The following is a 55,318-nucleotide window of genomic DNA, read 5'->3' as shown; positions in this document are numbered from 1 at the left end:
CCGGACAGCGCCGGGGCGGTCCGGCTACCGTGCACTTCGTGCTGCTCAACGCTCGACGTCGCCGGATCGCGTCCGTGCTGGCCCTGGTCGCCGCGCTCGGCGTGCTGTCGGCCTGCGGTCAGAACCTCGGCAAGTCCAACTTCGCCCGCACCACCGCCGCCGCCGAAGCCGGTTCCGGTGGTGAGGTGCCGAGCGGGGACATCAACGACCCGGCGGTCACCCCCGCGGTGATGCGCACGATCGACCCGTGCCCGCTGGTGGGCAAGGACGTGCTGAGCGGCCTCGGCACCCCGGAGGACCCGCGTCCGTCGCTCACCTCCTTCGGCACCTGCACCGGGAAGGCCACCGACGCCGGTGGCAAGAAGTTCTCGGTCAGTATCGACATCGGCTCGTCGACCTTCTCTTCGGCCAGTAACGCGGTCGTCTCGGCGGTCGAAGGGCTGCCGCAGATCGAGCGGAAGAACAAGGACGGCAACAGCTGCGACATCGGCATCATGACGCTGCGCAAACCCGAGCGCGGGATCAGTTTCCTGGTCACCTACGACGGTGGTGACCCTTGCGCGACCGGGCGGGCGGTGGCGGCCAAGGCCGTGAAGAGCCTGCACGCGTCGCCGGCGAAGTTCCCCGCCGGCGCGGGCTCACTGACCACCGTCGACCCGTGCGCCGTCGCGGACCCCGCCGTCCTCGCCGAGGTCGTGCCGCACGGCGCGACCTCGCTGAGCAGCTTCCACTCCTGCGACTGGACCCCGGGCTCCAACCCGCGGATCTCCATCGGCTTCCGCCACGGCCTGCCGCCGGAGGAACGCGACGGGACCAAGAAGATCGACATCGACGGGATGGCCGCGTACCAGAAGGTCGGCACCACCGGCGACGCCGAGTGCAAGATCGAGTGGCAGCACAAGCCGTGGGCCGACGAGGGCGTCGAGATCGTCAGTGTGATCTACAAGAACTACGACGAGAAGAAGGATGAAGCGGCGTCCTGCGGCAAGGCCACCAAGATCGCCAAATCGGTGATCTCCAAGCTGCCGAAGCCCTGAACCTGGCGGCATCCGGCCGGGAGAGGTAGGAAGGGGACACCCCACCCGCCGACGGCCGGAGGCCACCTTGAAGAAGATCATCAACGACCCGAAAACGGTGGTCGCGGAATCCTTGCGCGGCCTCGCCGCGGCACACGCGGACATCCTGCGTGTCGAGGACGACCCGGCGATCGTGGTGCGCGTGGACGCGCCCGTGGCGGGCAAGGTCGCGGTGATCTCCGGCGGTGGTTCCGGGCACGAACCGCTGCACGGGGGCTTCGTCGGGCAGGGCATGCTCGCGGCCGCCGTCCCCGGCCCGGTGTTCACCTCGCCGACGCCGGACGCCGTCGAAGCCGCCGTCAAGGCCACCACCGGCGACGCGGGCGCGCTGCTGATCGTGAAGAACTACACCGGCGACGTGCTCAACTTCGAGACCGCCGCGGAACTCGCCGCCGCCGAGGGGCTGGACGTCCGCAGCGTGGTCATCGACGACGACGTCGCGGTCAAGGACTCCACCTACACCGCCGGCCGTCGCGGCGTCGGCGGCACGGTGCTGCTGGAGAAGATCACCGGTGCCGCCGCCGAACGAGGCGACGCGCTCGACGCGGTGGAGGCCTTGGCGCGCAAGGTGATCGGCCAGGTCCGCTCGATCGGCGTCGCGCTCACCGCGCCGACCGTGCCGCACGCGGGCGAGCCGAGTTTCGACCTCGCCGACGACGAGATCGAGTTCGGCATCGGCATCCACGGCGAACCCGGCATCGAGCGGACAGCGGTGGTGACGGCCGACGAACTCGTCGCCCGCATGGTCGAAGCGATCGTCACGGACCTGCCCTTCGGTGAGGGCGACAAGGTCCTGCTGTTCACGAACTCGATGGGCGGCACCCCGCTGGTCGAGCTGTACCTGGCCCACGGGATCGCCGAGCGGCTGCTGGCCGAGCGTGGGATCGTGGTCGAACGGCGCCTGGTGGGGCCGTACATCACCAGCCTCGAGATGCAGGGGATGAGCCTGACGTTGCTGAAACTGGACGACGAGCTGACCGAGTTGTGGGACGCGCCGGTGAACACCCCGGCCCTGAGGTGGGGAATCTGATGGCCTGCACCGCCGAGACGCTCGCCGCCGCCTTGCGGGCGGCCGCCGTGGTGATCGCCGAGCATCGCGCCGAACTGGTCGACCTCGACCGCGCGATCGGCGACGCCGACCACGGCGAGAACCTGGACCGGGGGTTCACCGCCATCGTGTCCGCTTTGGACACCGCGAGTCCTGAAACCCCGGCCGCGGTCGTGAAACTGGCCGCCACGACGTTGATCTCGAAGGTCGGCGGTGCGGCGGGCCCGTTGTACGGCACGGCTTTCCTGCGCGCGTCGGTCAAGCTGGGCACCGCGGCCGAAATGGACGGTCCGCTGCTCGTCGAGGCCCTGCGCGCGGCGCTCGAAGGAGTGCAGGCGCGGGGCAAGGCCGTCGGGGGAGACGCGACCATGGTCGACGCGCTGATCCCGGCCGTCTCCGCCGCGGAGGAGGCCTCCGGTGAGGACCTCGCGGCGGTCCTGACCGCGGCCGCCGACGCCGCGGACAAGGGCGCCGAGTCCACTGTGGATCTCGTGCCGCGCAAGGGCCGGGCGTCGTACCTCGGCGAGCGCGCGAAGGGGCATATGGACCCCGGCGCCCGCTCGACGGCGCTGCTGCTGCGCGCGTTCGCGGAGGCCGCCAAGTGAGCGTCGGAATCGTGCTCGTCTCCCACAGCGCCAAAATCGCCGAAGGACTCGCGGAACTCGCCGCGCAGATGGCGCCGGACGTCACCATCGTGGCGGCGGGCGGCCTGGCGCAAGGCGGGATCGGAACGGATTACGACGAGGTCGTCGCCGCGACGCAACGCGCGGATTCGGGGGCGGGCGTCGTCCTGCTGTACGACCTGGGCAGCGCGCAGATGACAGCGGACCTCGCCGTCGAATCGCTCGCCGACCCGTCGGCCGCGGTCGTCGTGGACGCGCCGCTCGTCGAGGGCGCGATCGCCGCCGCCGTCGCGGCGCAGGGCGGGGCGGATCGCCAGGCCGTCGCCGATGCCGCGGCCTCGGCCGGTGCCCCACCCGATCTGACGCTCGACAGCGGCGCGCAGGAGGGCGAGAGCAGTGTCGAGCTCACGCTGCGGAACGACGTCGGACTGCACGCGCGGCCCGCCGCCGTCCTGGTCCGGAGCATCGCGGGTCTCGACGCGGAGGTCACCGTGCGGCTGGGCGAGGAGACCGCGGACGCCAACAGCGTGCTCGCGCTGATGGCGCTCGGCGCACGTCAGGGCGACCGGATCGAGGTCCGCGCCAGGGGTACGCAGGCCGAGGAAGCGCTCACCAAGGTCAAAGACCTCGTCGACCAGAACTTCGGCGAGTGACACTTACTCGATTCGGAGGGTGACAGCGGCTGCTTTCCGCGCCCCGGCATGGCACGATCGGAGAAACTACCGACGAGTAACCTCCGGAGGCCGGTTGTGGCGCGGGAAATCTCGAGTGTGGGAGTAATCGGTCTCGGCACCATGGGCGCCGGGATCGCCGAGGTGCTCGCGAGGAGCGGTGTGTCCGTCGTCGCGGTCGAGATCGACGACGACGGCGTGCACCGGGGCCGTGGCCATCTGGAACATTCGACCGAACGGGCGGTGTCCGGCGGCAAACTCGACGCCGACGGCCGGGACGCGTTGCTGGGCCGGATCCGGTATACCACGTCGCTGACCGAACTGTCCGATGTGGACCTGGTGATCGAGGCCATTCCGGAGAACCTCGAAGCGAAAACCGACGTTTTCGCCGAGCTGGACAAGATCACCGGCCCGGACACGATCTTCGTCTCGAACACCTCCTCGCTGTCGATCACCGAGATCGGCGTGCGCACCGCGCGGCCGGGCAAGGTCGTCGGGATGCACTTCTTCAACCCGGCGCCGATCCTCAAACTGGTCGAGATCGTCCGCACCGTCGTCACCGAACCCGACGTGATCACCGACGTCGTCGCGTTCGCCGAACGTCTCGGCAAGACGCCGGTGGTGATCGGCGACCGCGCCGGGTTCATCGCGAACGCGCTGCTCTTCGGGTATCTCAACCACGCCGTGCGGATGTTCGAGCAGCGCTACGCCACCCGTGAGGATCTCGACGCGGCGATGCGGTTCGGCTGCGGCTATCCCATGGGGCCCTTGGCTTTGCTCGACCTCATCGGGCTGGACACCGCGTACGAGATCCTCGACACGATGTACCACCAGTCGCGCAACCGGCTGCACGCGCCGGCGCCGCTGCTGAAGCAGATGATCACCGCCGGGCTGCTCGGCCGGAAGACGGGCCAGGGTTTCTACACCTACGACGAGCCCGATTCGCCGACGGTGACCGACGCGGTCACGAAGTCCACAGTGGACACCGTGGCGCCGCGGGAAGTGCGCAAGGTCGGCGTCGTCGGGACCGGGACCATGGCGACCGGCATCGTCGAGGTGTTCGCGAAACGCGGTTACGAGGTCATCCTGCGGGCACGGAGCGCGGAGAAGGCCGCCGCGTCGGTCGCGCGGGTGAAAAAGTCGCTGGACAAGGCCGTCGTCAAGGGCAAACTGTCCGAGGAGGACGCTGCCGCCGCGCTCGGCCGGATCTCGCCCGCGGTGGAGTTCGACGAACTGGCCGACGTCGACCTCGTCGTCGAGGCGGTGGCCGAGGACCTGGCCGTCAAGCAGGCCGTCTTCGCCGCGCTCGACGACGTCGTGAAACCGGGCGCGGTCCTGGCGACGACGACGTCCTCCCTGCCGGTCATCGAATGCGCCGCGGCCACGTCGCGGCCTTCGGACGTGGTCGGCGTGCACTTCTTCAACCCGGCGCCGGTGATGAAACTCGTCGAGGTCGTCTCGACCATCGCCACCGCGCCCGACGTGATCGCGACCGTCGACGCCGTCTGCGCGGCCGTCGGCAAGCACCCCGTGCACTGCGGCGACCGGGCCGGGTTCATCGTCAACGCGCTGCTGTTCCCGTACCTGAACGACGCGGTGAAGATGCTCGAAGCGCACTACGCGGAGGCCGACGACATCGACACCGCGATGAAGGTGGGCTGCGGCCTGCCGATGGGCCCGTTCGAACTGCTCGACGTCGTCGGGCTCGACGTTTCGCTGGCGATCCAGCGGACCCTGTTCAACGAATTCCGGGAGGAGGGCTTCGCGCCCGCGCCGCTGCTGGAGCACCTGGTGACCGCCGGACGGCTCGGCCGGAAGACGGGGAAGGGCTTCAAGGACTACTCGGCCCGGTAGGTCTCTCTGGCGCGCGGACGCCGTCCCGGATGTCATGAAAGGGTCGTTCAAGACGTTTTTCGTCCTGAACGACCCTTTCATGACACTTGTCCCGGCGACGCGGAGCCAGGCGTCGGTAGCTTGGGTACATGCCAGTCTCCTCGGGGGTCAGGAAGCGGATCAGGGAGTTTCTCGATCCGGACGACGAGATCCATTACGTGTTCCCGGCCGACATCTTCGGCAGCGCCAATCCCTGCGTGTTCATCGCGGTGACCCGCAAGACGATCACGATCCTGTCCACGGGCCGGTTGAGCAGGAAGTCGCCGAAACGCGTCATCTCGACGACGCTGCGGAACCATCGGATCGGGCCGGTCGAAACGGCGACCACCCCGTGGTTCAAGTTCAACGGCATCGTCTACGAGATCGACGACGAGTACGTCTCGGTGGTCCACGCCGCCGACGCGGAGATCCTGCGAGATGTGGCAAAACCTGAAGATCCGCTGCCGGACCTCTAAGCTCCCCTGGGTGCGTCAGTTGACATACGACGGGGTGCCCATCCCCGGCTTGAACGACCTGGTCCGGACGGCCATCCGGCTGCACCCCGCGGCGGGCGAGCCCCGCCCCGACGAAAGCCACTTCGGCGGCCCGTTGCTCTGGCCGTCGGACGAGCCATGGCCGGAATGCCCGGTGACCTGGCCCCCCGACCCGGACGCGTCCGACGACGCGTGGCTGGGCGGGCATCCGCTCGACGAGCCGGTTCCGGCGATGGTCAGCGCGGCGCAGTTCTTCCGCGACGACTTTCCGGAGCTGCCCTTCCCGGAGGGCACCGACGTCCTGCAGATCCTGTTCTGCCCGCTGGAGCACAACAGCCCGTACCACCAGGGGCCCGCGGTCCGGCTTGTCTGGCGCGATTCCGGCGAGGTGGGGGACATCGCGGAGCCGCTGCCTGCTCCGGAGGACGCCAAAGCCTCCTACCTGCCGAAACCCTGCGTTTTCGAACCGTGCTCGATCGACGAACTGCCCCGGCTCTGCGACTTCCCGCCGGAGACCCGCGCCGCCCTCGGCATCCCCGAGGGCGCGGGCGCCGACCCGGAGGGCTGGCCCGAGCTGAACCAGTACTCGAAGATCGGCGGCTGGACGGCCTGGTACACCTCCGATCGTGCCGACCTGGGCTGCCGGGAGTGCGGCGCCGAACTGCGGCAGACGATCGCGCTGTCCACGGAGGAGCACGAGGTCGGCTGTGGGTGCGAGGTCGCCGAGGACGAACCGGCGGGCTGGTCGTTCTCCCGCCAGGAGGTGCTGAACATCTTCACCTGCCCCACCGACATCACGCATCCGGTCAAGGTCCGCATCGACTGACCCGGCTCAGACCGGCGGGAGCAAAGGTCCCCCGCTCCAATGCTGGAAGACCAGGTTCGTGTGCACCCGGGCGACCTCGTCGCGGGCGGTCAGTTCGTCGAGCACCAGCCGTTGCAGCTCGGTCGCCGAAGCGGTGGCGACGTGCGCGAGGAAGTCGTCCGGACCGGTCAGGTGGTAGACGGCGCGGACCTCGGGCAGGGCCAGCAGATGCTCGACGAACGAGTCGACCAGGTCCCGCCGGTGCGGGCGGACCTGGACGAACAGGAGCGCTTCGAGCGGGCGGCCGAGTTTGGCGGCGTCCACCTCGGCCCGCTGGCCGGTGATCACCCCGAGCTCGCGAAGCCGGTTGACGCGGTCGAGGCAGGTCGAAGGCGCGACGCCGATCTCGGCCGCCAGATCCTTGTTCGAGATCCGTGCGTCGTTCTGCAGGAGCCGCAGAATCCGGAGGTCCACCGTGCTCAGTTCGACAGAATCCGACATCTGCGAATGATATCCGAGGATATTGCGTTGTATCCGGAGAAAATCGCACCATCTGGAGTATGACCGCAACGCTGCGCACCCGAGCCGTCCACGCCGGCCGTGACGATCTCACGGACCTCGGCGTCCACGCCGCTCCGCTCGACCTGTCCACGACCTACCCGTCGCGGGACAGCGTCGAGGAGTCGGGCCGAATCGACGAATTCGCCAGTACGGGATCGCTGTCCGGGCTCCCGGTCTACGGGCGGCTGAGCAACCCGACGGTCGAGCGGTTCGAGAAGGCGCTGGCGGAGCTCGAAGGGTTCGAAGACGCCGTCGCGTTCGCGACCGGCATGGCCGCGGTGTCGGCCTCGCTGCTCGCCGCCGTCGCGCAGGGCAAGCGGCATGTCGTCGCCGTCCGGCCGGTCTACGGCTGCACCGACCACATGCTCACGTCCGGTCTGCTCGGCACCGAAGTGACCTGGGCCGATCCGGAAGACGTCGCCGCGGCGCTGCGCCCCGACACCGGGCTGGTGCTGCTCGAAACACCCGCGAACCCGACCCTGCGCGAGGTCGACATCGCCGGGATCGTGCGCGCCGCGGGCGAGGTCCCGGTGCTGGTCGACAACACCTTCGCGACTCCGGTGCTCCAGCGGCCCGGACGCCACGGAGCCCGGTTCGTCCTGCACAGCGCGACGAAGTTCCTCGGCGGTCACGGCGACGTCATGGGCGGCGTGGTCGCGTGCGGCGCCGAAGACGCCGGGATGCTGCGGCAGATCCGCTTCGCCACCGGCGGCGTGCTGCACCCGCTGGCCGGGTACATGCTGCTTCGCGGTCTTTCGACACTGCCGTTGCGCGTCAACGCCGCGTCCGCGACGGCCGCCGAACTCGTCGAGCGGCTGCGCGGTCACGCGAACGTGAGCGCCGTGCATTACCCGAGCGTCGGCGGCCCGCTGATCGCGTTCGAGGTCGACGGCGATCCGCACGCGCTCATCGGCGCGGTCCGGCTGATCACCCCGGCCGTCAGCCTCGGCAGCGTGGACTCGCTCATCCAGCATCCCGCGTCGATCAGCCACCGGATCGTCGCCGAGGAAGACCGGCGCGGCGCGGGCGTCACCGACCGGCTCATCCGCATGTCGGTGGGCTTGGAGGACGTAGAGGATCTGTGGCACGACCTGGATCAGGCGCTCAAGGCCTGCTGAGAGAGCACTGCGATCATGGTCACCGGGATGTCGACAAATCGCCCGGTCCGGTTAACCTGGCCGGGTGAAAGATCTGGTCTCGTCCTGGGTGGAATCTTCGGCTCGTAGCACGCTTTCCCGGCTGCACCAGCAGATCGGTGTGGCCGGGCTGACCGCGGCGGCGGCTCTTCCCGGGCTTTCGGCCGTCTTCGATCAGCACTCGGCGGCGGTGCGCGACATCCTCGCGGCCGGGGTCGAAGGTTCGGCGGCGGTCGCCGGGGTCGTGCTCCTCGCCGGCTACTCGCGCGGGCTGCTCGACGAGGCCAAGGCCAAGGGCTGGACGTTCCGTGCCCCGGCCGACCTGTCCGCCTGGGGCACCAGTGACTGGCTGACCGCTCGCCTGGTCGGCGTGTGTTCGCTGGCCGCCGCGATGGACGACCAGCGGACCCGGCCGACCGGGAACGGGTAGGGCGGCCGGACGCCCCACCCGCTCCCGTGGAAGGTCAGCGGTACTCCGGCGGAGGGGGCATTGACCCACCGGGGGGCCGCTGGCCGGGATCCTGGCGCGGGGGCACCTGACCCTGGCTGGGCGGGAACTGTTGCGGCTGACCCGTCATGTTCGGGTCGGCCGCGTGATGTCCGGCGGACACCGGCTGCTGCGTGACGGTCCGCTCGGTCGGCACATCGCCCGAACGACCGGCGTCCTCACGGCCGCGCTGGTAGGCCTCGGCCTGCGCCTTCGCGGCCGGGATCTCCGCCTCGGCCCGGCCGAGCCAGGTCTCCCAGCGCTGCTGCATCGGCTTGATCAGGCCGCCGCCGACACCGACGACGGCGATCCCGCCGACCGTGGCGAGCACGGTGATCAGCACCGGCAGCGTGACCGCGGTGGCCACGCCGATCTGATTCAACGCGGCGATCGCACCGAGGCCCCAGATGAACACCGAGGCGATGGTGGCGACCACCTTGCCGTAGGAGACGCCGCCGAGGGCGTTGCCCACCAGGTCCTTGACCGCCTTGGCGATCGCGCCGGCGATCACCACGATGACGATCGCGACGATGGCGCGCGGCAACCAGGCGACGATGTCGTTGAGCAGCGAGCTCACCGGGTTCGGGCCGAACACGCCGAACGCGAACTGCAGCGCGATCAGCAGGATGGCGTAGTAGACGATCTTGCTGATGATGTCCGACGCGTCGAATTGGCTCCGCGCGAGCATCTGTTTGAAGCCCCCGCGCTCCAGGAGCCGGTTGAACCCGACCTTCTCGAGCACCATGCTCACGGCCTTGGCGATCGCTTTGGCGATCAGCCAGCCGATGAACAGGATGACCAGGAACGCGAGCAGTTTCGGGACGAAGGTGGCGACCGAACTCCAGGCGCTGGACACGCCTTGACCGAAATCGACGGCCGCCAGTGCTGATGTGGCCACTGGACGTTCTCCCTTCCCACCACTGGAGCTTCCAGACTGGTGGGAAGGGGGTACCCGCCGAATGGCCCATCACACCTGGGGCCACCCGAACGAGTGGTCAGCTGCAGCAGCCGCCTCCGCAGCAACCGCCGCCTCCACCTGCGGGAACAGGGGCCGGACCGGACGCCGAGCCGGTCAGCGCGACGGTGGTCAGCAGCTTGACGGTGTCCTGGTGGCCGTCCGGGCACGGCGCGGGCGCGCCGGACTCGCTCATCGGCCGCAGCAGTTCGAAGGTCCCGGCGCATTCGCGGCAGCGGTAGGCGTAAGTCGGCATGTCCGGCATTATCCCATCTCCCTCCGGGCTTCGGGATGGCAAGCTGGCCGGGTGGAACTGCCTGTCGCGGCGCACGTGCCGCATCTCGGCCAAGTCGTCCCGTCCGTGCTCTCCGCCCTCGGCGCCGCGGGATTCGCCAACTCGCTGAGCCTTGCCGAGGCGTCCAGCGCCTGCGTCCTGCTCATCGACGGTCTCGGCTGGGAACTGCTGGCCGGACACGCCGCCGATGCACCCGTGCTCACGCAACTGGCGAAGTCGCCGCTGCGGGTCGGTTTCCCGGCGACGACGTCCGCCGGTCTCGGCGCCATCGGTACGGGGCTGGCCTCGGGCGAGCACGGCCTGGTCGGCTACAGCTTCGAGGTCCCGGGCGCCGGCGTCCTGAACGCGTTGCGCTGGACCAGTCATGTGGACGGCGGCGATCTCCGCGGTGCGCTGCCGCCGCGCGAGGTGCAACCCCTGCCGACGACGTTCGAACGCGCGGCGGCCGCCGGGATCAAGACGAGCGTGGTGTCTTCGGCGAAGTTCGCCGACACCGCGCTGACCCGCGCGACCCAGTCCGGCGCCCGCTATGTGGGCGTCCACGCGCTCGGCGACCTGGCCGCCTGCATCCTGCACTGCCTCGAAGCACGGCCGGCGTTCTGCTGGGGCTATCACAGCGAACTCGACATGCTGGGTCACATCTACGGACCGGGTTCGACGCCGTGGCGGATGCAGCTGCGGCACGTCGACAGGCTGGTCGAGTCCCTGGTGGACGGCCTGCCGCCCGGTGCGCTGCTCGCGGTCGTGGCCGACCACGGCATGGTGACCGTCGAGGGTGCGCTCGACATCGACGAGACCCCCGCGCTGCTCGACGGCGTCCGGGCCATCGGGGGCGAGGTCCGGGCACGGCACGTCTACAGCGAACCGGGGGCGGAGGCCGACGTCCTGGCGGCCTGGCGCGAGGTGATCGGCGACCGGGCGTGGACCCTCTCGCGCGACGAGGCTGTCGACGCGGGCTGGTTCGGGCCTGTCGCCGACCGGGTCCGGCCGCGCATCGGCGACGTGGTCGTGGCGGCGAAGGGACGGTTCGGGCTCGTACGGGAACTGGCCGAGGCCGTCGAGTCCTCCCTGGTCGGTCAGCACGGCTCGCTGACCCCGGCCGAACAACTCGTCCCCCTGGTCCTCGCGCGCGGCTGACGTCGCATTCAGGGGACTGAACGAGTTCGTGGTCCTGTCGCACCCCAGGCCAGGCGCCGTGTCCCGGGATCGGGGTGGGGCGAGCGACCTGGGGCGAGCGACCTGGGGCGAGCGACCCGGGGCGTTGGCGGGGTGAGGGGCAGGTGGCGTGTCGGTACAGGTGGTCGTGAGTGGCAAGTGTCGTTCTAACCCCACTTGCCACTCACGACCAGCTGTACCGACGCCCTCAAGACGAAACGCGTCAGGCCGGCTTCCGGGCCGAGAACCTGATGCTGCGCTTCGGGACGTGATCGACCTTGATGTCGGTGAACCCGGCGCCGGTGAGCCGGGGCCAGACCGAAACCGGGTCGAGCGTGTTCATCGTGTCGCCGATGTGGAGCAGCCGGAACGGGAAGCTCTCCAGGCTGTCGATCGCGCGCAGGACGCCGCCGGGGCGGAGCACCCGGAACGCCTCGGCGAAGATCGAGTCCTGCAGCGCCGCCGTCGGCACGTGGTGCAGCATCGTGAAACAGACGACCGCCGAGAACTCGCCGTCCTCGAAGGGCATCGCCGCGCCGTCGCCCTGGACGATCCGCACCCGGCCGTCGAACTCCCGTTTCAGGAGCTCCGCCGACGCCTCGTCGATCTCGACGGCGGTGAGCCGCGGGACGAGCCCGACGAGTGCCCGGGTGGTCGCGCCGAACCCCGGCCCGATCTCCAGCACGGAGTCGCCGAGGTCGAAGCCGGCGACGTTGCCCGGCATCTCGGCGGCGACGGCCTTCGCCCACAGCGCGGAACTGCAGAGTTTGCGGTGCACCAGGTTCATCGGCATGAATCCGAAGCTAACGGTGACCGGTAGGCGATAGGCTGCCAAGTGATGTCGAAAATCGGACTCCTTCCTCCGATGCCGACGGCGATGGTGCTCGGTGAGATGGATCTGCCCGCGGGCACCTGGCTCCCGTGGCACGAACACGACGGCCACCAGCTCGCCTGGGCGGCGCGGGGGATCCTGAGCGTGAACGTCGGCGAGCGGCACTGGGTGCTGCCGCCGACGCGGGCACTGTGGATCCCCGCCGGTGTCGTCCACCGGACCGGTGCCACCGCGCAGACCGTGCTGCGGGGGATCTACGCCGCTCAGGACCGGTGCCCGGTCCACTGGACCACCCCGACGCTCGTCGCCGTCCGGCCGCTGCTGCGGGAACTGCTGGAGCACCTCGGCGCGGCCGGCCTCGCCGACGAAGCGCGCCGCCGGGCCGAAGCCGTCGCCTTCGACCTGCTCGAATCCGTCGACGTCGTGCCGATCACCGTGCCGATGCCGTCCGACTGCAGGGCGCTGACCGTCGCGCGGGCGGTGATCGCCGTTCCGGCGGACCGCCGCGGCCTCGCGGACTTCGCGCACGACGCGGGCGCGAGCGAACGCACCCTCGCCCGGTTGTTCCTGACCGAGTGCCGGACGACGTTCGGTGCGTGGCGGGTCCAGGCCAGGCTCCGCGCGTCGCTGCCGCTGCTCGCCGAGGGCATGCCGCTGACAGCGGTCTCCCGCCGGATCGGCTACTCCTCGCCGAGCGCGTTCGTCTTCGCCTTCCGGAAGGCCGTCGGTGTGACCCCGGGCGCCTACTTCGGCGGCTGAACCAGGCCTCCGGTTACGGTTCCGGGGTGCCTCGACGTAACCGGCCCGAACGCGGTGGACGCCCCGACCTCGGCGCGTCGACAGGATGGGCGCGCTCCGAATCGGCAGGCGACGGCGAATGGCTGGTCCGGACGGTGCCCGGCGCACAGGCCACCAAGGACTACCGCTGTCCCGGCTGCGACCACGAGATCCGGCCCGGGACCCCGCATCTGGTCGTCTGGCCCGCCGACGACACCGGCGGGGTCGCAGACCGCCGCCATTGGCACAAGGCGTGCTGGGACGCGCGATCCCGGCGACGGCCAGGCCGCTGGTGACTCAGTGTTCTGTTCGAGGGGTAAGGCAAACGTGGCTTGCCGTTGAAAGTGTGCGCCGAATGTGGCATTGGGGGCACCCTGGGGTTCGGTGACTCGACGTCGTGTCCTGAAGGGCCCCTTCAAGACGTTCAACGTCTCGATGGGAACCTTCCCGGCGTGCGACGCGACGAAAGTCTCCTTCACCCCGACCGACAAGACACCTTGCCCTTCGGCCCGAATAAGTGATTCAGCGCCTCAGGTGCAGTGAAGGTTCGCCCTCGAAGTCCTCCTCCGTGTGGATCTTGAAACCGAGCCGCTCGGCGACCCGGACGGACGGTTCGTTGGACACCATGATGTTGGCGATCACCGGCACGTCGGGGATCTCCCGCTCCGCCCACTCGACGACGGCGGCCGCCATCTCCGTCGCATAGCCCTTGCCCCAGGTGAACGGCCAGAAGCGGTACGCGAGGTTCAGCACACGCTCGCCGTTCCATTCGTGATACCGGACGCCGCCGAAACCGAGGATCACCTCGGGTTCGTCCAAAGCGGACACCGTGAGATAGCCGAAACCGTGCTCGGCCCATTGCTTCATCCAGGCGTCGTAAAGCTCGTCCGAACCCTCGACGGTGTGCGGCACCGGGTTGAACTTGTTCGTATCGGGATCGGCCTGGAGCGCGACGATGTTCGCGCGATCCGCCTCGCGCAGCCTTCGCAGCAGCAGCCGCTCCGTCTTGATCTCTGTCAGCACGGATCTGACGGTAGCGCGGGGGTACGACAGAATTGTCGCCATGAAGGATTTCCCGCTGGTACTGCTGCACGCCTTCCCCGTCGACGCCCGCATGTGGGACGGGGTGCGAGCGCCTCTCGTCGAACGCCTGCGGCTGATCACCCCCGACCAGCGCGGTCTCGGCCGCAGCCCGCTGCCGGAAACCGACCGTGAGCCGGACTTGGACGACGCCGCTCGCGACGTCGTGGCGCTCCTGGACAGGCTCGGCCTGGACGAGGTCGTCCTCGGCGGCTGTTCGATGGGCGGCTATCTGACGATGGCCGTGCTGCGCCTCGCGCCGGAACGGGTGGGCGGGCTCGTTTTCATCGACACGAAGGCCACGGCCGACACTCCCGAAGCCGCGCAGGCCCGGCATGACGTCGCTGCCCGCGTCGAGGCGGAAGGCGCCGGATGGATGCCCGAAGCCGTCACATCCGGGCTGCTCGCCGAAAAAGCCTCGCCGGAAGCCGCCGAACGGCTTCGCGAACTGATCACGACGCAGCCCCCAGCGGGGATCGCGTGGGCGGCGCGCGCGATGGCGGCCCGGCCCGATTCGCTCGAAACGCTGCGCTCGGTGGACGTGCCGGCGCTGGTCGTGGTCGGCGAAGAGGACGGCCTGACCCCGTTGGAAGCGGCGAACACCCTGGTGGACGCGCTGCCGGACGCGACACTCGTCGTGCTGCCGGAAGCGGGACATCTGACGCCGCTGGAGGATCCGGCCGGAGTCGTCGAAGCGATCTTGGGCTGGTACCCCGCGTAAGAATCGGATTACCTCGCCCCTTTAAAGGTATAGCGGACCGGGGGACTTGCGGCAAGCCCCCATTCCCGGTCCACAATTCGTGCCTTCACGTTTTGCCGAAGGGGGATTCCCATGCGTGTACTCCTGTCCACTATCGGGACGAGGGGTGAGGTACAGCCGCTGGTGGCGCTGGCGGTGCGGTTGCGGGAACTCGGCCAGGAGGCCCGGCTCTGCGCGCCGCCGGATTTCCGTGACTGGGCCGAAGGTCTCGGGATCTCCTTCGTCCAGCTGGGACCGGAACTCCGGTCGACCGCGAAGCCGGATTCCGGGCTGACCAAGGCGATGGCCACGCCCGAGGGGCGGCGCAAGATGGCCGAGGCCATGGTCGTCGACCAGTTCGAGACGATGCCGGAGGCGGCCGATGGCTGCGACGCCGTCGTCGCGGGAATGGCCTTGAACATCGCCGCCCATTCGTTGGCCGAGCGAAAAGGGATTCCCTATTTCTTCACCGCATACTGCCCGATAACGCTGCCTTCTCCGCACCATCGTCCGCCCGTTTTCTCCGGGTGGGCGCCGAAGAATCCCGATGCCGACGTCCCGGCCCTGTGGGCCGACGACGCGGAACGGTGGAACGAGCAGTGGGGCGGCGTGCTCGACGCGCAGCGGAAACTGCTCGGCCTGCCGCCGGTCGGCGACGTCCGCGGGCACATCTTCACCGAGGCGCCGTGGCTGGCCGCCGATCCGGTGCTCGCGCCGTGGCGGGGACCGTCGGCGCTGGACGTGCACCAGACCGGCGCCTGGATCCTGCCGGACCAGAGCCCGCTGTCCCCGGAACTGGAGGCGTTCCTCGACGACGGGGAACCGCCGGTCTACTTCGGCTTCGGGAGCATCCGCGCGCCGGAGGAGATCGAGAAGGCGATGATCGACGCGGCGAGGGCGCACGGACGGCGGGCGATCGTGTTCCGCGGCTGGACCGAGCTGGCGCTGATCGACGACGAGCCTGACTGCCTCGCCATCGGGGACGTCAACCAGCAGGCGCTCTTCCCGCGCGTCGCGGCGGTCGTGCACCACGGCGGCGCCGGGACTACGACGGCTGCGACCCGGGCCGGGGCACCGCAGGTACTCGTCCCGCAGATGTTCGACCAGCCCTACTTCGCACAGCGTGTCCGCGACCTCGGAGTGGGGACCTCGATCACGGGGGAGCCGACGGCGGAGTCGTTGACGCACGCTTTGAGCGAGGTGCTGCGGCCTGACGTCGCTTCGCGCGCTGCTCACGTCGGCGGTGAGGTAAGGACGGACGGCGTCGATGTGGCGGCGCAACTCCTGATGGCGGCCGTCTGATGCCTCGTGAGTGGCAAGGATGGTTAGAGCCAACAGTGTCTTAGGTACCCACAGTCTGGCGGTTTCGCGTGATTGGAGGGGCAACACACGTGACTGGGTGGGCGACTCGCGATGAGACCCCAGAACGCGGCGTGTCGCCCGTCCAATCACGCGTGTCGCCCACCCAGTCACGCGAAGCACCGGCTCGGGCCCAGGTGGTCGTGAGTGGCGATTCGGGTTAGAACCGTCCTTGCCACTCACGAGGTGCGCGAGAAGTAGCGCGCCAGTGCGGCTTCCGCTTCCCCGAGTCGCTCCGGGAACCGCTGCGCGATCACGAACCGCCAGGGCACCTCGAACAACCGCCGCAACGCGATGAACGGCTCCAGCGACGAAGGCGCGACATCCGCTGGGTACGCCTCCAAGGTCGCGAGCCCTGCCTCCGCGTAGAGAACGCCGAGGTCCCAGCCGAGCGGTCCGCGCCAGGTGTCCTCGAAGTCGAGCCAGCACGGTCCGGCCGCCGTCGCGACGACGTTCCCCCGATGGGCGTCACCGTGCAGCGGCCGTGCCTCGTCGTCCGGAAGCGCCGCCGCCACCCGTTCGAGTTCTTCGTACAGCCGGGGAGCCGCGTCGCCCAGGAGGGAGTCGTTCCGGTCGAGCAGGGTCCGGAGCTCGCGGACCGGTCCGAGTTCGGGCAGTTCGCCGGGGTAGTCGGCGAGCGCGGCATGCACCCTGGCGAGTGAAGTCGCCACCTCTCGCGGCGACAGCGTGTGCCCCGGCTCGTGAGGCGTGTAATGCCAGAGAGTGACCGGGAGTCCGTCGGCGAAATGCGGTCCGGCCGGGGGATCCGTGGTGGGTGAGACGACGAGCACATCACGTTCCGTGAGGTACCTCGACAGCTCGACGTCGCGCGCGAGCCAGTCCTCAGGGGACGGCCGGGCGAAGCGCGTCGTGCCCGGTACCCGCGCCACCATCGGACCCAGTCTCACCAGCACGTTCGACTTGAAATGCAGGACCTCGGGAGCATCGGTCGGCAACCCGTACCGGTCACCGACAGCGATCGCCGCGGCCACTCCCGCCCGCGTGCGTTCGTCGGTCACGGCCCGATCTTGCCAGCCGGTGCGCGCGACTGTCGGTAGTGAGGGCTACGATCCCCACTAGCCGCCGAAATGGGTCCCCGACCCGGCCGACGGCAGAACATTGACCACCACAAGGTTTGAGTGTTGGAGGCAGGAGTGACGGCCGTAGCCCCCAAGCCGATCGCCACGCGCCCATACCCCGCGCGCGAGTCGGTTAAGGGTTCGTACCTGCTGCGGTTGTTCCGCACGACGGACCACAAGCAAATCGGCATCATGTACCTGGTCACGTCGTTCGCCTTCTTCATGGTGGGCGGCGCGATGGCGATGCTGATCCGCTCCGAGCTGGCGCGTCCCGGGCAGCAGTTCCTTTCGCAGGAGCAGTACAACCAGCTGTTCACGATGCACGGCACGATCATGCTGCTGCTGTACGCGACGCCGATCCTCTTCGGATTCGCGAACTTCGTGCTGCCGCTGCAGATCGGTTCGCCCGATGTGGCCTTCCCGCGGCTGAACGCGTTCTCGTACTGGCTGTACCTCTTCGGCGGCCTGATCGTGATGTCCGGCTTCCTGACCCCGGGTGGCGCCGCCGACTTCGGCTGGTTCGCCTACACCCCGCTGTCGGATGCCATCCACTCGCCCGGCGTCGGCGCCGACCTGTGGATCGCCGGTCTGGTCGTGTCGGGTCTCGGCACCATCCTCGGTGGCGTCAACATGATCACCACGGTGGTCTGCCTGCGCGCCCCCGGTATGACGATGTACCGGATGCCGATCTTCACCTGGAACATCCTGGTCACCAGCATCCTGATCCTGCTGGCGTTCCCGATCCTGACCGCGGCCCTGATGGGCCTGCTGGCGGACCGGCATCTCGGGGCGCATGTGTTCGACCCCGCGAACGGCGGCGTGATCCTCTGGCAACACCTCTTCTGGTTCTTCGGTCATCCAGAGGTCTATATCGTGGCCCTGCCGTTCTTCGGGATCGTGTCTGAGATCTTCCCGGTCTTCAGCCGCAAGCCGATCTTCGGTTACAAGGGCCTGGTCTGGGCGACGCTGGCGATCGCCGCGCTGTCGGTGGCCGTGTGGGCGCACCACATGTACGCGACCGGCGCCGTGCTGCTGCCGTTCTTCTCCTTCATGACGTTCCTGATCGCGGTCCCGACCGGCGTGAAGTTCTTCAACTGGATCGGCACGATGTGGAAGGGCCAGCTGTCCTTCGAGACGCCGATGATCTTCTCGATGGGCTTCATCGTCACGTTCCTCTTCGGCGGTCTGACCGGCATCATGCTGGCCGCGCCGGCGATCGACTTCCACGTGTCGGACAGCTACTTCGTCGTCGCGCACTTCCACTACGTGCTCTACGGCACGATCGTGTTCGCCACGTTCGCCGGGATCTACTTCTGGTTCCCGAAGATCACCGGCCGCATGATGGACGAGAAGCTCGGCAAGTGGCACTTCTGGACCACGTTCATCGGCTTCCACGCCACGTTCCTGGTGCAGCACTGGCTCGGCGCCGAAGGCATGCCGCGCCGGTACGCGGACTACCTGCAGTCCGACGGGTTCACCACGCTGAACACGATCTCCACGATCGGCGCGTACATCCTCGGTGCCTCGACGCTGCCGTTCATCTGGAACGTCTTCAAGAGCTACCGGTACGGCGAGATCGTCACGGTGGACGACCCGTGGGGCTACGGCAACTCGCTCGAATGGGCGACGTCCTGCCCGCCGCCGCGGCACAACTTCACCGAGCTGCCGCGGATCCGGTCCGAGCGGCCGGCGTTCGAACTGCACTACCCGCATATGGTCGAGCGCATCCACAAGGAGGGTGAGATCGGCTTCTTCGGGAAGCAGAAGGTCAACACCCACCGCGCGCCGTCCCAGGTGCTCACCGACGCGGCCATGCCGGGTGATCACTCGAAGGACAACTCCAGCGAGCAGTGACCCGATAAGCGGAAATGGCGCGTGCCCTGCCTCACACCGAGGCGAGGCACGCGCCTTTTTCATGGCTGGTTAAGGGAGACTGACCCCCGTGACGCAGACACCAGTTCTCATCACCACCACCGGTCCCGACAAGCCGGGTGTGTCCTCGGTCCTGTTCGCCGTGCTTTCCCGGCACGACGTCGACGTCCTCGATGTCGAGCAGGTGGTCATCCGTGGCCAGCTGGTACTCGGCGTACTCGCCGGCGTGTACCGCGACCCCGAGGGCCTGCAGGAGTACGTCGAGCAGGCGATGGCGTCGGTCGGCATGCAGGTCGAGGTGAAGATCGGTTCGGCCATCGGCGCGGACCCGTTCGCCATCGGCCAGAAGGATTCGACGCATGTCCTGCTGATGCTCGGCCGCCCGGTGACAGCGCGGGCGTTCTCCGACGTCGCGCGCCGCCTCGCCGCGCTGGACGTCAACATCGACTCGATCCGCAGTGTCGCCGACTACCCGGTGACCGGGCTGGAGCTGTACACCTCGCTCGCCCAGGACACCCCGGAAGCCGACGCCGCGCTGCGCACCGCGCTGGCGGACGCCGCCGTCGAGGCCGGGATCGACATCTCGGTCGAGCGGGCCGGGCTCGCCCGCCGCGCCAAGCGCCTGGTGGTCTTCGACGTCGATTCCACGCTCATCCAGGGCGAGGTCATCGAGATGCTCGGCGCGCACGCCGGCGTCGAACCGCAGGTCCGCGAGATCACCGAGGCCGCGATGCGCGGCGAGCTGAACTTCGGCGAGTCGCTGGAGCGCCGCGTCGCGCTGCTGGAAGGCCTGCCGGAGTCGGTGCTCGACGAGGTCGCCGCGTCGATCGAGCTCACCCCGGGCGCGCGCACGACCATCCGCACCCTGAAGCGGATGGGTTTCCGCTGTGGGGTCGTTTCGGGCGGATTCACCAAGATCATCCAGTCCCTCGTGGACGACCTCGGCCTCGATTTCGCCGCCGCGAACGAGCTCGAAGTGGTCGACGGCAAGCTCACCGGCCGGGTGGTCGGGGAGATCGTCGACCGCGCGGGTAAGGCGAAGGCGCTTCGCCGCTTCGCCGAGGAGTACGAGATCTCGCTGCAGCAGTGCGTCGCGGTCGGTGACGGCGCGAACGACATCGACATGCTGTCGGTCGCGGGGATGGGCGTCGCCTTCAACGCGAAGCCCGCGCTGCGCGAGGTCGCCGACACCGCGCTTTCGCACCCGTACCTCGACGCCGTGCTGTTCCTGCTCGGCGTCACCAGGTCCGAAATCGAGGCCGCGGACGCCGCCGACGGTCTCGAGTACTCCCGGCCATGAGTGTGCTGGAGCCGCTGGCCGCGCGCTACGCGTACTGGCTGGGACTGCCCGCCGAGGACACGGTGGACACCTCCGACGAGGATCCCGCCGAGGTCCGAGCCATGCCGGTGATCCTGCGGATGGAACGTGCCGAACCGCCGTCTCGGACAGCTTTGCTGGAGGCGGCCGCGGCGGCCGCTGTCGCGGTCTGCCTCGACGAACGCGCCGAGCCCGAGGGCGAATGGCACGAGCCGCTCACGGCGTGGGTCGACGGCCGGATCCGCAAGGTCGCCCGGCGTGCGCGGGGCGCGCATTGGCAGGCGGTCCAGGAGCTGCCGGGCATCACGATCGAGGTCGACGGCGCCGAGGCGCGGGCCTTGCTCCCCGGCCTCGTCGTCGAGACGCCGAAAGAGGTCTCGCGACTCCAGATCTCCGGGAGCGAACTCCCGGCCGACGAGCCGGGGCCCGCGCCGGACGGGCTCCCGCGGTTGCTGCTGAACCCCGAGGTCTCGATGACCGTCGGCAAGGGGGCGGCCCAGGTCGGGCACGCGACGATGATCCTGGCTTCGCTGCTGGACGAGGCCGAACGGGCGGCCTGGGCCGAGACCGGTTTCCGGTGCTCGGTGCGGACCCCGCCGGTCGCGACCTGGAAGGCGCTGTGCCCGGTCGAGGATCCCGAGGGCTCATGGCGCCGTGACGGCGTCGTCGCGGTCCGGGACGCCGGGTTCACCGAAGTCGATCCCGGAACCGTCACGGTGCTAGCCCAAAGGGCTTAACCTCCTATACTCCCCGTATGGGTGACCGGCTGATCGCCGGGCGCTACCGCTTGGAGGAGCGGATCGGCGCCGGGGGCATGGGCGTGGTCTGGCGTGCCACCGATCAGGACCTCGGGCGGGTCGTCGCCCTCAAACGCTCGCAGGCCGGGGACAGCGGCCAGATCCGGCGCGAGGCGCGGATCGGCGCGGGCCTGCACCATCCGAACGTGGTCACCGTATTCGACGCCGTGCTCGACGAGGACGACCGCTGGCTCGTCATGGAGTACCTGCCCTCGCGCAGTCTCGCCGACATCATCGACGCCGAAGGGCCGCTTTCGCCCGGCAAGGTGGCGAAGATCGGTGTCCAGCTCGCCGGGGCGCTCGCGGCGATGCACGAGAAGGGCATGGTCCACCGCGACCTCAAACCGGGCAACGTCCTGGTGGCCGAGGACGGCACCGCCAAACTCACCGACCTCGGCATCGCGCAATGGGCGGAGGTGACCCGCACCGGCGGCGGTCTCGACGTCGGGACTCCCGGCTACGTCGCGCCCGAGATGGCCGAAGGGCAGCAGGCGGGCGCCGCGGCGGACGTGTTCTCGCTCGGCGCGACGTTGTTCGCCGCCGTCGAGGGCACCTCGGTGTGGGGTGACGCGAGCGTCGGACCGTTCGTGCAGCTCCGGCGGGCGACGTCGTACACCCTGGAGCCGATCCGCCGGTCGGGACCGCTGGCGCCGGTGCTGACCGAGCTGCTGCGGCGCAAACCCGCGGGACGGCCGGACGCCGTCCGCGCCGCCGAGCTGCTGTCCGAAGTCGCGGACGTCGGCGTTCTCGCGCGCTCACGACGTTTCCGCGCGACAGGGCGCGCCGTCGTGATCGGAGCCGTCGCGGCGGCGGCGCTGGTGCTGGCCGGTGGCCTGGTCTACGTCATGAAAGAACCGGCGCCGGTGGCCGCTGCCACGTCCCCGGCCGATTCGGTCGGAGATCCGCGGACGGCGGATCCCTGCGCGCTGGTGGACCCGGCCGTGCTGAAGCGGTTCGGGACCCCTGAACTGGACACCGCCGACGGGAACTTCAACGCCTGCAGCGTCATGCTGCGCCTGAGCCCGGACGAGGAGGACATCGTCGACGTCCGGCTCGAACTGACGATTCCCGGCTCGCCGATGCTGGTGAAACCGGCGCCGGGGCAGTTGACCGTGCGCGAGCTGCCGAGCGACACCGAAGACAAGTGCCAGCGGGCCATCGAGCTGCCGGACGGCAACCAGATCTGGGTGCACGCGCGGCACATCAAGAACTGGCACGCCCACCTGTGCGACTACGTCGATCCGGTGGCCTCGAACGCGGTCGCGGTGCTGAACCGGGAGCCGATCAAGCGGCGACCCGCGCCCTTCGCCGCCGGGACGCTCGGGAGCCTCGACGCCTGCGCGCTGGGCGGGGACCTGCCGCAGGCCATCGTGGGCGGCCCTGCGACGCCGGATCCGGTGTTCGGGAACTGGGAGTGCTACTGGAACCATCGCGAGACCGAGGTGACTGTCCGGTTCGAACGGGAGTGGGCGCCGTTCGAAGACGACGGCAGGCGCGTCGCTCTCGGATCGCGGGAAGCCTTCGTCGAAGTCTCGGCCGAGTGGAAGGCTTGCCAGGCCGAGATCCCGCACCGGACCTTCACCGGCGACGGGCGTGCCATGATCGAGACGGTGGAGATCTACGTTTCGGACAAGGTCAAGCCGCCGCAGGAGATGTGCCCGGCCGCGGAACGGCTGGCCGCCGGGATCGCCCCCAGGCTGCCGTCACTTCGATAAGGGGAAGAACCGTGTCTTTGGAAGTCCAGCGCGACGGCGAACACCGCTTCATCGGCCGCAACGAACGCGGCGCGGAGGTCGTGATCGGCCGCAAGGGCGCCGAGGGTGCCTTCTCGCCCGCCGAACTGCTTCAGATCGCGGCGGCGGGCTGCTCGGCCGTCACCGCGGAGAACCTCATCACGCGCCGGATCGGGGAGGACTCGAAGTTCCGGGTCGGCGTGACCGCGGACAGGCGCGAAGGCGCTTCGGAGCTCGACGCCGTTCATGTGGCCTTCGACGTCGATGTGTCTTCGCTGGGGGCTGAGGACCGGGAGGCGCTCGCGACGGCGGTGGACCGCGCCATCGAGCGGCTGTGCACGGTGAGCCGGACGCTGAAGAAGGGCATCCCGGTCACGGAGAGCTTCCCGGCCGAGTAGGCCCCCGGATGTTATGAAGGGGACTTTCATGGCAAATTTTGCCATGAAAGTCCCCTTCATAACACTTTTAGTGCTTAGCGGCGTGGCCTTCGGAGCTCCAGACCACGTAAGCCTCGTCGGCGTCGGTGGTCATGGCCTCGATGAACTTCTCGTTGTCGAAGCCGGGCAGCGTCTGCAGCCGCTCGATCAGCGCGTCGGCGGCCGGGTCGCCGCTGGGGATCGCGGTTCCCTTGCCGTCGGAGCCGGCGAGCATGAAGAAGACGTCTTCCTTCCACGGGCCTTCAGGGATCACTCTGACCACCACCGCGGACAGCTCGGACCACGTGACGGCTTCCTCGCTTCCGTCCGCGAGCTGGCGCCGCACCCCGGTGTCATCGACGCTGACTGTCCGGGATTGTGCGTTGGGCGACTCGTGGGACAACCGGTTCTCCCTGTCTTCGGCGTTCCGTTAACGGTACTCGGCCGTGTTCCAGGCCACTCAGGCCGGGGCGGCGGCGTCGAGGCGGCGCAGCGCGTCGCGGGCGACCTTCGGGTCCATGGTCGGCCAGAACGGCGGCAGCGAGGCGCGCAGGAAACCGCCGTAGCGGGCCGTGGCCAGCCGCGAATCCAGGATCGCGACGACGCCGCGGTCGGTGACCGAGCGGTGCAGCCGTCCGGTGCCCTGGGCGAGCAGCAGCGCGGCGTGTGTGGCCGCGACGGTGAGGAAACCGTTGCCGCCCCTGGCTTCCACTGCTCGCTGCCGCGCCGACGACACCGGGTCGTCCGGGCGGGGGAACGGGATCCTGTCCACCACCACGAGCTGGAGCGACGGGCCGGGCACGTCGACGCCCTGCCACAGCGACAGCGTGCCGAACAGGCAGGTGCGCGCGTCTTCGGAGAACTTCTGCACCAGCAGGCCGGTGGAATCGTCGCCCTGGCAGAGGATCGGCAGGTCGAGCCGCTCCCGCATCTCCTCGGTGGCCTGCTTCGCCGCGCGCATCGAGGAGAACAGGCCGAGCGTGCGCCCGCCCGCGGCCTCGATCAGCTCGGCCAGCTCGTCCATGGTCGAGGGCTGCAACCCGTCCCGCCCCGGCGGCGGCAGATGCTTGGCCAGGTAGAGGATGCCGTTGCGTTTGTGGTCGAACGGGGAGCCGACGTCGAGCCCGGTCCACTTCGGGCCTTCGGCGTCGTCAGTGTCTGCCGGGGCGGCCTTGTCCGTCGCCGTGCCCGGCGACTTCTCGACCCTGGCCCCGCCGGGCGGGAGACCCCACTGCCGGGCCATGGTGTCGAACGTGCCGCCCAAGGTCAGCGTCGCCGACGTGAGGACGGTCGTGTGCTGGTTGAAGACACGCTCCCGCAGCAGGCCCGCGACGCCCAGCGGAGCGACCTTCAGCGCGGGCGGACGCGGGTTCGTGGAGAAGCGGTCCCCGGTCAGCCAGACGACGTCGCGCTGATGCGCCTTGTCGTCGTCGAAGGCTTCGAGCAACCGGACAGCGGTGTCGTGGACCTCTTCGAGCAGCGACCGCGCCAGTTTGCGGGCCGTGGCCTCGTCGACGTCTTCCTTCCGGTCCTTGCCGAGGGAGGTGAGGCAGCGGTGCGCGGCGTCGCGGACCGCGGGGATCGCGCCGGTGAGGGCCTGCGGCAACGAGTCCATGCGGCCCGACGGCATGTCGTCGAGGATCAGGGCAAGCCCGTCACTGGCCTCGAGCAGCTGATCGGCCACTTCGTCATCGACGAGTTTCCCGCAGCGCCGGGCGGCGGCGGAGACCATGCCGCTGGTCAGCTCGCCCGTCGCCACGGAGGTCACGCGATCGACGAGGTCGTGCGCCTCGTCGATGATCACCAGGTCGTGGTCGGGGAGCACCTGGTAGCCCTGCAGCGCGTCGATCGCCAGCAGCGCGTGGTTGGTGACCACGACGTCGGCCTTGCCCGCCTCGGCGCGGGACCGTTCCGCGAAGCAGTCGGTGCCGATGGGGCAGCGTGAGGCGCCCAGGCATTCCCTGGCCGTGACGGACACCTGGCGCCACGCCTGATCCGAGACACCGGGGACCAGCTCGTCCCGGTCGCCTGTCTCGGTGTCGGACGACCATTCCCGCAGCCGGGTGACCTCCTTGCCCAGCCGGGAGACGGCGAACGGGTCGAACAGCTGCTGATCCTCCGGCTCGTCCGGGGCGCCGGAATCGAGTCGGTGGAGGCAGAGGTAGTTACGGCGGCCCTTGAGGATCGCGAAGGTGGGCTCGCGGCCCAGAGGCTTCTTGAGCGCCTTCGCCAGCCGGGGAAGGTCCCTGTCGACCAGCTGGCGCTGCAGCGCGATGGTGGCCGTGGAGACCACGACCGTGGCCTCCTTCTCGACCGCGTGCCGGATCGCGGGAACGAGGTAGGCCAACGACTTCCCGGTACCGGTGCCCGCCTGCACGGCGAGGTGCTCGCCGGTGCGGATGGCGCGGCCGACGGCGTCCGCCATCTGGACCTGGCCCTCGCGCTCGGCACCGCCCACGGACTCGACCGCGTGGGTCAGGAGTTCGAGGACACCGGGGAAATCAGCACGGGAGGGCACGGGACAAGACGATAGCCGGGGGCACCGTCAAGATCGTCCGCCCCGTGCGATGAAGGGGCCTTTCATAGCAAATTTTGCTATGAAAGGCCCCTTCATCGCAGCGCGTGGGGCGGTGAAAGGACCGGTCACGACTCCTTGCGGCTGTGCTTGTCTTCACTGAAGCGCGAGACGAGCGCCCAAGTGCCCGGAAGCAGCGCGGCCGCGACGGCGATCTTCAGCGCGTCCCCGACGAGGAACGGCACGACACCCTTTTCGAGCGCCGTCGACAGGCCGAAGCCGGTCGACGCCATCAGCCACGGCACACCGACCGAGTAGATGGCGAGGTTGCCCAGCACCATCGTCCCCGCCGTGCGCAGCGGCGTGCGGTCCCCGCCGCGGCCGGCGAGCGCGCCCACCAGCGCGCCGGCGAGGACGAACCCGACGACATAGCCGGCGCTGGCGCCGAACAGGCCCGACGAACCGTTCTGGAACCAGCCGAAGCCGGCCGCGCCGACGGCGAGGTACAAGGCCATCGACAGCGCGCCGCGCTTCCAGCCCAGCGCCGCGCCGACGAACAGGGCGGCGAACGTCTGGCCGGTCATCGGCACCGGCGAGCCGGGCACCGGGATCAGGATCTGCGCGGCCGCGCCGGTCAGGACGGCACCACCGGCGACCAGGACGGCGTCACGGACCAGCGCTCCGGGAACGAGGTCGGCGAGAACCGGACGGGTGCCGGCCACAGACAGCGAAGACACTCAGACCTCCTATGAGTACACGAATGTGAACCGAGGTTAACGCCAGACGGCGGGCCGCGGACCGAATGTCGGCCACCTCACGGTCATGGCCCGTCCACTCGTCCGGGTGGCATGGCCCTGCGCGGTCCAGACTCTTGGTGGAGGCTGCCGGACATGAAGAAACTCGGTTCGAGGCTGGTGTCGGTGACGATCCTGACCGGGGCGCTGGTGATGGGAGGCCCGGCGATCGCGTCGGCCGACGAGGCACCCGCGACGGCGTCCGCGTCGGTCGGGTCACTCGACGTGGAGATCGGCGACGAGCACGTGGTCACCGGCGAACTCGCGCCGTGCGACGTCGACGGCCCCTTGACCGCGAAGACCCAGGGCGGGTCCACGGGTGACTTCGCCCGCTTCGGCGGGGGTGAGTCGCGGTGTGGCCGGAACGGCGCGGTGGCCATCGGCGAGGCGGCCGGGCGGCGGTTCGAGACCACCCTGCTCAAGCGTTTCGGCGGTCCGGTGATCAAGGTCCGCACCTTCATGGCGAAATGCAGCACCACCGAGGACGGCAGCCTCGGCTACATCGAGTTCGGCGACGTCACCGGGTTCACGCTGCCGGACAACATCCCGCAGAACTACCGGCTGACCATCGCCGGCGGGAAGGGCGGGACGGCGCTGGCGTCGCTCACGGTCAACGAGACCGTCACGCCGACGCCGCCCGACGGGAGCCTCGTGACGCACATGCTGCACATCAAGCTGTTCCCGCAGGGTGGTGGCCCGGCGAAGGGCGACATCTACCTCGGTACCGCCCGCTGCGACCCGTACGGCAAGAAGAAGCCCTGAGTGAAGCTCATGCCGACTCGACCACAGGGTCTCCCAAAGGGCGCTCTGCGCCCGACGGGGACTTCACCCGCGCGCCGCTTTTGGCCGAAGGCCACGAAAACACGATGAAGGGGCGACTTTCACGTTCAACGTGACGTTGAGTGCGAACTTCGCCCCTTCGGCGGGTTTTCGTCAGCGCGCGGCGAATTGCACAGCCGCGGCGACGAACTCGCTCGCCCGGGTCGCCAGGTCCGTCAGCGATCCACCGGAGGTGAGCGCGTCGCCGAGCAGCGGCGTGGCGGCCGCGACGGCGATCGAACCCGACTCGAGGTACTTCGCGACCTCGGCGAGATGGACGCCGCCCGTCGGGACGAGCGGGATGTCCGGCATCGGCGCCCGGATCGCCCGCAGGTACGCGACCCCGCCGACGGCGGCGACCGGGAACACCTTCACCGCCGCCGCGCCGAGCCGCCAAGCCTGGTCGATCTCGGTCGGGGTCAGCGCGCCGCAGATCACCGGCAGCCCGCGTTCGTGCGCGCGCTCCAGCACCAGCGGGTTCACCGTCGGCGTGACCAGGAACGTCGCGCCCGCGTCCGCCGAGAGGTCCACATCGGACACCTCGCGCACGCTCCCGGCGCCGACGTGCGCGTCGTCGCCGAGCTTCTTGCGGATGGCCGCGATGGCGTCCGGGGCTCCCGGCGTGGTCAACGCCGCTTCGAGCACCCGCACCCCCGCCGCGTGCAACACCGTGGCGGCGTCGGCGAAGCGGCTCGCGTCCGCGGCCCGCAGGATCGCGACGAGCCGGTTTTCGATCAGGGTGTCCTGGAGGTCGTGCTGGATCATGCGGCCGGGACCGGCGCCTTTCCGGTGTAGGTGACGCCTGCCTCGTCGAAGTCCTTGAGCGCGGCGTCGACCGTCGGCTGCGAACCGCCGACGGTGAGATCCAGCAGCACTCGCACGGTGAAGCCCGCCTTCGCCGCGTCGAGCGCCGTCGCGCGGACGCAGAAGTCGGCCGCGATGCCGACGACGTCGACCTCGGTGACGTCGCGCTCCTTCAGCCACGCGTCGAGCGTCTTGCCGTCGCGCGCGTTGCCCTCGAAGCCGGAGTACGCGGCGGTGTACTCGCCCTTGGAGAAGACCTCGCTGATCGGGACCACGTCGAGCGCGGGGTGGAACGACGCGCCGGAGGTGCCGGCGACGCAGTGACGCGGCCAGCTGTCCTTGAAGTCCGGCGTCTCGCTGAAGTGGTCGCCCGGATCGATGTGGTAATCGCGGGTGGCGACGACGTGCGCGTAACCCCCTTCCTCGGCCTGCTTGGAGATCGCTTCGGCGGCGGCTGCGCCACCGGGCAGGCCGAGCGACCCGCCTTCGCAGAAGTCGTTCTGCACATCGACCACGATCAGAGCGGTCCCCATGTGTTGCTCCTGAGTTCTCTTTAGACGAATACGGTCGGGATGGCGGGCTCTCCGTGTGAGAGCTTGAGGCCTTCCCACGGAAGGCTCACCAGCGCCCGCCGAAGCCGCTGGCGCGCGTCGTCCAGCGTGGGCAAATCATCCACCGTCCGGCCGTCCCGGACCAGCGGAATCTGCAATTCGTGGTCGTTCGGTCCCCGTTCCGGGACCACCGAGCCGTCGGTCCAGATCACCTCTTCGACGGCGGTACCGGTCTCGCGGTGCCGTCGCAGCGCGGATTTCCGTCCGCCGCGGGACTCCTTGTGGGCGCTGCGCTTGGCGACGGGCCTGCCGTCGACCTCGACGAGTTTGTAGACCATCCCGGCGGTCGGCGCGCCGGAGCCGGTGACGACCGAGGTCCCGACGCCGTACGCGTCGACAGGTTCCGCCCGCAGCGCCGCGATGGCGTGTTCGTCGAGGTCACCGGACACCACGATGCGGGTGTCCTCGGCGCCGAGGGAGTCCAGCTGCTCGCGGGCCTTGCGCGCCAGCGGTCCGACGTCGCCGGAGTCGATGCGGATCGCGCCGAGCTCGGTCCCGGCCACCCGGACGGCAGTTTCGATGCCCTTGGTGATGTCGTAGGTGTCCACCAGGAGGGTGGTGTCGGCGCCCATCTTGTCCACCTGCGCGCGGAACGCCTCTTCTTCGCTGTCGTGCAGCAACATGAACGCGTGCGCGACGGTGCCCCGCGTCGGGATGCCGTAGCGGCGGCCTGCTTCGAGGTTGGACGTCGTGGCGAAACCGGCGAGGTACGAGGCCCGCGCGGCGGCGACGGCGGCCCATTCGTGCGTGCGGCGCCCGCCCATCTCGATGATCGGCCTGCCGTGCGCGGCGCCCGACATCCGCGCCGCCGCGGACGCGATCGCGCTGTCGTGGTTGAGGATCGACAGGATCAGCGTCTCCAGCACGACGGCGTCGCCGAAGCCGCCGGTGACGGTCAGGATCGGGGAGCCGGGGAAGTAGAGCTCGCCCTCGGCGTAGCCGTCGATGTTCCCGGAGAAGGAGTAGTCCGCGAGCCACGAAAGGGTGGCGTCGTCGACGACGGCCGTCGCTTCCAGCTGACTCAGCTCGGCGTCGGTGAACCGGAAGTCCGCGATCGCGTCGAGGACCCGCCCGGTACCCGCGACCACTCCGTAGCGGCGGCCGTCGGGCAGACGACGTGCGAAGACCTCGAAGACACACGGCCGGTCCGCGGTCCTGTCGGACAGGGCGCTGGCCAGCATGGTCAGCTCGTAGTGGTCGGTGAGCAGCGCGGTGCTGGCGCCAGTGGCCGCCTCGGGGAAACCCATGGCACCAGCCTATTCACCCACATGGCCGGACCTGCCAGCCCGTACCGGGTTGGGCCCGTGACACCATGGAGTGCATGTCCACGCCTGTCGCATCCGAGCAGACGCAGGTTGATCCACAGGGAGTAGAAGTCGTCTCTGAGGACAAGCCCTGGCGGACGGTCGTCTGGAACGATCCGGTGAACCTCATGTCGTACGTGACGTACGTGTTCCAGAAGCTGTTCGGTTACAGCCGGGACCACGCGACGAAGCTGATGCTCGACGTGCACCAGAAGGGCAAGGCGATCGTGTCCTCCGGTTCCAAGGAGAAGGTGGAGGTCGACGTCGCGAAACTGCACGCGGCCGGTCTCTGGGCGACCATGGAGCAGCCTTCATGAACGGATGGCGCCGCAAGGGCGAGACCATCGTCGCCGGGTTCGAGCAGCAGGAGGCCGCGGTGCTGCGCGGTCTGGTCAGCCAGCTGGAGGACATGCTCACCGCGCGCGCCGAGGAAGCGCCGCAGGACGAGCTGGCCGAGCTGACCGGGATCCGCACGGGCCCGACGGAGTCGCCGGACGACCCGGTGCTCTCACGGCTGCTGCCCGACTTCCACAAACTGGACCCGGACAACCCGACCCGCGAGGACATCGACTCGGCCGCCGCGATGCGGTCGCTCCACGAGCCCGATCTGCTGGACAAGAAGGTCGGCGTCGCCAAGATCGTGCTGGACACCCTGCCGCGTGACGGCGGGAACGTGCGGCTGACCTTCGAGCAGGCCGACGCGTGGCTGGGCGCGCTCAACGACGTCCGGCTGGCGCTGGGCACCGCGCTCGACATCACCGAGGACATGCCCGACGAGCTGCCCGAGGACGATCCCCGCGCGCCGCATCTGGGCGTCTACCACTGGCTGACCTGGGTCCAGGAGACCCTCATCCAGTCGCTGACATCGTGATCACCGACGTTCCCGGCGTGCTGGTCGGGCACCACGAGCGGGTCGGCGACGGCTGGGCGACCGGGACGACGGTCGTGCTGGTCCCCGGTGGCGCTGTCGGCGCTGTCGACCAGCGCGGCGGCGCGCCCGGCACGCGGGAGACCAATCTGCTGGAGCCGGAGAACCTGGTCCAGCACGTCAACGCGATCTGCCTGTCCGGCGGGAGCGCTTACGGCCTGGCCGCGGCGGACGGCGTCATGCGCTGGCTCGCCGAACGGAACCTGGGGATCCCGGTCGGCACGGAACCGCACGAGGTGGTGCCGATCGTGCCCGCGGCGGTGCTGTTCGACCTGCCGCGAAGCGACTGGGGCAACCGCCCGGACGCTTCCTTCGGTTACGCCGCCTGTGAAGCGGCTGTCGGGGGGCCTGTACGGCTGGGGACCGTCGGCGCGGGCGCCGGCGCGAAGGCGGGTTCACTCAAAGGTGGGATCGGGACCGCTTCGGAGCGGGTCGGGGAGTTCACCGTCGGCGTCGTCGCCGCCGTGAACGCCGCCGGTGAAGCCGTGGACCTGTCGACAGGCCGCGCTTTCGCGGCGGATCACGAGGTCGACGGCGAGTTCGGCGTCCGCTGGCCGGACCGGCCCGGCGACGTCGAGGCGAAGGCGTCGGGGCTCAACACGACCATCGGCGTGGTCGCGGTCGACGCGGCACTGTCCAAAGCGGAGGCGCGACGGCTCGCGGTGGCCGCGCAGGACGGCCTCGCCAGGGCGGTCCGCCCGGCGCACACGATGTTCGACGGCGACACGGTGTTCGCGCTGGCGACCGGCGACCGGGAACTGCCCGGCGGCACGGGCCCCATCGCGGCGACGCGGCGCGCCATGGTGCTGGACACGCTCTGCTCGGCGACCGCGCGGGTCTTCGGGCGGGCGATGGTGCACGGCGTGCTGAACGCCACTTCGGCCGGGGGCATGCGCGCTTACCGCGACGTCTGGCCGGAAGCCCTCGCGTAACGAGAAGCGGGCGCGGGCGATCAAGTCGGCATGCGTCAAGGGGGATCGTGGATCATCGAGATCCACAACGACAACATCAACACCTACGGCGGTGTCACGCTGGTGCTGAGTGACGTTCTCGGGTACACCACCGAGACCGCGTACCGGGTCGCCGGTGACATCGACCGCCGCGGCAAAGTGGATCTGGCGCCTGGCCCGTGGGCGGAAGGGGAGAAGCTGGTCGCGGCGCTGCAAGTGCGTGGCCTTCGCGCGAGGCTCAGGCATGCGTGACGGGGCGCGCGCGGTCCGGGACGGTGACTGCGTCCGGCTCGACCTGACGGAGAACGTGGCCGAAGTGCTGCGAGCGATCCTGGTCGATTTCGGCCAGGCCCTGGAGTCGCGGGCCGAGGACGTCCGGGACGACAGGTTGTTCCCCGACGCCTACCTCAAGAAGGCTGATAGCGAAGGCTTCCGGGAGCGTCACGGTGCGGAGATGCGCGCGGAAGTGCGGGCCACGCTCGCCAGGGTGCTCGACCGTTGGCCGGGCGGGACGAGTCTGGTCCTCGACCGGGCAGGGGTCGCCGATCTGCGGCTCGTGCTCGTCCAGGCACAGGTCAGGTACCTGCGCCGCCCGAGGTGGAAGGCGCACGCGCCGAACGACTTCGTGGCCAGCCGGGATCGCGACGTGAAGTCCGCCTGGCTCACCTCGCTCGACAACATGATCACGACCGCGATCCTCGACGACCCGGCGACACCGGGCGTCCACACGCTCTGAGTGGCGGCAATCTCAGAGTGTGGACCAGGCGCGTCCAGCACCTAAGATGTGCGGTGTGCTCCGGATCCGCCGTGAACTCGTCGACGAGATCGTCGCCCATGCCCGTCGTGACCACCCCGATGAGGCGTGCGGGGTGATCGCCGGTCCCGAGGGGTCGGACAGCCCCGAGCGCTACATCCCGATGCTGAACGCGGCGCGCTCGCCCACGTTCTACGAATTCGACTCGGGCGATCTGCTCAAGCTCTACCGCGAGATGGACGCCAACGACGAGGTCCCGGTGGTCATCTACCACTCGCACACCGCGACCGACGCCTACCCGTCACGCACCGATGTCTCGTACGCCTCGGAACCCGACGCGCACTACGTGCTCGTCTCCACCAAGGACCCCGATTCGCACCAGTTCCGGTCTTACCGGATCGTGGACGGGGAGATCACCGAGGAGCCCGTCGAGATCACCGGCTGAACCCCGTCCGGAATAACCCGGACCGGCCCGAACGTCTGCGTAGTAGAGAACCCACCGGAGGTAGAAAACCATGGCCGTGACCGTGTCCATCCCGACCATCCTGCGTACGCACACCGGCGGCGAGAAGTCCGTCGAGGCGAACGGCAAGACCGTGCTCGAGGTGATCGACGACATCGAGTCCCGCCACGGCGGCCTCAAAGCCCGCCTGGTCAAGGAAGAGAAGCTGCACCGCTTCGTCAACGTCTACGTCAACGACGAGGACGTGCGCTTCTCCGGTGGCCTCGAGTCCGAGGTCAAGGACGGCGACACCCTGACCATCCTGCCCGCCGTGGCCGGAGGCTGATCGATGGCTCGCTTCGAGTCGCTGCTCGACGCGCTCGGCGGCACCCCGCTGGTCGGCCTTCCCCGGCTTTCGCCCACGCACGACGTGCGGTTGTGGGCGAAGCTGGAGGATCGCAACCCGACCGGTTCGATCAAGGATCGCCCCGCGATGGCGATGATCGAGGCCGCCGAGCGTGAAGGCACCCTCCGGCGCGGTTCCACGATTCTGGAGCCGACGTCGGGCAACACCGGGATCTCGCTCGCCATGGCCGCGAAGCTCAAGGGCTACGGCCTGGTCTGCGTGATGCCGGAGAACACCTCCACCGAACGCAAGCAGTTGCTGCAGGCGTACGGCGCGCGGATCGTCTTCTCCCCGGCCGCCGGCGGCTCCAACGAGGCCGTGCGCCGGGCGAAGGAACTGGCCGAGGCCAATCCGGACTGGGTCATGCTCTACCAGTACGGCAACCCGGCCAACGCCGACGCGCACTACCGCGGCACCGGACCCGAACTGCTCAAGGACCTGCCGACGCTGACGCATTTCGTCGGCGGCCTCGGCACCACCGGGACCCTGGTCGGCGTCGGGCGCTACCTGCACGAGGCGAAGCCGGACGTGCAGATCATCGCGGCCGAACCGCGCTACGGCGAGCTGGTGTACGGCCTGCGGAACCTCGACGAGGGCTTCGTCCCGGAGCTCTACGACGCGAGTGTGCTCAACGGCCGGTTCTCCGTCGGCGCGTACGACGCGCTTCGCCGGACTCGCGAGTTGCTGGAGCACGAAGGCATCTTCGCGGGGATCTCGACCGGTGCCGTGCTGCACGCGGCCCTGGCTGTCGCGGAGAAGGCCGCCGCCTCGGGGAAGCCCGCCGACGTGGCCTTCGTGGTCGCGGACGCCGGGTGGAAGTACCTCTCTACGGGCGCTTACTCCGGTTCGCTGGACGAAGCGGCCGAAAGGCTCGACGGGCAGCTCTGGGCCTGACTTCCGGATGAGATGAATGGGACTTTCATGGCAAAATTTGCCATGAAAGTCCCATTCATCTCACGCCCGGGCGCTGGCACGATGGCGGGCATGAAGGTCATCGGGCTGCTGGGCGGGATGAGCTGGGAATCGTCGGCCGAGTACTACCGGTTGGTCAACGAGCTCGTCCGTGAGGTCCGCGGCGGGTACCACTCCGCGCGCACTGTGCTCTACTCCGTGGACTTCGCCGAAATCGAAGCGATGCAGGCCGAAGGCCGCTGGGACGACGCCGGGCGGGAACTGAACCGCGCCGCGCGCGGCCTCGAAGCCGCCGGAGCGGACTTCGTCGTCTTGTGCACCAACACGATGCACAAGGTCGCCGACCAGCTCACCAAGGGCCTCGGCATCCCGCTGCTGCACCTCGCCGACGCCACGGCCGTCGCGATCAAGACGAAAGGCATCGTGCGCGTCGGGCTCCTGGGCACCGGCTTCACGATGGCCCAGCCGTTCTACCGCGACCGCCTCGCCGCGCACGGGCTCGACGTGCTCGTCCCGGACGAGCAAGACCGCGAAACGGTGCACCGGATCATCTACGACGAACTCGTCCACGGCGTCGTCACCGAGGACTCCCGCGAGCGGTACCGCGAAGTCATCGCGAGGCTCGTCGAGGCGGGCGCGGAAGGCGTCATCTACGGCTGCACCGAGATCGAACTGCTCGTCGGCCCCGAAGACAGTCCGGTGCCCACCTTTCCCACCACCAGGTTGCACGCCGAAGCGGCCGTGGACTACGCGCTGGGCAAGGCCTCACTCCCTCCCGCGTTGTGAAGCTCGTGCTGGGAGACTGCCTGCCGCCACAGCCTGTCCTGCTCTTCACCGGTGAAACCGCCGCGAGGCACGCCGAAGACGTCCTCGATCGCCGTCCACCACTCGGCCGGTGATTCCAGCACCGTCTTGCCGCCCGGCAGGCCGCTCAAGGTCAGCGCACGCAGCGAGTCCAGGCCGTCGGCGTCCCGCCGCTGCAGGACCAGCGTGCGGACGAACCCGGAGTCCTCGGACGTGGACAGCTCCACGTGCTTCTCGGCGAAGTCCGCCATCACGGCCTTTTCCGGCGCGAAGTCCATCCCGACGAAGCTGCCCTGCGGATCGTGGTCGAACCGCCAGCCACCGGGTGTGACCTCGGAAGCCCGCAGGCGGAACACCAGCGGCCCCTGCTTGTATTCGCCTTCACGCAGCGGGAGCGGCTCGTGGATGCCGTCCCCGAGCCCGACGTCGACCAGCCAGCCGACCTCGGGCGTCTCCGGTAGCCCGGTCACCGTCAGCGCGAGGTGGTTGAGGTGGATCCCGGCCTGGTCGCCTGCCATCTGCGCCCCGCTCGGATGCCGGGTGACCTGGTAGCCGAGAGCCCTCAGCAGCGCCGAGAACGCGCCGTTGAGGTGATAGCAGTAGCCGCCGCGTCCGGCGGCGATCCGGCCGAACGACACCGCCGGATCCAGCGAGGTCACCCGGCCCAGCTGGACTTCGAAATCCTCGTACGGCACCCGTTCCACATGCGCCGCGTGCAGCCGGAAGAGCGCGTCGAGGCCCGGCGGCTCGTGCTCGAGGCCGAGTCGCGCGAGGTAGGCGGGCACGTCGACGTGCTCGGAAGAAGGGATCCCCATACGAGCGACCGTAGCCGCCCCCACCGACAATTCAGGGTTCTCACCGAGGCGATCCCGCCGATCCCCTCGTAGCCTGGGGAGGTGACCACTTTGCCTCCCCAGCCGGTCCCGGCGAGCGAGTCGCCCGGTGCGGACCCGGCCAAACGTGTCCTCCCGCCGAACCCGAAGGCCGCCGCGATCGTGGCGCTGGCCTTCACCGTGCTGCTCTACCTGGTGGAACTCGTCGACGTGGTGCTGCCCGCCGACCTCGACCAGGGCGGCATCCTCGCCCGCGACCTCTCCGGGCTCGACGGCGTGATCTGGGCGCCGTTGCTGCACCACGGCTGGGCGCATCTGTTCTCCAACACCGTCCCGGTCCTGGTGTTCGCCTTCCTCGCGATGGCCGCGGGCATCGGCCGGTGGGTGCTGGTCACCGCGATCATCTGGGTGCTCTCGGGCCTCGGCGTCTGGCTGATCGCGCCGAGCGGCACGGTGACCGTGGGCGCGTCCGGCGTCGCCTTCGGGTGGCTCGCGTTCCTGCTGGTCAGGGGCATCTTCAACCGGGCGGTCGGGCAGATCCTGGTGGCCGTGGTGCTGCTCGGCATCTGGAGCGGAATGCTCTGGGGATTGCTTCCCGGTGATCCGAACGTCTCCTGGCAGGGCCACCTGTTCGGCGCGCTGTCCGGGATCTTCGCGGCCTGGGTGGCGGCGCGGATGGACAGGTCCCAAGCCAAGCGAACGACCGGTGGCGGTCCCGGTAACCTCGCCGGGTGACCAAGCCGAGCGCCGACGCCCCGATCGGCGTCTTCGATTCCGGAGTGGGCGGGCTCACCGTCGCCAGGGCGATCCTTGAGCAGCTGCCCGGTGAGCAGTTGCGCTACGTCGGCGACACCGCCCGCAACCCGTACGGTCCGCTTCCCATCGCGACGGCGCGCGAGTACGCGCTCGCGGCCTTGGACGACATCGTCGAAGGCGGGGTGAAGGCGCTGGTCATCGCCTGCAACACCGCCTCCGCCGCCTGCCTTCGCGACGCGAGGGAGCGCTACGACGTCCCCGTGGTCGAGGTCGTCCTCCCGGCCGCGCGCCGGGCCGTCTCCGCCACGCGCTCCGGCCGGATCGGCGTGATCGGCACCGAGGGCACCGTCCGGTCCCGCGCCTACGACGACGCCTTCAACGCGGCACAGGACGTCGAGATCACCAGCGTCGCCTGCCCGCGGTTCGTGGACTTCGTCGAACGCGGGATCACCACCGGCCGTCAGGTGCTCGGTCTCGCACAGGGCTATCTGGAACCACTGCTGGACGCGCAGGTCGACACGCTGGTCATGGGCTGTACGCACTACCCGTTGCTGTCCGGGGTGCTGCAGATCGTCATGGGTCAGGACGTCACGCTGGTGTCCAGCGCCGAGGAAACCGCGCGTGACCTCGTACGCGTTCTCACCGAGGACGATCTCCTCGCCGAGCGCGACACCCCGCCGCGGCACGAGTTCGTCGCCACCGGATCCGCCGAGCCGTTCACCAGACTCGCTCAGCGGTTCATGGGTTTCGCTCCGGGTGTGCTGGCTCCCACCAGTGCGTAAAATCGCCGAATCCGTGCTTAAGGTGTCACAGTGCGTCTCACGATCCTCGGCTGCTCAGGCAGCATCCCCGGGCCCAACGCCGCCGCGTCCGGCTATCTGATCGAGGCGGACGGGTTCGTCCTGGGGCTCGAACTCGGCAACGGGACGCTCGCCGGGCTCCAGGCCCTGCGCGACCCGTTCGACCTGGACGCGCTGATCCTTTCGCACCTCCACCCCGATCATTGCGCCGACGTCAGCGCGCTCACCGTGCTGCGGCGCTACCACCCGGCCCTGCCGTATCCGGCGAGGCCGGCCCGGTTGCCGGTGTACGGGCCGTCCGACGTGCACGAGCGGCTCGCCCACGCCTACGCGGCGAACGAAGAGGAGCGGGCGACCACCGATCTCTCCGACGTCTTCGCCTTTCACACCCTGTGCGCCGAGCCCATGGGGATCGGGCCGTTCGAGGTCACCGCGGTCCCGGTCGACCATCCGACTCCGGCGTTCGGCCTGCGGATCGAACACGCGGGCAAAACCCTCGCCTACACCGGCGACACCGGCGTCTGCGACACCCTCACCGACCTCGCCGTCGGCGTCGACGTCCTGCTGTCCGAAGCGTCCTGGACCGATTCGCCCGACCGGCCCGCCGGCGTCCATCTGTCCGGCAAGGAAGCGGGAGAGCTGGGCCGCAAGGCCGGGGTGGGGCGGTTGCTGCTCACGCACGTCGCGCCCTGGACCGACCGCGCCGCCGTCCTCGCCGAAGCGGCCGTCGCGTACCCCGCGGCCGAGCTGGTCGAACAGGGCGCCGTCTACGACCTCTGACGCGGGGTTCTAGAGTGACGGCCGTGGCGAGAAAAGACGGCAGGAACGACGACCAGCTTCGCGACATCAAGATCACCCGCGGCTTCCAGCGGTGGCCCGCGGGCTCGGTGATGATCGAATTCGGCGACACGCGGGTGCTGTGCGCGGCGAGCGTCACCGAAGGCGTCCCCCGCTGGCGGGCCGGTTCCGGCCTCGGCTGGGTCACCGCCGAGTACGCGATGCTGCCGTCGGCGACCAACACCCGCGGTGACCGCGAATCCATCAAGGGCCGCGTCGGCGGCCGCACTCACGAGATCTCCCGGCTGATCGGCCGGTCCCTGCGTGCCTGCATCGACCTGGCGGCGCTGGGGGAGAACACGATCGTCATCGACTGTGACGTCATCCAGGCCGACGGCGGTACCCGCACGGCCGCGGTGACCGGCGGTTACGTCGCGCTCGCCGACGCGGTCACCTGGCTCGGCGCGGCGGGCCGCCTCGCCGACCCGCAGCCGCTTTCGTCCTCGGTTGCCGCGGTGAGCGTCGGCGTCGTCGACGGCCGGGTGCGCCTCGACCTGCCCTATGAAGAGGACTCGCGCGCGGAGGTCGACATGAACGTCGTGGCCACCGACGCGGGCACCCTGATCGAGGTGCAGGGCACCGGTGAGGGCGCCACCTTCGCGCGGTCCACTTTGGACACCATGCTGGACATGGCGCAGGCGGGCTGCGAGGAGCTGACCCGGCTGCAGACCGAAGCCCTCGCGCTGCCGTATCCCGGCGAACTCCCCGAGCCGCGTCCGGACAAGAAGAAGGGCGCGAAGTGACCAAGCTGCTCCTCGCCACGCGCAACGCGAAGAAGCTCGGCGAACTCCGGCGCATCCTGGTGGCCGAAGGGATCGAGGGCGTCGAGGTCATCGGCCTCGCCGACGTCCCCGAGTTCCCCGAAGCACCCGAAACCGCTCCGGACTTCGAAGGCAACGCGCTCGCGAAGGCACAGGACGCGGCCGCCGCGACCGGCCTCCCGGCCATCGCCGACGATTCCGGCATCGCCGTCGACGCGCTCAACGGCATGCCGGGCGTGCTCTCGGCCCGCTGGTCCGGCAAGCACGGCGACGACGAGGCGAACTTGGACCTCGTGCTGGCGCAGCTGTCCGACACTCCCGACGAGCGCATGGGCGCGGCTTTCGTCTGCGCGGCGGCGCTGGTCGTCCCCGGCGGGGACGAAACCGTGGTGCGCGGGGAATGGCGAGGCTCGCTGATCCGGGAACGCCGTGGTGCCAACGGATTCGGGTACGACCCGATCTTCGTGCCGGACGGCGGGACGCGGTCTTCGGCGGAGCTGGAACCGTCCGAAAAGGACGGCGCTTCGCACCGGGGCAAGGCGTTGCGGGCGTTGGTGGGAGAACTGCGGAAGCTGGCCGGCTGAGTTGGTCGTGAGTGGCGATTCGGGTTAGGACCCGAATCGCCACTCACGAGTCAGGACGCCAGGTCGAGGTCCCGCAGAAGCTTCGCGACGTGCCCTGTCGCCCGCACGTTGTACTGAGCCACAGCGATCTTGCCGTCGGCGTCGACGACGAACGTCGAGCGGATGACGCCTTCGTAGACCTTGCCGTAGTTCTTCTTCTCGCCGAAGGCGCTGTACGCCTTGAGGGCGGTCTTCTCCGTGTCGGAGAGCAGCGGGAAGGTCAGCCCCTCCGCCTCGACGAACTTCGCGAGCTTCGCGGGCTTGTCCGGCGAGATGCCGAGCACCTGGTAGCCGGCGTCGTTGAGCTGCGCGAGGCTGTCCCGGAAGTCGCAGGCCTGCTTCGTGCAGCCCGGCGTGCCGGCGCTCGGGTAGAAGTACACGACGACCGACTTGCCGCGGAAGTCGCTGAGCTTGACGTCGTTGCCCTCGCTGTCGGGGAGGGTGAAGTCGGGCGCTTTGTCGCCGGGGGAGAGTCGCTGCTCGGTCATGACGCACACGGTAGCGAACCGGCGGCGTCAGACCTTCCCGCAGTACTTCGCGGCGACAGGCTCCGCGAGGCTCGGCCGCACCTGCAGGCGCAGCTTCACCGGCTTGTCCGGAACGGCGAACGCCAGGTTCAGGTGGACCGACCGGCCGGGCGCCACGTCCTTGCCGGCGTCCGCGATGCCGTTGTAGCCCTGAGTCGGGTCGACGACCTGTTTGACCGACGGGCTTTCACCGTCCACTTCGCCGGTGACGGACAGGCCGGAGAGCCGGTACGTGTCGGCGCCCGCGTTCGTCACCTCGATGCCGAAGGCCACGGCGCGCGGGCTCTGCGGGTATGCCGACGCGCTCGGCTTGAACGACTTCGGCGCGGACACGGAGATCGTGACACCGGTCGCGAACCGGTGCGGGGCACCGAACGCCAGGTCACCTTCCGCGTGCGTCGCGGCCAGTCCCTGCGCCGGGGCGTCCGCGCCGAGCACGGCGGCTCCTTTTTCCGGTGCCGGAACTCCGCACGCGGCCGCCAGCATCAGCGAGCAGGCGGCGATGAAGAGCTTCGGGGTGCGCGGGGGCGCCATGTGCGGTTACTCCAGTCGGCGGTGCGGGTGGGCCGTTCGAGGTAGTCATTAGTGCCGAAGAGTCCAGAGTGACGGTCTTCCGCAGCCGAGAGGAGCGGCACGGCCGGGTTGAGGCGCACCTGGTGTACAGCCGTGGCCGATCCGTGATCGGAAGGGCACGGCTAGTGACAGTAGTCACCTGGATGACACACCGGCCGAGGTCAAACGGCGAAGGCGAAGAACAGGATGAAGATCGCCAGACCGGACACCCAGGCCACGATCAGCCAGCCGAAATCGCGCATCGGGTCGACCGCGCGGCTCTCCTCGCCCGGGACGTAGACGCCGCGCTCCTCGAACCAGTCAGCCCACCGGGTCATCCAGCGAAAAGGGCTTCGAGACGCCATGACACTCACAGTACGGGCATGGGCGAGCCGGGCCGGCCAGGGAGGGGCCGCTCGAAAGGGCGAATCGGGCGTACCTGTAGTCGCCCACTAGGCCCTTTTGTCCAACGGGTTCACCCGTCAGGCTGTAGCGATGGCGCTGGGAATAGATATCTACAGCCGCTTTCAGACCGTTACCAACTGGCAAGCCGTCAAAGACCATGGGGTGACGTTCGTCTTCGTCAAGCTCACCGACGGTGGTGGTCTGCCGAACGGCGGCCGCAACACCGGCGACGCGCTGGTGGCAGGCGCGAGATCGGTGGGGATTCCGGTGGGCGGGTACCACTTCGCCCAGGTGAGCCCTTCGCCGGAGGCGCAGGCCGACGTACTGATCGGGGAGGTCCGGCGGCTTGGGGCGACAGGCTGCGTCCCCATGCTCGACCTGGAGGACAACCCTCCCGGTACGGGTACGCCGAACATTCCCGACGGACGCAAGCGCGACTTCGCGATCAGATTCTGCGACCGCGTGGCGGGACACGGGTTCCGCCCCGGTGTCTACCTGAACAACGCGCACGCCAGGATGCTGCGCCCGGATCAGTTCGGCGTGCCGGACCTGGTCATCTGGATCGCGCGCTACGGCGCCAAACCCGATCCGGCCGCGGGCCGCTACGACATCCACCAGTTCGCGGACTCCGGCCAGGTCTCCGGTGTCCGCGCGAGCAGTGTCGACCTCAACGAGTCCTACACGAACGCCCACTTGACCGGCGGCGGCGCCGCCCCGAAACGGAAGGCGACGACAGAACTCATGGAACGCAGGACCATTCCGGCCAGCTCGGCCACCACATCCGTGCGGCTGTTGCTCTCCGGCAGCGAGACGGCCGCGATCATCGTCCGCCCGCGAGTCGACGGTGACGGGATCACCGACGCGCCCGTGTGGCAGGGCAATATCTACGCCTGGGGCAGCGACAAGGTCGGTGTCGGCGGGAATCCCTTGCAGACGCCCGGATTCAATCCGAAGACGGTTTCGCACCGGCGGTACGCCCTGCCTGGCGCGGTGTGGGCCGACTACGAGTACAGCTCGAACATGGAGTTCGAGATCGACATCGTCGGCTGATCCTGGAGGCCCGTGAAGGCCTCCTTCCCTACCTTCAGAGTAGGAAAGGAGGCCTTCACGGACTTCGGGACCTCAGCGCATTGGTGACCTTTCACCGGCCGGGCGCCGCATCCCGGATGGCGTCCACGATGAACTGGTAGCCCGTGCACCGGCACAGGTTCCCCGAGATCCCCTGCCGGATCTCGGCGTCCGTCGGGTCCGGGTTCTCCTTCAGCAGTTCCACCGCCGTCGCCAGCATCCCGGGCGTGCAGAAACCGCACTGCAGCCCGTGGTGTTTCCGGAACGACTCCTGCAGGGGGTGCAGCCGGCCATCGGAAGCCAGCCCCTCGACGGTGACGATCTCCGAGCCGTCCACCTGGACCGCCAGCAGGCAGCACGAACGCGCGCTCGCGCCGTCGAGGGTGATCGTGCACGAGCCGCAGACGCCGTGTTCGCAGCCGACGTGCACCCCGGTGAAGCCCAGGTCGTGGCGCAGGAAGTCGGCCAGCGTCCGCCGCGGTTCGCAGTCGGCGCGGTAGGTCCGTCCGTTCACCGTCACGGTGACCGTGATCATGCGACCTCCTTCGCTCGCGCGATCGCCCGCCGGGTGAGGACGGCGGCCATCTCGCGCCGGTAGCCGGCGGGGGCGTGGAGGTCCTCGGGCGGATCTGTCGCCGACGCGACGAGTTCCGCGGCGAGAGCGATCGCGTCGTCCGTCAGGGGGCCGCCGGCGAGCGACTCTTCGGCGGCGGTGGCCCGGATCGGCGTGGGGCCCGCGCCCGCGACGGCGATCCGCGCGGTTTCGCAGGTATCGCCGGACATCGCCACGGTGGCGAAGACGGCGACCAGCGCGAGGTCACGGCTTCGGCGGCTCAGCTCCTCGACCGCCCAGCCGCCTCGATGCCGCGGCACCGAGATCCGGGTCAGCAGTTCGCCGGGGCCCAGCACCGTGCGCTGCGGGCCGAGGAAGAAGTCCCGCGCGGCGACGAGCCGTTCGCCCTCCGGCCCGCGCAAGGCGAATTCGGCGTCGAGCGCGACCATCACGGCGGGCAGTTCCGCGGCGGGGTCGGCGTGCGCGAGGCTGCCGCCGATCGTGCCCCGGTTCCGGATGGCCACGTGCCCCACGAAACCCAGGGCCTCGGCGAGCAACGGGACTGTGGACCGCACGACAGCGGACGTCTCGACGGCGCGATGCCGGGTGAGCGCGCCGATCTCCAGCCGTCCGTTCTCCTCGCGCAGGAAGGAAAGCTCGTCGACGCGGTTGATGTCGACCACCAGCGACGGCCGGGCCTGACGCAGGTTCAGCAGCGGCACCAGGCTCTGCCCGCCCGCCAGCACCCGCGCGCCCGGCGTGCTCAGTGCTTCGATGGCGTCGTCGAGCGACGAAGCCCGGAAGTACTCGAACGGCGCGGCCTTCACCGGCGTGCTCCCCGCTTCATCGCGGCCAGCAGCCGCGGCGGCGTGATCGGCAGCGAAGTGATGTCGACGCCGTAGGCGCGCAGCGCGTCTTCGACCGCGTGCGCGATCGCCGCGCCACCGCCGATCACGCCCGCCTCCCCCATCCCCTTGAACCCGCCGGGAACGTGCTCGGCGGGCGTGGCCATATGGGATACGGAGAACGGCGGGATCTCGGTCGCGGTCGGCAGCAGGTACCCGGTGAACGAAGTGGTCTCCATCCGTCCGCCGGCGCCGTAGACCAGTTCCTCGTACAGCGCCCCGCCGATGGCTTGAGCCGCGCCGCCGTGCAGCTGCCCGTCCACGATCGTCGGGTTGATGACGGTGCCGCAGTCGTGTGCGATCAGGTAGTCCAGCAGCGTCACCACACCGGTCTCCTCGTCGACTTCGGCGAGGACGGCGGTGCAGCCGAACGACGTCGCGACGTTGACCGGGTCGTAGACCTCTCGCTCTTCCAACGTCGGAGTCTCGTCTTCGGGCCAGACGCCGTTCAGCCGCCGGTATGCCGCGTCGCCGATCGCGGCCAGCGTGACCTCCTTGCCCGGTACGCCCTTCACCGAAACGATACCGTCCTCAAGGGACAGATCGTCGGGGGAGACCTCCAGGATGTGACCGGCCACCCGCAGGATCTTCGCCCGCAGCCGGGTCGACGCGTTCAGCACCGCCGCGCCGCCGACGGCCGCCCCGCGGCTCGCCGCCGTGCCGTAGCCGGTGTACGGACAGCTGTCGGTGTCGCCGGAAATGACGGTCACGTGGTCGAGCGGGACGCCGAGCGTGTGTGCGGCCACCTGCGCCAGTGTCGTGTGGATGCCCTGCCCGATCGAGGACAGTCCGGTGTGGACGGTCACGTGCCCGGTCGAATCGACCCGCACGACCTCCTCGTCGAAGCCGGAATGCCCCAAACCGGAAAGGTTGATGATCCGGCTCGGCCCGAACCCGGTCAGCTCGTTGTGGAACGAATACCCGATGCCGACACCGTTTCCGCGGCGCTCGGCCCAGCCCGCGTCCTCGACGGCTTTCAGGCAAAGGTCCAGGCAGTCCGCGTAGCGGCCGCTGTCGTAGACGAACACCGGGCTCTGGTACGGAAACGCCTCCGGCGGGATGAAGTTCTTGCGCCGCACCGCGTGCGCGTCCATCCCGAGCCGTTTCGCCAGCTGCTCCACCAGATGTTCGTGCACGAAGTTCGCCTTCGGCAGCCCGTAACCGCGGAAGGACCCGTACGGCGAACGGTTCGTCATCACGGCCACGAGGGTCAGTTCCACGTTCGGGATGGCGTACGGCCCTGTCAGCAGCGATGTCGTCGTCCAGCACGGACTCGGGCCGACGGTCCCGAGCACCCCGCCGAGGACGCCGTACACCGTGGCCCGCAGGCCGGTGATCGTGCCGTCGTCCTTGGCCGCGAGCTCGACGTCGATCTTCTGCTCGCGCGAGTGCGCGTTGGCGACGAAGCTCTCCGCGCGGTCCTCGATGAGCTTGACCGGCTTGCCGGTGCGCCGCGAAAGGATCGCCGCGACGACCTCCTCGGCGTAGAAGTCGAACTTGTTCCCGAAGCCGCCGCCGACGTCGGGCGTGCGCACGCGGATCCGGTCCATCGAGAGCCCGAAGACCTCGCCGAACAGTTCGCGCGCGAGGTTGGGCGCCTGCGTCGCGAGCCAGACGTCGAGCCGGTCGGTGAACGGATCCCAGGTCGCCACCACGCCGCGCGTTTCGATCGGCGTGCCCATCTGGCGGGCGAAGCGGAACGACTCGGTGAGCACGACGTCGGCCTCCGTGAACGCGGTACCCACGTCACCCATCGGGATGGTCCCGGTGCCGGCGACATTGCTCGGCCAGTCTTCGTAGAGCTTCGGCGCGTCGTCCGCCAGCGCCTGCTCAAGTGAACTGGCGGTCGGGAGTTCCTCGTACTCGACCTCGATCAGTTCCAGCGCGTCTTCGGCGGTCGCCCGGTCCTTCGCCGCGACGGCCGCGACGCCTTGGCCGGGATACCGGACCTTGTCCACGGCCAGCGCGTGGGCCTGGGGCACCCGCATGTCCGGCAGATTCGACCAGATCACCGGCTGCGGCGCCTTCGTGCTCGCCCGCACGTCCTCGCCGGTGACCACGGCGAACACCCCGGGATGGGCCTCCGCCGCGGTGGTGTCGACGCGCACGATCCGCGCGTGGGGATGAGGACTGCGCAGGACGGCGGCTTCCAGCATCCCGGGCAGCCGGACGTCGTCGATGTACCGCGCCCGGCCGGTGAGCAGCCGGACGTCCTCCTGCCGGGTCACCCTCGCGCCGATCAGCCCCTCACCCATGGCTTCACCTTTCCGTACCGGCGGCCTCTCGCGCATCGTGCACACGGGTCATGGCCTCCCGGTCCGCCACCGGGAGCCACTGCCGCTCCGGGTCGAAAGGCCGGTAGCCGGACCGGACATGCTCGATCAGCAGCGGCAGCGTGGGGTGCCGGTTCTCGTGCCGCCACAGCAGCGAGAACGGGTACACCGGTGTCGGGTCGACGAGCGGGATCTGGACGACGTCCGGATGCCAGGGCACGTGCATTTTCGCGCCGACGAAGCCCAGGCGGTCCTTCGACCGGCTGAGTACCTCGATGTGGTGTTCGAGCCCGAAGTTCGGGCCGTCGGTGTCGACGAGGACGCCGAACGCCGGGCACAGTTCCTGCCAGAACTCGGCCCATTCGCTGGCCCGCGCGTTGTAGGGCATCCAGGCCGTCAGCCCGGCGAGTTCCGCCATCTCGACCAGTCGCCGCCGGGCGAGCGGATGCCGCCGTCCGACCAGCAGGTTCGCCGGCTCCAGGTAGGCAGGCGTACGGCCGATCCCAGGGTCCGTCACGGTGCTGACGCGGGCGAAGGCGGCGTCGACCGACTCGGGCAGCATGGCCCGCCGCGCCGCGCCCAGACCGGGAGTGACGAGTTCCAGTTCGTCGTCGTGGTCGGCGTGGAACGCCCGGATCACCTCCATGGTCGCCAGTCGCGTGCCGAGGACGTCGACGCGCAGGGGACGGCGCCTGCCCTGAAGACGTTCGACGGCCTGGTCCGCGAGGCTGATCAGCGCACGAGCGTGGACGAGGAACTCCTCGCCGTCCTCGGTCGGCTCGGCCCCGCCGCGTGTCCGCGACAGCAGCCGCACGCCGAGATCCGCCTCCAGCTTGGCGACCCGCTTGGAGATCGCCTGCTGGCTCACCTCCAGCCGGATCGCGGCCTCGCTGAAGTACCGGTCCTCGGCCACCGCGACGAACGCGCGCACCGCGCCCAGGTCCAGCTCCATTGTGCTCCCTTTACAACTGATGGTTGTCGAGGCCCGCGTGTCGCTTGTTGGACAGCACCTGCGTGCCTTGGGTCCAATCGCCCCGTCGGACCGGAATCGTACAACCGTGGGGAGTGGCCGGTGGACTCCTTCGTGCACCTGCACGTTCATACCGAGTACTCGATGCTCGACGGCGCGGCCAAGATCGCGCCGCTGTTCGCCGAGGCCCAGCGGCTCGGCATGCCCGCGGTGGGCATGACCGACCACGGGAACATGTACGGCGCCGACGAGTTCTACCGGCAGTCCGTCCGGGCCGGGCTCAAACCGGTGATCGGCATCGAGGCCTACCTCGCGCCCGAGTCACGTTTCCACAAGAAACCGGTCTTCTGGGGACGGCGCGGCGACGGCGGCGACGTCTCCGGCGGTGGCGCCTACACGCATATGACCATGCTCGCGGAGAACGCGACAGGGCTGCGGAACCTGTTCAGGCTGTCCTCTTCGGCCAGTCTGGAGGGGTACTACCGCAAACCCCGGATGGATCGCGAGCTCCTCGCCCGGCACCACGAAGGCATCATCGCCACCACCGGCTGCCCGTCCGGCGAGGTGCAGACCCGGCTCCGGCTCGGCCAGCCGGACGAGGCTATCCAAGCGGCCTCGGACTACCGCGACATCTTCGGCGCGGACGACTTCTTCCTGGAACTGATGGACCACGGTCTCCCGATCGAGCGGTCCGTGCGCGAAGGGCTGCTGGACCTCGGCCGCAGACTCGACCTGAAACCCTTGGCCACCAACGATTCGCATTATGTCACCCAGAATCAGTCGGAGGCGCATTCCGCGCTGCTGTGCGTCCAATCCGGCAAGACCCTCGACGATCCGGGCCGGTTCAAGTTCGACGGCGACGGCTACTACCTCAAGTCCGCGGAGGAGATGCGCCGGTACTGGGACGCCGAGGTCCCGGGTGCGGCGGATGCCACCCTGCTCATCGCCGAACGGATCGAGCCCTACGACGAGGTCTACCGGCACCTCGACCGCATGCCGGTCTTCGAGGTCCCGGAAGGACACGACGAAGAGTCCTGGCTGCGCGAGGAAGTCGCGGCCGGGCTCCGCCGCCGGTTGCCGGATGGCGTCCCCGACGCTTACCTCGCACGCGCCGACTTCGAGATCGGAGTGATCGCCGAAAAGGGCTTCCCGGCGTACTTCCTGATCACCGCCGACCTGATGAACCACGCTCGCCGCGTCGGCATCCGGGTCGGGCCCGGCCGCGGTTCGGCGGCGGGCTCGCTCGTCGCGTACGCGCTCGGCATCACCAACCTCGATCCGATCGACCTCGGCCTGCTGTTCGAACGGTTCCTCAACCCCGAGCGGGTCTCCATGCCGGACATCGACATGGACTTCGACGACCGGCGGCGCGGCGAGATGATCCGGTACGCCACCGACAAGTACGGTGCCGAACACGTCGCGCAGGTGATCACCTTCGGCACCATCAAGACCAAGGCGGCCATCAAGGATTCCGCCCGCGTCCACTATGGACAGAGCGGGTACGCCATCGCGGACCGGATCTCCAAGGCGCTCCCGCCGCCTGTCGCGGCGAAGGACATCCCGCTCGCCGGGATCGTCGAGCCGGGCCACGAGCGTTACGCCGAAGCCGCCGAGGTCCGCACGCTCCTGGAAGGCGACGGCGAGGCGGCCAAGATCTTCGAGACCGCTCGCGGACTCGAAGGACTGATCCGCAACGCGGGGGTGCACGCCTGCGCCGTCATCATGTCGAGTGAGCCGCTGCTCGACGCGATCCCCTTGTGGCGGCGGGACGACGGCGCGGTCATCACCGGCTGGGACTACCCGTCGTGCGAGGCCATCGGCCTGCTGAAGATGGATTTCCTCGGCCTGCGCAACCTCACCGTCATCGGCGACGCGCTCGACAACATCAAGGACAACCGCGGCGAGGACATCGATCTCGACACGCTCGGCGTCGACGATCCGGCGACCTACGAGCTGCTGGCCCGCGGCGACAGTCTCGGCGTCTTCCAGCTCGACGGCGGCGCGATGCGGGATCTGCTGCGCCGCATGGGGCCGACCGGATTCGGTGACATCATCGCGGTGAACGCGCTGTACCGGCCCGGACCCATCGCGATGAACACGCACAACAACTACGCGGACCGCAAGAACCGCAGGCAGCCGATCGGGTCGATCCATCCCGAACTGGCCGAGCCGCTGCGCGAGATCCTGGCCGAGACCCACGGCCTGATCGTCTACCAGGAACAGATCATGCGGATCGCGCGCGACGTCGCCGGCTACTCGATGGGGCGCGCCGACGTACTGCGCAAGGCGATGGGCAAGAAGAAGAAAGAAGTACTGGAGGAGGAGTTCGAGGGCTTCCGGGACGGCATGATCGCCAACGGGTTCTCCCACGCGGCCGTGCAGGCCCTCTGGGACGCGATCCTCCCGTTCGCCGGCTACGCGTTCAACAAATCCCACGCGGCGGGTTACGGCCTGGTCGGCTACTGGACCGCGTACCTGAAGGCGAACTACCCGGCGGAGTACATGGCGGGTCTGTTGACTTCGGTGGGGGACAACAAGGACAAGTCGGCGGTCTATCTATCGGAATGCCGCAGGCTGGGGATCAAGGTGCTGCCGCCGGACGTCAACGAATCGGGGCTCCGGTTCTCGGCGGTGGGGGACGCGATCCGGTTCGGCCTCGGCGCGGTGCGCAACGTCGGCGCGAACGTCGTCGACTCGGTCATCACGACGCGGCGGGAAAAGGGGAAGTACGCGTCGTTCACCGATTTCCTCGGCAAGTCGGAACTGGTGGCCTGCAACAAACGCGTGATCGAGTCCCTGGCGAAGGCGGGCGCTTTCGACTCGCTCGGGCATACGCGGCTCTCGATCCTGCGGGTGCACGAGGACGCGGTGGACGCCGTGGTGCCGTTGAAACGCAAGCAGGCGATGGGGCAGTTCGATCTCTTCGGCGCGGACGAGGAGAGCCAGGACGACACCTCGCCGCTCGCCCACCTCAGGTTCGGCGTCGAGGAGTGGCCGCGCAAGGAACTGCTCACCTACGAACGGGAAATGCTCGGGCTGTACGTCTCCGCGCATCCGCTCGACGGGGCGGAGCGCGTCCTGCGCAGGCATGCGCCCCGGCCGATCGCGGCGATCCTCGACAATCCGCCGCGGGAGGGGGAACTGGTCGTCGCCGGGCTCATCACGTCCATGGAGCGGCGGGTCAACAAGAAGGGCGAGCCGTGGGCCATCTGCACGATCGAGGATCTGGACGCCGCGCTCGAAGTGCTGTTCTTTCCCAAGGCGTACGCACTGTTCGTGGCGGATCTGGCCGAGGACAACGCCGTCCGCGTCAGCGGCCGGGTGAACTGGCGGGAGGACAAGATGTCCGTGTTCGGCGGCGGCCTGGTGCCACTCGATCTGTCCACGGCGGGGGACGGGGAACCGCCGCTGACCTTGCACGCGATCGCCGAGCGGCTGACCGAGGAAGCGGTGCTCGACCTGAAGCGGACTTTGCTGGCGCACAAGGGGGACACGCCGGTCCGGGTGAAGCTCGCCGGGACGGTGTACGCGCTCGACGACTATCCGGTCGTCGTCAGCTCGATGCTCCTGGGCGAGCTGAAGTCCGTTCCCGGCATCACGCCGGAGACCGGCCGGTTTACGGTGCGGGGATGAGTTCTCACGTCGCCCAGCGAAACGGCGAGACCGCGACAGCCGAAGACCTCGCGCCGCTCGCCTTCGCGGGCTTCGCTCACTTCACCGCCATGCAGGTGCGTGACGGCCTGATCCGCGGCCTCGACCTGCACCTGGACCGGCTCCGGACGGCCTCGACGGAGCTGTTCGGAGCCGCTCTGCCCGACGACCGGATCCGCTCCTACCTGCGCAAGGCACTGGAGTCCTGTCCCGCCGACGTGTCCATGACCGTGACGATCCACCTGCCGGGCGACCTCGAAGTCCTGGTGCGCACCCGGCCACCGGCGGCCGGTCCGGCAGGACCGCTGGCGTTGACGGCGGTCGAATACGAACGCGTCCTCCCCGCCATCAAGCACACCGGCGAGATGGCGAAGTCGTACTTCCGGCGGCAGGCCGTTCTGGAAGGCTTCGACGACGCGGCGTTCCTCGACCGTCAGGGCAGGTTCAGTGAAGCGACGATCTGGAACCTCGCCTTCTGGGACGGCGATACGGTGGTGTGGCCGGACGCCGGACTGCTGAGGGGAACCACGATGGGCATCGCGCGGCGGCGGCTGGGGGCACTCGGTGTGCCGCAACGGGACCAGGAGATCACGCTCGCGGACCTGCCGGGGCTCGCGGGCGCGGTGGTCATGAACTCGTGGACGCCGGGGGTCGCGGTGCGCCGGATCGGCGCGACGCCGCTGCCGGAGGCGCCGTCCTTCGTCGCGGTGCTGCACCAGGCTTACGAAACAGAACCCTTCACCCGACCTTGAAAGGAAGAACGCCGATGAAGATCCTCGTGGTCGGTGCCACCGGGACGATCGGGGCCGCGGTCTGCGAAGCGCTCACCGCGCGCGGGCACACCGTGCTCCCCGCCTCCCGCTCCGGCGAGATCAAGGTGGACGTCGAGCAGCCCGCCACGCTGGACGCGGTCTTCGCCGCCGAGCCGGAGATCGACCACGTCGTGTGCTGCGCCGGGAGCGGCTCGCTGGTCCCGGTCGACGGCGGCACCGACGAAGAGTTCGTTCTAGGCCTGCAAGGGAAACTGCTCGGGCAGGTATTCCTGGTGCGGCACGCGATCCCGCATCTGCCGGCAGGTGGTTCGGTCACGGTGACCGCCGGCCGGATCCCGGAGACGTTGCGCGGCAGCGCGTTCGGAGCCCTGACCAACGTCGGGCTCGAAGCCTTCGTCGCCGCGGCGGCCCGCGAACTGCCACGCGGCCTCCGCGTCAACGCCGTCAGCCCCGGCTGGGTGAGCGAAACGCTCGCCGCGCTCGGCGAACCGGGCGGCGGCACCCCGGCGGCGGACGTCGCGCGGAGCTACGTCGAGGCGGTGGAGAACGGGAGCCTCACCGGGCGGACGCTGACGCCGTAAGTGGACACTGTGACCGGTTGTCGGCCGGCTTCGCTGAAGTGGACACGGTGTTCACCTAAGGAGGGTCCGATGACTCCGCTGCCGCGCGATCAGTTCCCCGCGGTGAACCGCTGGGCCTACTTGCCCGACGCGACGGACCGGCGACTGGAAGGCGGCATGCCGAACGTCGCCGGGATCGCCGCCCTCGGTGCGTCGATCGACCTGGTGCTGTCCGCGGGAATCGAAGAGGTCTGGTCGCATGTGGACGGTCTCTGTGAACGAGCACGCGAAGGGCTTGCCGGAATCGGTGCGAAAGTGCTGTCCGACAGCGAGGCCGGACAGCGCTCGGGAATCGTGTCCGAGATACGGGAGATTTCCGCTTGACCGCGCTGCCACAGTGAATCTTCGTGGCGAACCAAGACAACGACAGAAACGATCTCCTCCGGCTGGCCGGGCTCGCGACGCCGATGGCGCTGCGGGTCGCGGTCACCCTCGGGTTGCCGGACCGGCTGACCGGCGACGGCGCGGCCGCCGCCGAACTGGCGGCGGAACTCGGCCAATCCCCGCTCCCGCTCGACCTGCTGCTGGGGCACCTCACCACCCTCGGCGTCCTTGAACGGACCTCGACCGGCTATCGCACCACCGCTTACGGGGCGAATCTCCGCGTCGATGCCGGAAACGGCTTGGCCGGACTCTTGGACATGAATGCCGCCGGCGGGCGGGGCGAACTGGCGTTCATCGAACTCGCGCACAGCATCGCCACCGGCGAGGCGGGCTACATCCGCCGCTATGGCCAGGATTTCTGGGCCGATCTCGCCGAGCATCCCCACCTGCGGGAGACGTTCGACCGGCAGATGACCCAGCGGTTCCTGACGCAGGTGCCGGGGCTCGTCGCCGGGTTCGACTGGTCGCGCTTCGGCACGATCGTCGACGTCGGCGGCGGTCATGGCAGCCTGCTCGCCGCGATCCTGACGGCGAATCCTTCGGTGCGCGGCCATCTCGTCGATCTCGCGCCCACCGCGGCGGCCGCCGAGAAGGAACTGCGCGAGCAGGGACTCGAAGACCGGACCGAGGTGACCGCGGGCAGCTTCTTCGACCCGCTCCCGGTGGGCGCGGACGCCTATCTGCTGTCCGACATCCTCCACGACTGGGACGACGAGCACGCCCATCGCATTCTGGCCCGCTGCGCCGAGGCGGCTCGTCCGGGAGGTCGCGTCCTCGTCGTCGAGGCGGTCGGTGATCTCGGAGCCCAAACCGAATGGGACCTGGTCATGCTCGTGCTCTACGGCGGCCGCGAGCGGCGTCTTGACGAGCTCCGCGAACTCGCCGCCGCGCACGGCCTGGTCTTCGAGTCCGTCACCACGCTGACCGAGCAGCGCAGCCTGCTGGAGTTCCGGATCCAAGACATTCCTTGACAAGAATATTCTGCTGAGTGAATACTTCTGGACATGGAGCAGATCGCAGCAGCACTCGGAGACGGAGCGAGGTGGCGCATCGTCGAACTTCTCGCCGAGCGGCCACGGTCCGTCGGTGAGCTCGCCGAGCTGACCGGCCTGCGGCAACCGCAGACCACCAAGCACCTGCAGACCCTCGCCCGCGTCGGTCTCGTGACGGTCTTCCCGCTCGGGCAGCGTCGCGTCTACGCGATCGAGGCAGGGCCGCTGAAGGACTTCGAAGACCGGATGCGGGAGCTGATCGCGACCATCGAGGCGAACGAGGGCGAGCGAGATGTCCTCACGCGCTATCAGACCGCGATCGGCGCCGACTCCGCGGCCGCGGACCAGGACCGGTGGGCGGACGGGCGGACGTTCTCGTTCGACCGCCTGCTGGCCGCGTCGCGGGACGACGTCTGGCGGCACTGGACCGAACCCGCGCTGCTCGCGTCCTGGTGGGCGCCGCCGTCGATGACCGTCACCGATTGCGTCATCGAGCCGTGGCCCACCGGGCGTGCCGTTCTCGACTACCGCGACGCGGAGGGGCGGTATCGCTCCGCCGGCCAGGTCCGCGCCGCGACCGAACGCGAACACCTCGAGTTCGACCTCTCGGTGCTGGACGCCAAGGGGGAGACCTTCTTCACCGGTCATTACGACCTGAAGTTCGCCGAGGCGCCGGGCGGGACCCGGCTCCGGCTCGACCTGCGCATCACCGAAACGACCGTCGAGGCCGTGCCTTTCATCGCCGGGATCGAAACCGGCTGGGGCCAGGTGCTCGACAACCTCGCAGCCCGACTCACCCAGGAAAAGGACTGAACGACATGACTTCCCGCCGCGTTACCGCGAACATCAGCCTCACCCTCGACGGCCACTACAGCGGCCCCGGTGGCCCTGGCGACATGGGCGCGATCGTCTCGTACGCCACCACCGACATCGCCCGTGCCCACCTCGCCCGCATTCACGAGAAGGCGACGACCGCGGTACTCGGCAGACTGAACGCCGAGGGATTCCTGGGCTTCTGGCCGACCATCGCCGCCGACGAGAACGCCGACCCCCGTGACCGTGCCTACGCGAAGTGGCTGGTGGACGCCGAAAAGATCGTCTTCTCGACGACCCTGACCGAAGCGCCCTGGGACCGCGCCCGCGTGGTGAACGCGCCCGTCGCCGACGTCATCGCCGACCTGAAGGCGAGCGGGGACGGCGACATCCTGGTCAACAGCAGCGCCAGCGTCATCAAGGCGCTGCTGGCGGACGACCTGATCGACCGGCTGTACCTGATGATCTGCCCCGAGATCACCGGCGGTGGGCAGCGGCTGTTCGTCGACGGGCTGCCCGCGTCGAAGTGGACGCTGGCTTATCAGGAGGTCGGGGAGCTGGGGGAGATGGCGCTGGTCTACGACCGTTCGCGCTGATCCTCGGCTCTCGTGAGTGGTAAGTGTCGTTCTAGCGGCACTTACCACTCACGACCACCTGTACCGACGCGTGACTGCCGCTTTGGTCCTTCACGCGCAGCCTTCGTGACTGCTGGTGCGCCTGGGGCGAACGTGGCGATCACGGAGGTAGCGAAGGCCTCCTTCCCTACCTTCAGGGTAGGGAAGGAGGCCTTGACGGACCTGCGAACAACCGCAGCCAGAATCCACTAGGCACCGAAGACACCCGTGGCCCCCACGATGAAGCGATCGGCTTGCTGGCCCAGGCGGAGGCGGGAAACTCGATCTTCGCCACCCGTGCCCGCTCTTTTCGGTCGACAGCTCGTTGCCGCGAAACGGCAACGAGCCGGAGATGCACCCATCCAGAGCTGGGTTCGCTTCTTCG

Annotated in this window: 61 protein-coding genes and 1 pseudogene; 42 read left to right on the top strand and 20 right to left on the bottom strand. The window is 69.3% G+C overall.

Annotation, left to right across the window (positions count from 1 at the left end; all coding sequences use genetic code 11):
* Positions 1–38: 38 nt before the first annotated feature.
* The 7 genes from ACFOSH_RS32630 (at position 39) to ACFOSH_RS32600 (ending at position 6,610) form a co-directional block, all read left to right on the top strand.
* Positions 39–1,037 (top strand): DUF3558 domain-containing protein, encoded by a 999-nt coding sequence (locus ACFOSH_RS32630; RefSeq protein WP_378243502.1) that lies wholly within the window; start codon positions 39–41, stop codon positions 1,035–1,037.
* Positions 1,038–1,104: 67 nt separating this feature from the next.
* Positions 1,105–2,106, top strand: a complete 1,002-nt coding sequence (gene dhaK, locus ACFOSH_RS32625) for a dihydroxyacetone kinase subunit DhaK (RefSeq protein ID WP_378243500.1) — start codon at positions 1,105–1,107, stop codon at positions 2,104–2,106.
* A complete protein-coding gene (gene dhaL, locus ACFOSH_RS32620) occupies positions 2,106–2,729 on the top strand; it encodes a dihydroxyacetone kinase subunit DhaL (RefSeq protein ID WP_378243498.1) in 624 nt (207 codons plus the stop codon). The genes dhaK and dhaL overlap by 1 nt, the downstream gene beginning before the upstream one ends.
* Positions 2,726–3,400 carry a dihydroxyacetone kinase phosphoryl donor subunit DhaM gene (dhaM, locus tag ACFOSH_RS32615; RefSeq protein ID WP_378243496.1) on the top strand — a complete coding sequence of 225 codons (675 nt, stop codon included), beginning with the start codon at positions 2,726–2,728 and terminating at the stop codon, positions 3,398–3,400. The genes dhaL and dhaM overlap by 4 nt, the downstream gene beginning before the upstream one ends.
* Before the next feature lie 96 nt (positions 3,401–3,496).
* Positions 3,497–5,272 carry a 3-hydroxyacyl-CoA dehydrogenase family protein gene (locus ACFOSH_RS32610; protein WP_378243494.1) on the top strand — a complete coding sequence of 592 codons (1,776 nt, stop codon included), beginning with the start codon at positions 3,497–3,499 and terminating at the stop codon, positions 5,270–5,272.
* Positions 5,273–5,400: 128 nt separating this feature from the next.
* Positions 5,401–5,766: a hypothetical protein gene (locus ACFOSH_RS32605; protein ID WP_378243492.1), complete on the top strand. Its 366-nt coding sequence runs from the start codon at positions 5,401–5,403 to the stop codon at positions 5,764–5,766.
* A 10-nt stretch (positions 5,767–5,776) separates the two neighbouring features.
* On the top strand, positions 5,777–6,610 hold the full coding sequence (locus ACFOSH_RS32600) for a hypothetical protein (RefSeq protein WP_378243490.1): 834 nt from the start codon (positions 5,777–5,779) through the stop codon (positions 6,608–6,610).
* A gap of 6 nt (positions 6,611–6,616) precedes the next feature.
* Here the strand turns inward: ACFOSH_RS32600 and ACFOSH_RS32595 are convergent, their stop codons facing one another.
* Entirely contained in the window at positions 6,617–7,090 is a 474-nt protein-coding gene (locus ACFOSH_RS32595; RefSeq protein ID WP_378243488.1) for an Lrp/AsnC family transcriptional regulator, read from the bottom strand.
* 59 nt (positions 7,091–7,149) lie between these two features.
* Between ACFOSH_RS32595 and ACFOSH_RS32590 the strand changes: the two genes are divergently transcribed.
* On the top strand, positions 7,150–8,268 hold the full coding sequence (locus ACFOSH_RS32590; protein ID WP_378243486.1) for a trans-sulfuration enzyme family protein: 1,119 nt from the start codon (positions 7,150–7,152) through the stop codon (positions 8,266–8,268).
* A 64-nt stretch (positions 8,269–8,332) separates the two neighbouring features.
* Positions 8,333–8,716: a DUF6401 family natural product biosynthesis protein gene (locus ACFOSH_RS32585; RefSeq protein ID WP_378243484.1), complete on the top strand. Its 384-nt coding sequence runs from the start codon at positions 8,333–8,335 to the stop codon at positions 8,714–8,716.
* Between the two features lie 34 nt (positions 8,717–8,750).
* On the opposite strand, the gene ACFOSH_RS32580 is transcribed toward ACFOSH_RS32585, so the two are convergent.
* Positions 8,751–9,671 (bottom strand): mechanosensitive ion channel family protein, encoded by a 921-nt coding sequence (locus ACFOSH_RS32580; protein ID WP_378243482.1) that lies wholly within the window; start codon positions 9,669–9,671, stop codon positions 8,751–8,753.
* Between the two features lie 97 nt (positions 9,672–9,768).
* A complete protein-coding gene (locus tag ACFOSH_RS32575; protein WP_378243480.1) occupies positions 9,769–9,984 on the bottom strand; it encodes an FmdB family zinc ribbon protein in 216 nt (71 codons plus the stop codon).
* 51 nt (positions 9,985–10,035) lie between these two features.
* On the opposite strand from ACFOSH_RS32575, the gene ACFOSH_RS32570 reads away from it, so the two are divergent.
* Entirely contained in the window at positions 10,036–11,160 is a 1,125-nt protein-coding gene (locus tag ACFOSH_RS32570; protein WP_378243478.1) for an alkaline phosphatase family protein, read from the top strand.
* A 241-nt stretch (positions 11,161–11,401) separates the two neighbouring features.
* Here ACFOSH_RS32570 and ACFOSH_RS32565 read toward each other — a convergent pair whose 3' ends face one another.
* Positions 11,402–11,965, bottom strand: coding sequence for a class I SAM-dependent methyltransferase (locus ACFOSH_RS32565; RefSeq protein WP_378243593.1), 564 nt, complete (start codon positions 11,963–11,965; stop codon positions 11,402–11,404).
* Between the two features lie 51 nt (positions 11,966–12,016).
* Between ACFOSH_RS32565 and ACFOSH_RS32560 the strand changes: the two genes are divergently transcribed.
* Positions 12,017–12,769, top strand: a complete 753-nt coding sequence (locus ACFOSH_RS32560) for an AraC family transcriptional regulator (protein WP_378243476.1) — start codon at positions 12,017–12,019, stop codon at positions 12,767–12,769.
* A gap of 26 nt (positions 12,770–12,795) precedes the next feature.
* A complete protein-coding gene (locus ACFOSH_RS32555) occupies positions 12,796–13,083 on the top strand; it encodes a hypothetical protein (protein ID WP_378243474.1) in 288 nt (95 codons plus the stop codon).
* A 226-nt stretch (positions 13,084–13,309) separates the two neighbouring features.
* Here ACFOSH_RS32555 and ACFOSH_RS32550 read toward each other — a convergent pair whose 3' ends face one another.
* Positions 13,310–13,810, bottom strand: a complete 501-nt coding sequence (locus tag ACFOSH_RS32550; protein WP_378243472.1) for a GNAT family N-acetyltransferase — start codon at positions 13,808–13,810, stop codon at positions 13,310–13,312.
* A gap of 40 nt (positions 13,811–13,850) precedes the next feature.
* Between ACFOSH_RS32550 and ACFOSH_RS32545 the strand changes: the two genes are divergently transcribed.
* The gene (locus ACFOSH_RS32545) at positions 13,851–14,588 is read left to right on the top strand and encodes an alpha/beta fold hydrolase (protein ID WP_378243470.1); all 738 of its coding nucleotides are present in this window, start codon (positions 13,851–13,853) and stop codon (positions 14,586–14,588) included.
* Positions 14,589–14,699: 111 nt separating this feature from the next.
* Entirely contained in the window at positions 14,700–15,908 is a 1,209-nt protein-coding gene (locus ACFOSH_RS32540; RefSeq protein WP_378243468.1) for a glycosyltransferase, read from the top strand.
* A gap of 236 nt (positions 15,909–16,144) precedes the next feature.
* Here the strand turns inward: ACFOSH_RS32540 and ACFOSH_RS32535 are convergent, their stop codons facing one another.
* Positions 16,145–16,984 (bottom strand): phosphotransferase, encoded by an 840-nt coding sequence (locus ACFOSH_RS32535; RefSeq protein ID WP_378243466.1) that lies wholly within the window; start codon positions 16,982–16,984, stop codon positions 16,145–16,147.
* Between the two features lie 135 nt (positions 16,985–17,119).
* On the opposite strand from ACFOSH_RS32535, the gene ctaD reads away from it, so the two are divergent.
* From ctaD to ACFOSH_RS32510, 5 genes are all read left to right on the top strand, one after another.
* A complete protein-coding gene (gene ctaD / locus ACFOSH_RS32530; protein ID WP_378243464.1) occupies positions 17,120–18,898 on the top strand; it encodes an aa3-type cytochrome oxidase subunit I in 1,779 nt (592 codons plus the stop codon).
* A gap of 88 nt (positions 18,899–18,986) precedes the next feature.
* On the top strand, positions 18,987–20,216 hold the full coding sequence (gene serB, locus ACFOSH_RS32525) for a phosphoserine phosphatase SerB (RefSeq protein WP_378243462.1): 1,230 nt from the start codon (positions 18,987–18,989) through the stop codon (positions 20,214–20,216).
* Positions 20,213–20,971, top strand: a complete 759-nt coding sequence (locus tag ACFOSH_RS32520) for a peptidyl-tRNA hydrolase (RefSeq protein WP_378243460.1) — start codon at positions 20,213–20,215, stop codon at positions 20,969–20,971. Before serB ends, ACFOSH_RS32520 begins: the two co-directional genes overlap by 4 nt.
* 17 nt (positions 20,972–20,988) lie before the next feature.
* A complete protein-coding gene (locus tag ACFOSH_RS32515; RefSeq protein ID WP_378243458.1) occupies positions 20,989–22,746 on the top strand; it encodes a serine/threonine-protein kinase in 1,758 nt (585 codons plus the stop codon).
* 11 nt (positions 22,747–22,757) lie between these two features.
* A complete protein-coding gene (locus ACFOSH_RS32510; RefSeq protein WP_378243456.1) occupies positions 22,758–23,162 on the top strand; it encodes an OsmC family protein in 405 nt (134 codons plus the stop codon).
* A 67-nt stretch (positions 23,163–23,229) separates the two neighbouring features.
* On the opposite strand, the gene ACFOSH_RS32505 is transcribed toward ACFOSH_RS32510, so the two are convergent.
* The 3 genes from ACFOSH_RS32505 to ACFOSH_RS32495 form a co-directional block, all read right to left on the bottom strand.
* Positions 23,230–23,583, bottom strand: a complete 354-nt coding sequence (locus ACFOSH_RS32505; RefSeq protein WP_378243454.1) for a hypothetical protein — start codon at positions 23,581–23,583, stop codon at positions 23,230–23,232.
* A 57-nt stretch (positions 23,584–23,640) separates the two neighbouring features.
* Positions 23,641–25,698: an ATP-dependent DNA helicase gene (locus ACFOSH_RS32500; RefSeq protein ID WP_378243452.1), complete on the bottom strand. Its 2,058-nt coding sequence runs from the start codon at positions 25,696–25,698 to the stop codon at positions 23,641–23,643.
* Positions 25,699–25,823: 125 nt separating this feature from the next.
* Positions 25,824–26,432, bottom strand: a complete 609-nt coding sequence (locus ACFOSH_RS32495; protein ID WP_378243450.1) for a biotin transporter BioY — start codon at positions 26,430–26,432, stop codon at positions 25,824–25,826.
* 153 nt (positions 26,433–26,585) lie between these two features.
* On the opposite strand from ACFOSH_RS32495, the gene ACFOSH_RS32490 reads away from it, so the two are divergent.
* Positions 26,586–27,251, top strand: a complete 666-nt coding sequence (locus ACFOSH_RS32490) for a choice-of-anchor P family protein (RefSeq protein ID WP_378243448.1) — start codon at positions 26,586–26,588, stop codon at positions 27,249–27,251.
* A 171-nt stretch (positions 27,252–27,422) separates the two neighbouring features.
* Here ACFOSH_RS32490 and ACFOSH_RS32485 read toward each other — a convergent pair whose 3' ends face one another.
* From ACFOSH_RS32485 to ACFOSH_RS32475, 3 genes are read right to left on the bottom strand one after another with little or no spacing between them, the layout of a single operon-like run.
* Positions 27,423–28,073 (bottom strand): bifunctional 4-hydroxy-2-oxoglutarate aldolase/2-dehydro-3-deoxy-phosphogluconate aldolase, encoded by a 651-nt coding sequence (locus tag ACFOSH_RS32485; protein WP_378243446.1) that lies wholly within the window; start codon positions 28,071–28,073, stop codon positions 27,423–27,425.
* Positions 28,070–28,645: an isochorismatase family protein gene (locus tag ACFOSH_RS32480; RefSeq protein WP_378243444.1), complete on the bottom strand. Its 576-nt coding sequence runs from the start codon at positions 28,643–28,645 to the stop codon at positions 28,070–28,072. Before ACFOSH_RS32480 ends, ACFOSH_RS32485 begins: the two co-directional genes overlap by 4 nt.
* A gap of 20 nt (positions 28,646–28,665) precedes the next feature.
* Positions 28,666–29,970, bottom strand: a complete 1,305-nt coding sequence (locus ACFOSH_RS32475) for a nicotinate phosphoribosyltransferase (protein WP_378243442.1) — start codon at positions 29,968–29,970, stop codon at positions 28,666–28,668.
* A 74-nt stretch (positions 29,971–30,044) separates the two neighbouring features.
* Here ACFOSH_RS32475 and clpS point away from each other — a divergent pair, with 74 nt between their 5' ends.
* The 9 genes from clpS (at position 30,045) to ACFOSH_RS32430 (ending at position 35,205) form a co-directional block, all read left to right on the top strand.
* Positions 30,045–30,344, top strand: coding sequence for an ATP-dependent Clp protease adapter ClpS (gene clpS / locus ACFOSH_RS32470; protein ID WP_026466907.1), 300 nt, complete (start codon positions 30,045–30,047; stop codon positions 30,342–30,344).
* Positions 30,341–30,898, top strand: a complete 558-nt coding sequence (locus ACFOSH_RS32465; protein WP_378243440.1) for a DUF2017 domain-containing protein — start codon at positions 30,341–30,343, stop codon at positions 30,896–30,898. The genes clpS and ACFOSH_RS32465 overlap by 4 nt, the downstream gene beginning before the upstream one ends.
* Positions 30,895–31,887, top strand: coding sequence for a P1 family peptidase (locus tag ACFOSH_RS32460; RefSeq protein ID WP_378243438.1), 993 nt, complete (start codon positions 30,895–30,897; stop codon positions 31,885–31,887). Before ACFOSH_RS32465 ends, ACFOSH_RS32460 begins: the two co-directional genes overlap by 4 nt.
* A 30-nt stretch (positions 31,888–31,917) precedes the next feature.
* Positions 31,918–32,157 carry an ATP-dependent Clp protease adaptor ClpS gene (locus ACFOSH_RS32455; RefSeq protein ID WP_378243437.1) on the top strand — a complete coding sequence of 80 codons (240 nt, stop codon included), beginning with the start codon at positions 31,918–31,920 and terminating at the stop codon, positions 32,155–32,157.
* Positions 32,150–32,641 (top strand): DUF2017 family protein, encoded by a 492-nt coding sequence (locus ACFOSH_RS32450; RefSeq protein WP_378243435.1) that lies wholly within the window; start codon positions 32,150–32,152, stop codon positions 32,639–32,641. Before ACFOSH_RS32455 ends, ACFOSH_RS32450 begins: the two co-directional genes overlap by 8 nt.
* Before the next feature lie 55 nt (positions 32,642–32,696).
* The gene (locus tag ACFOSH_RS32445) at positions 32,697–33,104 is read left to right on the top strand and encodes a Mov34/MPN/PAD-1 family protein (protein ID WP_101613470.1); all 408 of its coding nucleotides are present in this window, start codon (positions 32,697–32,699) and stop codon (positions 33,102–33,104) included.
* A gap of 70 nt (positions 33,105–33,174) precedes the next feature.
* Entirely contained in the window at positions 33,175–33,447 is a 273-nt protein-coding gene (locus ACFOSH_RS32440; protein ID WP_020631108.1) for a MoaD/ThiS family protein, read from the top strand.
* Between the two features lie 3 nt (positions 33,448–33,450).
* Entirely contained in the window at positions 33,451–34,401 is a 951-nt protein-coding gene (locus tag ACFOSH_RS32435; RefSeq protein ID WP_378243432.1) for a PLP-dependent cysteine synthase family protein, read from the top strand.
* A gap of 90 nt (positions 34,402–34,491) precedes the next feature.
* On the top strand, positions 34,492–35,205 hold the full coding sequence (locus tag ACFOSH_RS32430) for an aspartate/glutamate racemase family protein (protein ID WP_378243430.1): 714 nt from the start codon (positions 34,492–34,494) through the stop codon (positions 35,203–35,205).
* On the opposite strand, the gene ACFOSH_RS32425 is transcribed toward ACFOSH_RS32430, so the two are convergent.
* Entirely contained in the window at positions 35,166–36,038 is an 873-nt protein-coding gene (locus ACFOSH_RS32425) for an arylamine N-acetyltransferase family protein (protein ID WP_378243428.1), read from the bottom strand. The genes ACFOSH_RS32430 and ACFOSH_RS32425 overlap by 40 nt on opposite strands.
* An 81-nt stretch (positions 36,039–36,119) precedes the next feature.
* Here ACFOSH_RS32425 and ACFOSH_RS32420 point away from each other — a divergent pair, with 81 nt between their 5' ends.
* The 5 genes from ACFOSH_RS32420 to rdgB are packed head-to-tail and all read left to right on the top strand — an operon-like array spanning position 36,120 to position 39,794.
* Positions 36,120–36,791 carry a rhomboid family intramembrane serine protease gene (locus ACFOSH_RS32420; RefSeq protein WP_378243426.1) on the top strand — a complete coding sequence of 224 codons (672 nt, stop codon included), beginning with the start codon at positions 36,120–36,122 and terminating at the stop codon, positions 36,789–36,791.
* On the top strand, positions 36,788–37,594 hold the full coding sequence (gene murI, locus ACFOSH_RS32415; RefSeq protein ID WP_378243424.1) for a glutamate racemase: 807 nt from the start codon (positions 36,788–36,790) through the stop codon (positions 37,592–37,594). The genes ACFOSH_RS32420 and murI overlap by 4 nt, the downstream gene beginning before the upstream one ends.
* A gap of 30 nt (positions 37,595–37,624) precedes the next feature.
* Positions 37,625–38,392, top strand: coding sequence for an MBL fold metallo-hydrolase (locus ACFOSH_RS32410; RefSeq protein ID WP_378243422.1), 768 nt, complete (start codon positions 37,625–37,627; stop codon positions 38,390–38,392).
* A 23-nt stretch (positions 38,393–38,415) separates the two neighbouring features.
* A complete protein-coding gene (rph, locus tag ACFOSH_RS32405) occupies positions 38,416–39,192 on the top strand; it encodes a ribonuclease PH (protein WP_378243420.1) in 777 nt (258 codons plus the stop codon).
* Positions 39,189–39,794, top strand: a complete 606-nt coding sequence (gene rdgB, locus ACFOSH_RS32400) for an RdgB/HAM1 family non-canonical purine NTP pyrophosphatase (protein WP_378243418.1) — start codon at positions 39,189–39,191, stop codon at positions 39,792–39,794. Before rph ends, rdgB begins: the two co-directional genes overlap by 4 nt.
* Positions 39,795–39,844: 50 nt before the next feature.
* Here the strand turns inward: rdgB and bcp are convergent, their stop codons facing one another.
* From bcp to ACFOSH_RS32385, 3 genes are all read right to left on the bottom strand, one after another.
* A complete protein-coding gene (bcp, locus tag ACFOSH_RS32395; RefSeq protein ID WP_378243416.1) occupies positions 39,845–40,321 on the bottom strand; it encodes a thioredoxin-dependent thiol peroxidase in 477 nt (158 codons plus the stop codon).
* A 27-nt stretch (positions 40,322–40,348) separates the two neighbouring features.
* Positions 40,349–40,894 carry a hypothetical protein gene (locus ACFOSH_RS32390; RefSeq protein WP_378243414.1) on the bottom strand — a complete coding sequence of 182 codons (546 nt, stop codon included), beginning with the start codon at positions 40,892–40,894 and terminating at the stop codon, positions 40,349–40,351.
* Between the two features lie 200 nt (positions 40,895–41,094).
* Positions 41,095–41,277, bottom strand: coding sequence for a hypothetical protein (locus ACFOSH_RS32385; protein WP_026466904.1), 183 nt, complete (start codon positions 41,275–41,277; stop codon positions 41,095–41,097).
* A 130-nt stretch (positions 41,278–41,407) separates the two neighbouring features.
* On the opposite strand from ACFOSH_RS32385, the gene ACFOSH_RS32380 reads away from it, so the two are divergent.
* The gene (locus ACFOSH_RS32380) at positions 41,408–42,367 is read left to right on the top strand and encodes a glycoside hydrolase family 25 protein (protein WP_378243412.1); all 960 of its coding nucleotides are present in this window, start codon (positions 41,408–41,410) and stop codon (positions 42,365–42,367) included.
* Between the two features lie 91 nt (positions 42,368–42,458).
* On the opposite strand, the gene ACFOSH_RS32375 is transcribed toward ACFOSH_RS32380, so the two are convergent.
* Genes ACFOSH_RS32375 through ACFOSH_RS32360 form a run of 4 tightly spaced genes read right to left on the bottom strand, consistent with a single transcriptional unit; the run spans position 42,459 to position 47,068 of the window.
* On the bottom strand, positions 42,459–42,920 hold the full coding sequence (locus ACFOSH_RS32375) for a (2Fe-2S)-binding protein (RefSeq protein ID WP_378243410.1): 462 nt from the start codon (positions 42,918–42,920) through the stop codon (positions 42,459–42,461).
* On the bottom strand, positions 42,917–43,765 hold the full coding sequence (locus ACFOSH_RS32370; RefSeq protein ID WP_378243408.1) for an FAD binding domain-containing protein: 849 nt from the start codon (positions 43,763–43,765) through the stop codon (positions 42,917–42,919). Before ACFOSH_RS32370 ends, ACFOSH_RS32375 begins: the two co-directional genes overlap by 4 nt.
* Entirely contained in the window at positions 43,762–46,098 is a 2,337-nt protein-coding gene (locus tag ACFOSH_RS32365; RefSeq protein WP_378243406.1) for a xanthine dehydrogenase family protein molybdopterin-binding subunit, read from the bottom strand. The genes ACFOSH_RS32370 and ACFOSH_RS32365 overlap by 4 nt, the downstream gene beginning before the upstream one ends.
* A gap of 4 nt (positions 46,099–46,102) precedes the next feature.
* Positions 46,103–47,068: a LysR family transcriptional regulator gene (locus ACFOSH_RS32360; RefSeq protein ID WP_378243404.1), complete on the bottom strand. Its 966-nt coding sequence runs from the start codon at positions 47,066–47,068 to the stop codon at positions 46,103–46,105.
* A gap of 120 nt (positions 47,069–47,188) precedes the next feature.
* On the opposite strand from ACFOSH_RS32360, the gene dnaE reads away from it, so the two are divergent.
* The 7 genes and pseudogenes from dnaE to ACFOSH_RS32325 all read left to right on the top strand — a co-directional run bounded on the left by dnaE (position 47,189) and on the right by ACFOSH_RS32325 (position 54,915).
* On the top strand, positions 47,189–50,719 hold the full coding sequence (gene dnaE / locus ACFOSH_RS32355) for a DNA polymerase III subunit alpha (RefSeq protein WP_378243402.1): 3,531 nt from the start codon (positions 47,189–47,191) through the stop codon (positions 50,717–50,719).
* Positions 50,716–51,489, top strand: coding sequence for an aminotransferase class IV family protein (locus ACFOSH_RS32350; protein WP_378243400.1), 774 nt, complete (start codon positions 50,716–50,718; stop codon positions 51,487–51,489). The genes dnaE and ACFOSH_RS32350 overlap by 4 nt, the downstream gene beginning before the upstream one ends.
* 14 nt (positions 51,490–51,503) lie before the next feature.
* Positions 51,504–52,091: a short chain dehydrogenase gene (locus ACFOSH_RS32345; protein ID WP_378243398.1), complete on the top strand. Its 588-nt coding sequence runs from the start codon at positions 51,504–51,506 to the stop codon at positions 52,089–52,091.
* A 114-nt stretch (positions 52,092–52,205) separates the two neighbouring features.
* A pseudogene (locus ACFOSH_RS32340) lies at positions 52,206–52,430 on the top strand (aminotransferase class V-fold PLP-dependent enzyme); the annotation flags it as partial.
* Positions 52,431–52,477: 47 nt separating this feature from the next.
* Positions 52,478–53,485 carry a methyltransferase gene (locus tag ACFOSH_RS32335; protein WP_378243396.1) on the top strand — a complete coding sequence of 336 codons (1,008 nt, stop codon included), beginning with the start codon at positions 52,478–52,480 and terminating at the stop codon, positions 53,483–53,485.
* 33 nt (positions 53,486–53,518) lie between these two features.
* Positions 53,519–54,319 (top strand): metalloregulator ArsR/SmtB family transcription factor, encoded by an 801-nt coding sequence (locus ACFOSH_RS32330; protein WP_378243394.1) that lies wholly within the window; start codon positions 53,519–53,521, stop codon positions 54,317–54,319.
* A gap of 5 nt (positions 54,320–54,324) precedes the next feature.
* On the top strand, positions 54,325–54,915 hold the full coding sequence (locus ACFOSH_RS32325) for a dihydrofolate reductase family protein (protein ID WP_378243393.1): 591 nt from the start codon (positions 54,325–54,327) through the stop codon (positions 54,913–54,915).
* Positions 54,916–55,318: the final 403 nt, after the last annotated feature.

This window comes from Amycolatopsis speibonae (assembly GCF_042647925.1).
Taxonomy (GTDB): Bacteria; Actinomycetota; Actinomycetes; order Mycobacteriales; family Pseudonocardiaceae; genus Amycolatopsis; species Amycolatopsis speibonae.
The sequence above is the reverse complement of the archived record's forward strand: the minus strand, read 5'-3'. Positions and strand labels throughout refer to the sequence as shown.

Coding starts and splice junctions, on each gene's coding strand:
- ACFOSH_RS32475 (WP_378243442.1), bottom strand. CDS start 29,970: ATGGGTTTCCCCGAGGCGGCCACTGGCGCCAGCACCGCGCTGCTCACC.
- ACFOSH_RS32520 (WP_378243460.1), top strand. CDS start 20,213: ATGAGTGTGCTGGAGCCGCTGGCCGCGCGCTACGCGTACTGGCTGGGA.
- ACFOSH_RS32330 (WP_378243394.1), top strand. CDS start 53,519: ATGGAGCAGATCGCAGCAGCACTCGGAGACGGAGCGAGGTGGCGCATC.
- ACFOSH_RS32385 (WP_026466904.1), bottom strand. CDS start 41,277: ATGGCGTCTCGAAGCCCTTTTCGCTGGATGACCCGGTGGGCTGACTGG.
- ACFOSH_RS32465 (WP_378243440.1), top strand. CDS start 30,341: ATGAACGGATGGCGCCGCAAGGGCGAGACCATCGTCGCCGGGTTCGAG.
- ACFOSH_RS32345 (WP_378243398.1), top strand. CDS start 51,504: ATGAAGATCCTCGTGGTCGGTGCCACCGGGACGATCGGGGCCGCGGTC.
- ACFOSH_RS32425 (WP_378243428.1), bottom strand. CDS start 36,038: ATGGGGATCCCTTCTTCCGAGCACGTCGACGTGCCCGCCTACCTCGCG.
- ACFOSH_RS32605 (WP_378243492.1), top strand. CDS start 5,401: ATGCCAGTCTCCTCGGGGGTCAGGAAGCGGATCAGGGAGTTTCTCGAT.
- ACFOSH_RS32540 (WP_378243468.1), top strand. CDS start 14,700: ATGCGTGTACTCCTGTCCACTATCGGGACGAGGGGTGAGGTACAGCCG.
- ACFOSH_RS32565 (WP_378243593.1), bottom strand. CDS start 11,965: ATGAACCTGGTGCACCGCAAACTCTGCAGTTCCGCGCTGTGGGCGAAG.
- ACFOSH_RS32325 (WP_378243393.1), top strand. CDS start 54,325: ATGACTTCCCGCCGCGTTACCGCGAACATCAGCCTCACCCTCGACGGC.
- ACFOSH_RS32480 (WP_378243444.1), bottom strand. CDS start 28,645: ATGGGGACCGCTCTGATCGTGGTCGATGTGCAGAACGACTTCTGCGAA.
- ACFOSH_RS32435 (WP_378243432.1), top strand. CDS start 33,451: ATGGCTCGCTTCGAGTCGCTGCTCGACGCGCTCGGCGGCACCCCGCTG.
- ACFOSH_RS32390 (WP_378243414.1), bottom strand. CDS start 40,894: ATGGCGCCCCCGCGCACCCCGAAGCTCTTCATCGCCGCCTGCTCGCTG.
- ACFOSH_RS32350 (WP_378243400.1), top strand. CDS start 50,716: ATGAGTTCTCACGTCGCCCAGCGAAACGGCGAGACCGCGACAGCCGAA.
- ACFOSH_RS32545 (WP_378243470.1), top strand. CDS start 13,851: ATGAAGGATTTCCCGCTGGTACTGCTGCACGCCTTCCCCGTCGACGCC.
- clpS (WP_026466907.1), top strand. CDS start 30,045: ATGTCCACGCCTGTCGCATCCGAGCAGACGCAGGTTGATCCACAGGGA.
- ACFOSH_RS32430 (WP_378243430.1), top strand. CDS start 34,492: ATGAAGGTCATCGGGCTGCTGGGCGGGATGAGCTGGGAATCGTCGGCC.
- ACFOSH_RS32375 (WP_378243410.1), bottom strand. CDS start 42,920: ATGATCACGGTCACCGTGACGGTGAACGGACGGACCTACCGCGCCGAC.
- ACFOSH_RS32590 (WP_378243486.1), top strand. CDS start 7,150: ATGACCGCAACGCTGCGCACCCGAGCCGTCCACGCCGGCCGTGACGAT.
- ACFOSH_RS32450 (WP_378243435.1), top strand. CDS start 32,150: ATGCGTGACGGGGCGCGCGCGGTCCGGGACGGTGACTGCGTCCGGCTC.
- ACFOSH_RS32490 (WP_378243448.1), top strand. CDS start 26,586: ATGAAGAAACTCGGTTCGAGGCTGGTGTCGGTGACGATCCTGACCGGG.
- bcp (WP_378243416.1), bottom strand. CDS start 40,321: ATGACCGAGCAGCGACTCTCCCCCGGCGACAAAGCGCCCGACTTCACC.
- ACFOSH_RS32560 (WP_378243476.1), top strand. CDS start 12,017: ATGTCGAAAATCGGACTCCTTCCTCCGATGCCGACGGCGATGGTGCTC.
- ACFOSH_RS32515 (WP_378243458.1), top strand. CDS start 20,989: ATGGGTGACCGGCTGATCGCCGGGCGCTACCGCTTGGAGGAGCGGATC.
- ACFOSH_RS32485 (WP_378243446.1), bottom strand. CDS start 28,073: ATGATCCAGCACGACCTCCAGGACACCCTGATCGAAAACCGGCTCGTC.
- dhaL (WP_378243498.1), top strand. CDS start 2,106: ATGGCCTGCACCGCCGAGACGCTCGCCGCCGCCTTGCGGGCGGCCGCC.
- ACFOSH_RS32360 (WP_378243404.1), bottom strand. CDS start 47,068: ATGGAGCTGGACCTGGGCGCGGTGCGCGCGTTCGTCGCGGTGGCCGAG.
- ACFOSH_RS32455 (WP_378243437.1), top strand. CDS start 31,918: ATGCGTCAAGGGGGATCGTGGATCATCGAGATCCACAACGACAACATC.
- ACFOSH_RS32365 (WP_378243406.1), bottom strand. CDS start 46,098: ATGGGTGAGGGGCTGATCGGCGCGAGGGTGACCCGGCAGGAGGACGTC.
- ACFOSH_RS32595 (WP_378243488.1), bottom strand. CDS start 7,090: ATGTCGGATTCTGTCGAACTGAGCACGGTGGACCTCCGGATTCTGCGG.
- ACFOSH_RS32440 (WP_020631108.1), top strand. CDS start 33,175: ATGGCCGTGACCGTGTCCATCCCGACCATCCTGCGTACGCACACCGGC.
- ACFOSH_RS32575 (WP_378243480.1), bottom strand. CDS start 9,984: ATGCCGACTTACGCCTACCGCTGCCGCGAATGCGCCGGGACCTTCGAA.
- ACFOSH_RS32380 (WP_378243412.1), top strand. CDS start 41,408: ATGGCGCTGGGAATAGATATCTACAGCCGCTTTCAGACCGTTACCAAC.